Source organism: Achromobacter agilis, assembly GCF_900496965.1.
GTDB classification, from domain to species: Bacteria; Pseudomonadota; Gammaproteobacteria; order Burkholderiales; family Burkholderiaceae_B; genus Achromobacter; species Achromobacter agilis.
This window is the reverse complement of record NZ_UFQB01000023.1, coordinates 55495-111996: the sequence shown is the minus strand read 5'-3', so window position 1 is coordinate 111996 and position 56502 is coordinate 55495. Positions and strand designations below refer to the sequence as shown.

48 protein-coding genes (1 of these 48 only partly in view) are annotated in these 56502 nt (G+C 66.6%); 23 read left to right on the top strand and 25 right to left on the bottom strand.

Features of this window, described 5'->3' with window-relative positions; translation table 11 throughout:
- Positions 1 to 216: 216 nt before the first annotated feature.
- From AGI3411_RS23230 to pmbA, 7 genes are all read right to left on the bottom strand, one after another.
- Positions 217 to 927, bottom strand: coding sequence for an ABC transporter ATP-binding protein (locus tag AGI3411_RS23230; RefSeq protein ID WP_129529693.1), 711 nt, complete (start codon positions 925 to 927; stop codon positions 217 to 219).
- Positions 924 to 1712, bottom strand: coding sequence for an ABC transporter ATP-binding protein (locus tag AGI3411_RS23225; RefSeq protein WP_129529692.1), 789 nt, complete (start codon positions 1710 to 1712; stop codon positions 924 to 926). Before AGI3411_RS23225 ends, AGI3411_RS23230 begins: the two co-directional genes overlap by 4 nt.
- Entirely contained in the window at positions 1705 to 2571 is an 867-nt protein-coding gene (locus tag AGI3411_RS23220; RefSeq protein ID WP_129529691.1) for a branched-chain amino acid ABC transporter permease, read from the bottom strand. Before AGI3411_RS23220 ends, AGI3411_RS23225 begins: the two co-directional genes overlap by 8 nt.
- A 2-nt stretch (positions 2572 to 2573) precedes the next feature.
- Positions 2574 to 3455, bottom strand: coding sequence for a branched-chain amino acid ABC transporter permease (locus AGI3411_RS23215; RefSeq protein ID WP_129529690.1), 882 nt, complete (start codon positions 3453 to 3455; stop codon positions 2574 to 2576).
- A 340-nt stretch (positions 3456 to 3795) separates the two neighbouring features.
- Positions 3796 to 4950: an ABC transporter substrate-binding protein gene (locus tag AGI3411_RS23210; protein ID WP_129529689.1), complete on the bottom strand. Its 1155-nt coding sequence runs from the start codon at positions 4948 to 4950 to the stop codon at positions 3796 to 3798.
- Positions 4951 to 5206: 256 nt separating this feature from the next.
- Complete coding sequence (locus tag AGI3411_RS23205; protein ID WP_129529688.1) at positions 5207 to 6304, bottom strand: TRAP transporter substrate-binding protein; 1098 nt, start codon at positions 6302 to 6304, stop codon at positions 5207 to 5209.
- A 162-nt stretch (positions 6305 to 6466) separates the two neighbouring features.
- Complete coding sequence (gene pmbA / locus AGI3411_RS23200) at positions 6467 to 7831, bottom strand: metalloprotease PmbA (protein WP_129529687.1); 1365 nt, start codon at positions 7829 to 7831, stop codon at positions 6467 to 6469.
- A 58-nt stretch (positions 7832 to 7889) separates the two neighbouring features.
- Between pmbA and yjgA the strand changes: the two genes are divergently transcribed.
- From yjgA to AGI3411_RS23170, 6 genes are all read left to right on the top strand, one after another.
- Positions 7890 to 8441 carry a ribosome biogenesis factor YjgA gene (gene yjgA / locus AGI3411_RS23195; protein WP_129529686.1) on the top strand — a complete coding sequence of 184 codons (552 nt, stop codon included), beginning with the start codon at positions 7890 to 7892 and terminating at the stop codon, positions 8439 to 8441.
- A 19-nt stretch (positions 8442 to 8460) separates the two neighbouring features.
- On the top strand, positions 8461 to 9138 hold the full coding sequence (locus AGI3411_RS23190; protein ID WP_129529685.1) for an alpha/beta hydrolase: 678 nt from the start codon (positions 8461 to 8463) through the stop codon (positions 9136 to 9138).
- 303 nt (positions 9139 to 9441) lie between these two features.
- The gene (locus AGI3411_RS23185; RefSeq protein WP_165359248.1) at positions 9442 to 10446 is read left to right on the top strand and encodes an ABC transporter substrate-binding protein; all 1005 of its coding nucleotides are present in this window, start codon (positions 9442 to 9444) and stop codon (positions 10444 to 10446) included.
- A complete protein-coding gene (locus AGI3411_RS23180; protein ID WP_129529698.1) occupies positions 10446 to 11261 on the top strand; it encodes an ABC transporter ATP-binding protein in 816 nt (271 codons plus the stop codon). The genes AGI3411_RS23185 and AGI3411_RS23180 overlap by 1 nt, the downstream gene beginning before the upstream one ends.
- Positions 11262 to 11264: 3 nt before the next feature.
- A complete protein-coding gene (locus AGI3411_RS23175) occupies positions 11265 to 12101 on the top strand; it encodes an ABC transporter permease (protein ID WP_129529683.1) in 837 nt (278 codons plus the stop codon).
- A gap of 9 nt (positions 12102 to 12110) precedes the next feature.
- Entirely contained in the window at positions 12111 to 12803 is a 693-nt protein-coding gene (locus AGI3411_RS23170; protein ID WP_129529682.1) for a cysteine hydrolase family protein, read from the top strand.
- Between the two features lie 22 nt (positions 12804 to 12825).
- Here AGI3411_RS23170 and AGI3411_RS23165 read toward each other — a convergent pair whose 3' ends face one another.
- Positions 12826 to 15267 carry a bifunctional acetate--CoA ligase family protein/GNAT family N-acetyltransferase gene (locus tag AGI3411_RS23165; RefSeq protein WP_129529681.1) on the bottom strand — a complete coding sequence of 814 codons (2442 nt, stop codon included), beginning with the start codon at positions 15265 to 15267 and terminating at the stop codon, positions 12826 to 12828.
- Between the two features lie 155 nt (positions 15268 to 15422).
- Between AGI3411_RS23165 and gltX the strand changes: the two genes are divergently transcribed.
- Positions 15423 to 16829 (top strand): glutamate--tRNA ligase, encoded by a 1407-nt coding sequence (gene gltX / locus AGI3411_RS23160; protein ID WP_129529680.1) that lies wholly within the window; start codon positions 15423 to 15425, stop codon positions 16827 to 16829.
- 275 nt (positions 16830 to 17104) lie between these two features.
- Here gltX and AGI3411_RS23155 read toward each other — a convergent pair whose 3' ends face one another.
- From AGI3411_RS23155 to AGI3411_RS23145, 3 genes are all read right to left on the bottom strand, one after another.
- The gene (locus tag AGI3411_RS23155) at positions 17105 to 18304 is read right to left on the bottom strand and encodes an MFS transporter (RefSeq protein ID WP_129529679.1); all 1200 of its coding nucleotides are present in this window, start codon (positions 18302 to 18304) and stop codon (positions 17105 to 17107) included.
- 128 nt (positions 18305 to 18432) lie between these two features.
- A complete protein-coding gene (locus AGI3411_RS23150) occupies positions 18433 to 18939 on the bottom strand; it encodes a hypothetical protein (RefSeq protein WP_129529678.1) in 507 nt (168 codons plus the stop codon).
- A 189-nt stretch (positions 18940 to 19128) separates the two neighbouring features.
- A complete protein-coding gene (locus AGI3411_RS23145) occupies positions 19129 to 20028 on the bottom strand; it encodes a LysR family transcriptional regulator (protein WP_129529677.1) in 900 nt (299 codons plus the stop codon).
- A gap of 86 nt (positions 20029 to 20114) precedes the next feature.
- Between AGI3411_RS23145 and AGI3411_RS23140 the strand changes: the two genes are divergently transcribed.
- Both AGI3411_RS23140 and AGI3411_RS23135 read left to right on the top strand, forming a co-directional pair.
- Positions 20115 to 20960, top strand: a complete 846-nt coding sequence (locus AGI3411_RS23140) for an alpha/beta hydrolase (protein WP_129529676.1) — start codon at positions 20115 to 20117, stop codon at positions 20958 to 20960.
- A gap of 62 nt (positions 20961 to 21022) precedes the next feature.
- The gene (locus tag AGI3411_RS23135) at positions 21023 to 21988 is read left to right on the top strand and encodes a Bug family tripartite tricarboxylate transporter substrate binding protein (RefSeq protein WP_129529675.1); all 966 of its coding nucleotides are present in this window, start codon (positions 21023 to 21025) and stop codon (positions 21986 to 21988) included.
- A gap of 58 nt (positions 21989 to 22046) precedes the next feature.
- Here AGI3411_RS23135 and AGI3411_RS23130 read toward each other — a convergent pair whose 3' ends face one another.
- Positions 22047 to 22496, bottom strand: a complete 450-nt coding sequence (locus tag AGI3411_RS23130; protein ID WP_008159001.1) for an Lrp/AsnC family transcriptional regulator — start codon at positions 22494 to 22496, stop codon at positions 22047 to 22049.
- A 128-nt stretch (positions 22497 to 22624) separates the two neighbouring features.
- Between AGI3411_RS23130 and AGI3411_RS23125 the strand changes: the two genes are divergently transcribed.
- The 5 genes from AGI3411_RS23125 (at position 22625) to AGI3411_RS23105 (ending at position 32364) form a co-directional block, all read left to right on the top strand.
- The gene (locus tag AGI3411_RS23125; protein ID WP_129529674.1) at positions 22625 to 26131 is read left to right on the top strand and encodes an indolepyruvate ferredoxin oxidoreductase family protein; all 3507 of its coding nucleotides are present in this window, start codon (positions 22625 to 22627) and stop codon (positions 26129 to 26131) included.
- Between the two features lie 303 nt (positions 26132 to 26434).
- A complete protein-coding gene (locus tag AGI3411_RS23120; RefSeq protein ID WP_129529673.1) occupies positions 26435 to 29362 on the top strand; it encodes a ribonucleoside-diphosphate reductase subunit alpha in 2928 nt (975 codons plus the stop codon).
- A gap of 20 nt (positions 29363 to 29382) precedes the next feature.
- Positions 29383 to 30582, top strand: a complete 1200-nt coding sequence (locus AGI3411_RS23115; RefSeq protein ID WP_129529672.1) for a ribonucleotide-diphosphate reductase subunit beta — start codon at positions 29383 to 29385, stop codon at positions 30580 to 30582.
- 350 nt (positions 30583 to 30932) lie between these two features.
- Complete coding sequence (locus tag AGI3411_RS23110; RefSeq protein ID WP_129529671.1) at positions 30933 to 31595, top strand: histone H1-like DNA-binding protein; 663 nt, start codon at positions 30933 to 30935, stop codon at positions 31593 to 31595.
- Positions 31596 to 31803: 208 nt separating this feature from the next.
- Complete coding sequence (locus tag AGI3411_RS23105; RefSeq protein ID WP_129529670.1) at positions 31804 to 32364, top strand: YggT family protein; 561 nt, start codon at positions 31804 to 31806, stop codon at positions 32362 to 32364.
- A 24-nt stretch (positions 32365 to 32388) separates the two neighbouring features.
- On the opposite strand, the gene AGI3411_RS23100 is transcribed toward AGI3411_RS23105, so the two are convergent.
- The 13 genes from AGI3411_RS23100 to AGI3411_RS23040 all read right to left on the bottom strand — a co-directional run bounded on the left by AGI3411_RS23100 (position 32389) and on the right by AGI3411_RS23040 (position 43841).
- On the bottom strand, positions 32389 to 33840 hold the full coding sequence (locus AGI3411_RS23100) for a D-alanine--poly(phosphoribitol) ligase (protein ID WP_129529669.1): 1452 nt from the start codon (positions 33838 to 33840) through the stop codon (positions 32389 to 32391).
- Positions 33841 to 33856: 16 nt separating this feature from the next.
- On the bottom strand, positions 33857 to 34984 hold the full coding sequence (locus AGI3411_RS23095; protein WP_129529668.1) for an MBOAT family O-acyltransferase: 1128 nt from the start codon (positions 34982 to 34984) through the stop codon (positions 33857 to 33859).
- A 7-nt stretch (positions 34985 to 34991) separates the two neighbouring features.
- A complete protein-coding gene (locus tag AGI3411_RS23090) occupies positions 34992 to 35198 on the bottom strand; it encodes a hypothetical protein (protein ID WP_165359246.1) in 207 nt (68 codons plus the stop codon).
- Positions 35195 to 36379 (bottom strand): D-alanyl-lipoteichoic acid biosynthesis protein DltD, encoded by a 1185-nt coding sequence (locus AGI3411_RS23085; protein WP_129529667.1) that lies wholly within the window; start codon positions 36377 to 36379, stop codon positions 35195 to 35197. The genes AGI3411_RS23090 and AGI3411_RS23085 overlap by 4 nt, the downstream gene beginning before the upstream one ends.
- Complete coding sequence (locus tag AGI3411_RS23080) at positions 36357 to 36596, bottom strand: acyl carrier protein (protein ID WP_129529666.1); 240 nt, start codon at positions 36594 to 36596, stop codon at positions 36357 to 36359. The genes AGI3411_RS23085 and AGI3411_RS23080 overlap by 23 nt, the downstream gene beginning before the upstream one ends.
- Positions 36597 to 37023: 427 nt before the next feature.
- Complete coding sequence (locus tag AGI3411_RS23075) at positions 37024 to 37527, bottom strand: outer membrane lipoprotein (RefSeq protein ID WP_129529665.1); 504 nt, start codon at positions 37525 to 37527, stop codon at positions 37024 to 37026.
- A 170-nt stretch (positions 37528 to 37697) separates the two neighbouring features.
- Positions 37698 to 38639, bottom strand: a complete 942-nt coding sequence (locus tag AGI3411_RS23070) for a carbohydrate kinase family protein (protein WP_129529664.1) — start codon at positions 38637 to 38639, stop codon at positions 37698 to 37700.
- A 12-nt stretch (positions 38640 to 38651) separates the two neighbouring features.
- Entirely contained in the window at positions 38652 to 39800 is a 1149-nt protein-coding gene (locus AGI3411_RS23065) for a DUF3426 domain-containing protein (protein WP_129529663.1), read from the bottom strand.
- A 24-nt stretch (positions 39801 to 39824) separates the two neighbouring features.
- Positions 39825 to 40754 (bottom strand): 50S ribosomal protein L11 methyltransferase, encoded by a 930-nt coding sequence (prmA, locus tag AGI3411_RS23060; protein ID WP_129529662.1) that lies wholly within the window; start codon positions 40752 to 40754, stop codon positions 39825 to 39827.
- Between the two features lie 131 nt (positions 40755 to 40885).
- The gene (accC, locus tag AGI3411_RS23055; RefSeq protein ID WP_129529661.1) at positions 40886 to 42232 is read right to left on the bottom strand and encodes an acetyl-CoA carboxylase biotin carboxylase subunit; all 1347 of its coding nucleotides are present in this window, start codon (positions 42230 to 42232) and stop codon (positions 40886 to 40888) included.
- Positions 42233 to 42241: 9 nt separating this feature from the next.
- Positions 42242 to 42697, bottom strand: coding sequence for an acetyl-CoA carboxylase biotin carboxyl carrier protein (gene accB / locus AGI3411_RS23050; protein WP_129529660.1), 456 nt, complete (start codon positions 42695 to 42697; stop codon positions 42242 to 42244).
- Between the two features lie 86 nt (positions 42698 to 42783).
- A complete protein-coding gene (aroQ, locus tag AGI3411_RS23045; RefSeq protein WP_129529659.1) occupies positions 42784 to 43218 on the bottom strand; it encodes a type II 3-dehydroquinate dehydratase in 435 nt (144 codons plus the stop codon).
- A gap of 89 nt (positions 43219 to 43307) precedes the next feature.
- The gene (locus AGI3411_RS23040) at positions 43308 to 43841 is read right to left on the bottom strand and encodes a TlpA family protein disulfide reductase (RefSeq protein WP_129529658.1); all 534 of its coding nucleotides are present in this window, start codon (positions 43839 to 43841) and stop codon (positions 43308 to 43310) included.
- Between the two features lie 161 nt (positions 43842 to 44002).
- On the opposite strand from AGI3411_RS23040, the gene mpl reads away from it, so the two are divergent.
- The 9 genes from mpl to AGI3411_RS22995 form a co-directional block, all read left to right on the top strand.
- Positions 44003 to 45373 (top strand): UDP-N-acetylmuramate:L-alanyl-gamma-D-glutamyl-meso-diaminopimelate ligase, encoded by a 1371-nt coding sequence (gene mpl / locus AGI3411_RS23035; protein ID WP_129529657.1) that lies wholly within the window; start codon positions 44003 to 44005, stop codon positions 45371 to 45373.
- A gap of 30 nt (positions 45374 to 45403) precedes the next feature.
- Positions 45404 to 46006, top strand: coding sequence for a YqiA/YcfP family alpha/beta fold hydrolase (locus tag AGI3411_RS23030; protein ID WP_129529656.1), 603 nt, complete (start codon positions 45404 to 45406; stop codon positions 46004 to 46006).
- A gap of 73 nt (positions 46007 to 46079) precedes the next feature.
- Positions 46080 to 47984, top strand: coding sequence for a ribonuclease catalytic domain-containing protein (locus tag AGI3411_RS23025; protein WP_129529655.1), 1905 nt, complete (start codon positions 46080 to 46082; stop codon positions 47982 to 47984).
- A gap of 1039 nt (positions 47985 to 49023) precedes the next feature.
- Positions 49024 to 49695: a response regulator transcription factor gene (locus tag AGI3411_RS23020; protein ID WP_129529654.1), complete on the top strand. Its 672-nt coding sequence runs from the start codon at positions 49024 to 49026 to the stop codon at positions 49693 to 49695.
- Positions 49682 to 52174, top strand: a complete 2493-nt coding sequence (locus AGI3411_RS23015; protein ID WP_129529653.1) for a sensor histidine kinase — start codon at positions 49682 to 49684, stop codon at positions 52172 to 52174. The genes AGI3411_RS23020 and AGI3411_RS23015 overlap by 14 nt, the downstream gene beginning before the upstream one ends.
- A 105-nt stretch (positions 52175 to 52279) precedes the next feature.
- Positions 52280 to 53377, top strand: coding sequence for an ABC transporter substrate-binding protein (locus tag AGI3411_RS23010; protein ID WP_129529652.1), 1098 nt, complete (start codon positions 52280 to 52282; stop codon positions 53375 to 53377).
- A gap of 118 nt (positions 53378 to 53495) precedes the next feature.
- Positions 53496 to 55274 (top strand): ABC transporter permease, encoded by a 1779-nt coding sequence (locus tag AGI3411_RS23005; RefSeq protein WP_129529651.1) that lies wholly within the window; start codon positions 53496 to 53498, stop codon positions 55272 to 55274.
- Entirely contained in the window at positions 55267 to 56355 is a 1089-nt protein-coding gene (locus AGI3411_RS23000; protein ID WP_129529650.1) for an ABC transporter ATP-binding protein, read from the top strand. Before AGI3411_RS23005 ends, AGI3411_RS23000 begins: the two co-directional genes overlap by 8 nt.
- 84 nt (positions 56356 to 56439) lie before the next feature.
- Positions 56440 to 56502, top strand: partial view of a TonB family protein gene (locus tag AGI3411_RS22995; protein WP_129529649.1) — the 5' end (the start) only. It continues 837 nt past the right edge of the window; 63 of the gene's 900 nt are visible here — the first part of the coding sequence; the start codon lies at positions 56440 to 56442; the stop codon falls past the right edge of the window.

Genomic DNA, 56502 nt, shown 5'->3' with positions numbered 1-56502 from the left:
AATCTCCGAAAAAAACCCGGGATGCCGGCCGATCTCGGCGCCTCGCCTAAGCGTTATTACCCGCCCGTGCAATGGCCAAAATGAGGGAAAGCCTGCAATTCTAACACAGCTGCTCAAAAAATGGGCAACCCGGTTGATCGCAGGCAACCGGCAGGCGGCGTCCTGGACGCGCCGGCCGGTGTCTGGAACGGGGGACGCATCTCCCCCGGCCCTGCCTCAGGCGCCCAGGTAGGCTTCCAGCACGCGGGGGTGGCCCAAGAGTTCGCGGCCCGTGCCGGTCAGCGCCATGGCGCCGTTTTCCAGCACGTAGCCTTGCTGGGCGATCTTGAGCGCCTGGCGCACGTTCTGCTCCACCAGGAACAGGGTCAGGCCGTCGGCGTTGATCGCGCGCAGCGACCGGAAGATCTCCTGCACGACGATCGGGGCCAGGCCCATCGACGGCTCATCCAGCAGCAACAGGCGCGGCTTGGCCATCAAGGCCCGGCCGATGGCCAGCATCTGCTGTTCGCCGCCGGACAGGTTGCCGGCGATGCCCGTAATCCGCTCTTTCAGGCGCGGAAACAGGTTGAACACGTATTCCAGGTCGTTGCCGACGTTCTTCAGCCCGCGGCGGTAGGCGCCCAGTTCCAGGTTTTCCAGCACCGTCATGGTGGTAAGGATGGCCCGGCCTTCCGGCACCTGCACGATCCCGCGCGCCACCAGCTGGTGCGGCGCCAGGTTGGTGATGTCTTCGCCCTCGAACGTGATGCGGCCGCGCGCCTTGGGCAACAAGCCCGACAACGCGAGCAGCGTGGTCGATTTGCCGGCGCCATTGGCGCCGACGAGCGCGGTGATTTCCTTGGCGTTCAGGTCCAGGTCGATGCCGCGGACAGCCTCGATATGGCCGTAATTGACCTCGAGCCCGCGGACTTCCAGCATTGCGCTCATTTCGCGCCCCCCGCTTGTTCGATGTCGTCGTCGTCTTCGCGGCCCAGGTAGGCCTCGATGACCTGTTCGTTGTTGCGGATCTCTTCGGGGCCGCCGCAAGCGATGATCTTGCCGAAGTTCAGCACCGCGATGCGCTCGCACAGGCCCATGACGAAGCGCATGTCGTGCTCGATCATGAGGATGGTGTAGCCGCGGTCGCGAATGGCCAGGATTTCGCGCATGAGTTCGGCGCGTTCGCCGGTGTTCATACCGGCCACGGGCTCGTCCAGCAGCAGCAGCTTGGGCTCGGTGGCCAGCGCGCGCGCCAATTCCAGGCGGCGCTGTTCGCCGTAGGACAGGTTGTCCGCCAGATCATTGGCCTTGTGGTCCAGGCGCATCCAGGTCAGCAGCTCGTGGGCGCGCTCGCGGGCGCGCTTCTCGTGCTCGCGGAATCCGGGCAGCCCCAGGAGCAGGCTGGGGAAACCGTAGTTCATGTGGCGATAGGCGCCCACGACCACGTTTTCCAGCAGCGTCATTTCCTTGAAGAGGCGGATGTTCTGGAACGTGCGCGCGATCCCCATGCGGGTGATGCTGTGCGGCTTTTTGCGCAGCACGCTCTCGCCCTTGAAGGTGATCGAGCCGCCGCTCGGCGGCAGCAGGCCGGTGATCAGGTTGAACACCGTGGTCTTGCCGGCGCCGTTGGGGCCGATCAGGCCGAAGATGGCGCCCTCGGGAACGGACAGGCTGACGTCATGCAGCACGTGCAGGCCGCCGAAGCTCTTGGAGACGGAGGAAAGCTCAAGCATGGCGCTTGCCTCCTTGACGCATCCAGCGCTTGAAGCGCGCCGGATCCCAGATGCCTTGCGGCAGGAACAACACAATCACCACCAGGATCACTCCGTTGAGGACAAGGCGGAAATCCGCGAATCCGCGCAGCAGTTCGGGCAGCACCGTGATGATGAAGCTGCCCAGCACGGGGCCGGTCAGGCCGCCGATGCCGCCCAGGATGGCCATGGTCAGGATTTCCACGCCACGGTCGAAGCCGTATTCGTTGGGGCCGATGAAGAAGGTCAGGTGGGCGTTGAGCGCGCCCGCCAGGCCGGCGATCATGGCGCCGGCCACGAAGGCCAGCATCTTGTTGGCGCGCACGTCGATGCCCATCAGGCCCGCCGCGGTTTCGTCGCCACGGATGGCGTCGAAGGCGCGGCCGACCTTGGAGGCGCGAACGCGCCACAGCACGAGCAGGACGATAACCACCGCCAGGACCACGTGCCACCACTGCGTCAGCTGCGGAATGCCGTTGAGCCCCAGCGCGCCGCCGGTGATCGACTCGGTATTCAGCACCGTTACGCGCACCACTTCGCCGAAGCCCAGGGTGGCCATGGCGAGGTAGACCCCCGAGAGCCGCAAGGTTGGCAGGCCGATCAAGGCGGCCACCAGTGCGGGCGCGGCCATGCCGCCGGCCAGCGCGACCGTGAACGGCGCGTCGTAGTTCATGGTGAGCAGCGCGGCGGCATACGCCCCGATACCCATGAAGGCCGCGTTGGCCATGGCCAGCATGCCGCAGGCCAGCGTCAGCCAGATGGAGAGGGCCAACAATGCGTTGGTGCCCAGTGTGAGCACCAGGTTGCCATAAATGGCCCAGAAATTTTCGAATCCGCTCATACTCAAGCCTTGCGTTGAACCACTTTGCCGAACAGACCTTGCGGGCGCACCAGCAGGATCAGGAACAGCAGGCCGAATGCCACCGCGTCGCGCATGGTGGAGCCGATGTAAGCCACCGACAGCACCTCGGCGAAGCCCAGGAAGAGACCGCCCAGCATGGCGCCGCGAATGTCGCCCATGCCGCCCAGGATGATGACCGCGATGCCCTTGTGCAGCATCGGCTGGCCCATCAGCGGGAAGAGCGCGTTCGAGTACAGCCCGATCAGCACCCCGGCCACCCCGCCCAGCGCGGCGGCGGCGAACGAGGTCGTGACGAACAGCCTTTCGACGTTGATGCCCAGCAGCCAGGCGGCCTTGGGCGATTCGGCGATGGCGCGCAACGCGCGGCCGAACTGGGTGCGGCGCATGACGTACATCAGCACGGCCATCAGCGCGAAGGACAGGAAGATGATGCCCAGCTCGATGACGGTCAGGTGCAGGCCGGCGATCTCGATCACCTCTTCGGGCACGGTGCCGTGCGGGAAGCGCAGGTTGCTGGCGCCGAAGATGCCCTGGGCGCCGTTGTTCAGGATGATGCCCACGCCAATGGTGGCGATCATGGGGATCAGGTGGGGCGCATTGCGCTTGCGCAGCGGCTTGAGCACGAGATAGTCGATGATGACCCCCGTGAAGCCGGCAACGAAGAAAGCAACCATCAGCGCGGCCCACAAGGGCAGGCCGAACTGCTGCACCACGGTCAGGGCGGCATAGGCGCCGACCATGAATACGGCGCCATGCGCCAGGTTGATCACCCCGAGCACGCCGAAGACCAGCGTGAAGCCCAGCGCGAACAGTGCATACACACAGCCCAGCGACAAGGCGTTGACGAATTGTTGTTCCAACATGATGGGACGTTCCAAAAAAAAGGCTCCACGCGGCGTCCTCTGCGTGGGCCGACTGCCCCTTCAGCGGGGCAAACTTGCATCCTGGGACCTACTGGTGACAACCAGGGCCAGGGCCTCCACGCCGCTCCCCTGGCGTGGACTTTCCGCCCCGCGTGGGGGCTTTTTTTCGTCTTGGGAAGGCCCTGCAATCACAAAATGCCCCCACGCTGCGCAGGCTTCGCCCGCTTGCTGCCCCGTGGGGGCTTTTTTGCCTTGGGGCGGCTCTACGGCAAAAACGCCTTGCGGACGGAATGAATCCCGCCCGCAAGGCGCATCCCCCCGCGCGGGGATGCGTGCCTGCTTACTTTTCGATGACGTACTTGCCGTCCTTGGTCACGCTGACGATCGGCGCCTGGTCGGCGTCGTAGCCGGCGGGCTTGCCGGCACGGTCGGTGGCCTGGCGGAACTTGAACGCGCCGGTGGCGCCGGTCCAGGTTACGGAAGGCAGCGCGTCGCGCAGGGCTGCGCGGTCCTTGGCCAGTTCGCCGGAGAGCTTGACGTTCTTCAGGGCCTGGGCGGCGATGTACATGGCATCGTACGATTGCGCGGCGAACTGGTCGGGCGCGCCGTTGAACTTGGCCTTGTAGGCGCCGATGAACTTGACGTTCTCGGGGGCCTTGTTTTCGATGGACCACGGGCTGCCGATCCACAGATTGTTCGACGCGCCACCCGGGGCCAGGTCGAAAATCTTGACGGAGTTCATGCCGTTGCCGCCGATGACCGGCACGTTCAGGCCCAGTTGGCGGGCCTGGACCATGATCGGGGCGCCTTCGGCCAGCAGTGCGGACAGCACGATGGCGTCGGGGTTGGTGCCCTTGATCTTGGTCAGCTGGGCCTTGAAGTCCACGTCGCCCTTGGCGAACGTTTCGGTCGTGGTGACCGGGATCTTCTGGTCTTCCAGGGCCTTCTTGAAGTTGTCGTAGCCGCTCTTGGTGAAGACGTCGTCGTTACCGTAGAGCACCGCCACGTTCTTCAGGCCGGTCTTGGCCTTGACGGTGGAGATGGTGGCCGGCAGCACGTCGGCTTCGGTGACCGAGTTGCGGAACACGTAGTTGCCGATGGAGGTGATGCCGTCGGCGGTGTTGGAGGTACCGAAGGCGACCGTCTTGGCGGCCTGGGCGATCGGGTCGGCGGCCTGGGCCGAGTTCGACAGCGTGGGGCCGAAGACCATCAGGACGTTGTCCTTGAAGATCAGCTTCTTGAAAACGTTGATCGCTTCTTCTTTCTTGCCTTGCTCGTCTTCGATCACGAGGACGATCTTGTTGCCGTTGATCCCGCCCGCGGCGTTGATTTCATCAGCGGCCAGCTGGAAACCATTGCGGATCGACACGCCGTACTGGGCGGCGCCGCCGGACAGGGCTTCCGCCACGCCCAGCTTGATGTCGGCAGCGTGGGCGGCCGGGACGACACCGGCGGCGATCAGCGCGGCCAGCAGCTTCTTGGTCTTGGATTGCATGGTTGGTACCACCTTAAAGTCTGTCTCGGAATATTGGTAATCCGGGCTGATGTAATCCTGCCGGATTGACGTCGAATGCCGCCTAAAGGCGTCATGTTTGCGCGTCAAGACCCGGGATATTACTCCTTTGTATCAGGCCGATACTCGAATGCCGTTCAACAAAAGCCTGAAAACCGCCCATTTTTTTGTAAAAAATGCGGGGTTACTAGCAAAAACCCTAACGCTTGCCGAATGCCATTCAGCACCGGCAGGCGCCCTATATTCTGCCCGATAGCGCCACGCCCAGGTACTGGCCGTAAGCACTTTCGGTCAGGCGGAACCACGGCATCTCGCTGTCGCGAAATCCCATGTAACTATCGTGCATCGCCTTGAACTTGGGGTCTTTGGCGCCCAAGTCCGTGTACAGCTGCTGCGTGGCCTCGAATGCCGCGTCCATGATTGAGCGCGGGAATGCGCGGATTTGCGCGCCATTGGCTGCCAGTTGGGCCAGCGCTGTCGGGTTGCGGGCATCGTAGCGGGCGGTTGCGGCGGCGTGCGCGGCCTGGGCGGCGGCCTCAAGCAGCGCTTGGTAGTTCTTGGGCAGGGCGTTCCAGGCCTCGTCGTTGACGTAGAGCGACAGCTGTTCGCCGCCTGCCCACCAGCCGGGTGCGTAGTAATACTTAGCTACTTTATTCAGGCCGAGCTTGTCGTCATCGTAGGCGCCCGCCCCCGCCACCGCCTGCAGGCCCTCCTTCTCGAAGGCCTCGGCCAGTTTGGTCAGGTCCGCCTGCTGCGGAACCACGCCCATGCGCGCCAGCACGTCGCCCGCCAGGCCGCCCACGCGCATTTTCAGATCCTTGAGATCGCCCGGGCGCTTGATTTCCTTGCTGTACCAGCCGCCCATCTGGGCGCCGGTATTGCCCAGCGGGAAGTTGATGATTTTCTCGGGCTTGAAGAGCTCGCGCGTCATGCGCAGGCCGCCCCCTTCGCTCATCCAGGCATTCATCTGGCGCGCGTTCAGCCCGAAGGGCACGGCGGCATCGAAGCAGAAGATGGGATTCTTGGCGTAATAGGCGCGGGAGGAGGCATGGCCACATTCCACCTTCTTGGTGGACACCGCTTCCATCAGGTCCGCGGCGGGCACGATCTCGCCGTCGGGGAAGTGGCGGATATTGAATTTTCCGCCCGTGGCTTCGGAGACGAACTTGCAGAAGCTTTCGCCGGTGCCGATGCGCAGGTCCAGCGTGCTGGGAAATCCGGACGACAGGCGCCAACTCACGGACGGCATGTCCTGGGCAAACGCGGGCGCGCTGACGGCGGTTCCGGTTGCGACGGCGCCCAGGCCGGCGCGCTTCAAGAATGAACGTCGTTGCATCTCTTTGCTCCTTTACAGCGACACCAGGGACATCAAGCGATACCCGCCGGATATTACACGCCGAGACAGGGCCGGAGAGGAAGCCCTGATCCGGTAAGGGATTGCAAAGACCGGACAGCAAAGGATGCGCGGCGGCGGCCTGCTTGCCGCCGCCGGCCGGGATCAGATCCCGGCGATGGCCATTTCTTCGATCAGGATCGAGCCGGTGGTCTTGGTGCCGCGCGAAATGGTGTCCGCGCCGATCGCCACGATCTGCTTGAACATGTCGGCCAGATTGCCCGCGATGGTGATTTCCTGCACCGCGTGCTGGATCTTGCCGTTTTCCACCCAGTAGCCGAACGCGCCGCGCGAGTAGTCGCCCGTTACGTAGTTGACGCCCTGGCCGATGAGCTCGGTCACGAGGAAGCCCGTGCCCAGCTTCTTGAGCATGGCTTCGAAGTTGTCGCCGCGCCGGGTCCGCGTGGAGCTGAACACCAGGTTGTGCGAACCGCCGGCGTTGCCCGTGGTTGCCATGCCCAGCTTGCGGGCGGTGTAGGACGACAGGAAGTAGCCTTCCAGCACGCCGGCCGACACCACGTTGCGGCGGCGGGTGCGCACGCCTTCGTCGTCGAAGGGCGAACTGCCCATCGCGCCGGGGATGTGTGGATCTTCGGTCAGGTTGATGTGATCGGGGAAAATCGGCTTGCCCAGCGCGTCCAGCAGGAAGCTGGCCTTGCGGTACAGGGCGCCGCCATTGGCGGCCTGCGTCAGGGCGCCGACCAGCCCCAGCGCCAGCGGGGCTTCGAACAGGACCGGGAACTTGCCGGTGCGGATGCGGCGGGCCGACAGGCGCGACAGCGTCCGCTCGGCGGCATAGCGGCCGATGGCCTCGGGCGAAGCCAGCTTGGCCGGGTCGCGCTCGGAGGTGTACCAGTAGTCGCGCTGCATGCCATTGCCGCGGCCGGCGATGGGCGCCACCGACAGGCTGTGGCGGGAATACGGGTAACCGCCCAGGAAGCCGCGCGTGTTGCCCATCACGAACTGGCCTTCGTAGGTGCCCACCGTGGCGCCGTCGGTGTTGGTGATGCGGGGGTCGACCTCGCGGGCGGCGCGCTCGGCGCGCAGCGCCAGCTCGGCGGCCTCTTCGGTGGACACGCTCCAGGCGTGGTGCAGGTCCAGGTCGGGGAATTCGGTTGCCAGCTGGTCGGCGTCGGGCAGGCCGGCGGCCGGGTCGGCGGCGGTGTGGCGGGCAATGTGCCAGGCGGCTTCCACCGTCTGGCGCAGCGCCGCTTCGGAAAAGTCGGAGGTCGAGGCGGAGCCGCGGCTCTGGCCGGCGTAGACCGTCAGGTCCAGCGAACGGTCGCGCGTCTGCTCAACGGTTTCGATGTCGTTCTTGCGTACGGAGACCGACAGGCCCAGGCTTTCCGAGACCTCCGCCGCGGCGTCGGAGGCGCCGATCTGACGCGCATACGCGAGGGTTTGTTCGACGAGTTCGGAAAAACGCGCGTGATTCGCCGCCAGGGGCAAGGATGAGGAGGATTTAACCATTGCTGTCCAATTTGCAGAGACGGTTATCATAGCCAAGTCTGTCATTGCGCAGTTTTCCATGAATTCCCATATTGAAGAAGAATCCGTCGACGACGGCTACGACGAGAACGGCTACGACCGTCCCAGCAAGTCCCAGGTCAAGCGCGAAATGCATGCCTTGCTGGACCTGGGCAAGCAGCTGATTGAACTGTCGCCCGAACGCCTCAAGCAACTGCCCCTGGCAGAACGCCTCTATGAGGCGATCCGCGTGGCGCAGCGCACCACCGGGCGCGAAGGCCGCCGCCGCCAGATTCACTTCGTGGGCAAGCTGATGCGCGACGCGCCGGCCGACGAGATCCGCGCGCAGCTGGACGTCTGGGAAAACGGTTCGCGCGAGGAAACCGCCGCCATGCACAGGCTGGAGATGCTCCGCGACCGCCTGCTGGACGACGACGACGCCCTGACCCGGCTCCTTACCAATAATCCCCAGGCGGATGTCCAGCAGCTGCGCGCCCTGATCCGCGCCGCCCGCAAGGAGCGGCTGGCCAACGCCTCGCTGCTGCAGGGCCAGGAACCCCAGAAGAAGCACTACCGTGCGCTGTTCCAGGCCTTGAAGACCCTTACCCCCTGATTTTCACTGCCCGCCGTCCATGAACGCTTCGACCGACCTCCTCGATTGCATCGAGATCGAAACCGCCTCCAATCCCACGCATGCCGTGATCTGGCTGCACGGCCTGGGCGCCGACGGCAACGATTTCGCGCCCATCGTGCCGGAACTGGACCTGCCCGCCGGCGCCTCGGTGCGCTTCGTGTTCCCCAACGCGCCGGTGCAGCGCGTAACGATCAACAACGGCATGGCGATGCGTTCCTGGTACGACATCCTGGTCATGGACCTGGTGCGCGTCGAGGACGGCACCGGCATCCGCGCCTCGGAAGCCGCGATCCGCAAGCTGATCGCACGCGAGAACGCCCGGGGCATCCCGACCTCGAAGATCGTGCTGGCGGGGTTCTCGCAGGGCTGCGCCATGACCCTGCACACGGGCATCCGCCTGCCCGAGAAGCTCGCGGGCATGATGGGCCTGTCCGGCTACCTGCCCCTGATCGATACGGCCGAGGCCGAACGCGATGGCGCCAACCAGGACACGCCGATTTTCCTGGCCCACGGCCAGTACGACCCCGTGGTGCCGCTGGCGCGTGCCCAGGCCTCGCTGGCCGAACTGCAGCGGCTGGGCTACGACGTGAACTGGCACACGTACCCGATGCCGCACTCGGTCTGCGCCGAGGAAGTGGCCGACATCTCGACGTTCCTGCGCAGCGTTCTGGCCTGATCCCGGCCGGTTGCGGGCCGCGCGCGCCGCGTGGCCCCACCCCTCAGGGGAAAAAGACCATTTTGTATACCAACTAGTATTCCAGCCTTGAATTCTCAAGGCTGAACTTGCGCTCGTCCATAGAGAAAAACGTCAACCTTAAAAAGGCTTGTCGCCTGTTTGTATTGAATATAGTATTCGATCCAAGCCTTACCGGCCCGGGCAGAAGGTGTTCGGGCTTCCCTGTTGTTGTAGTCGACCCATCCCACTGGCCGTGTGTTGCGCCGGGCATCGGCGTGGCATCAAGACGCAGGAGAAAGTCCCGTGAAATCCTTGCCATCGCCCCGACTGGCGGGCGCGGCGCTACTTGCGCTGTTCGCTCCCTTGGCCGTCCAGGCCGAAGCCTTGAATCCCCCCGTAAAGGTCCGCTACGAAGAGGTGGTGCGCTCCATCCTCTACGTGCCCAAGTACGTGGCCCTGTCCCAGGGCTACTTCAAGGATGCGGGCCTGGACGTGTCCATGAAGACGTCCCAGGGCACCGACAAAGGCATGACTGCCCTGCTCTCCGGCAGCGCCGACATCGTGCTGATCGGCCCCGAAGCCTCGATCTACGTGCAGAACAGCGAATCCCCGGTCAAGCCCAAGATCTTCGCCGGGCTGACCGCGACCGACGGCTTCTTCCTGCTGGCGCGCAAGCCGGTGGAGAAGTTCGACTGGTCCATGCTCAAGGGCAAGGAAATCATCGGCTTCCGGCCCGGCTCCAACCCCCTCGTGTTCCTGGAAACGGCGCTGCGCAAGCACGGCGTGGATCCCCAAAAAGACGTGAAGCTGCTGAACAACATCGGCATTCCGGCGCGCGCCGGCGCCTGGATGGCGGGCCAAGGGGAATACGGCATCTTCCTGGAGCCCGAAGCCGGCGAACTGGTGCGCAACGGCAAGGGTTATATCGTGGCCTCGGTCGGCCACGAAGTGGGCCAGGTGGACTACACCGTTTTCACGGCCACCGATAAGTACATCCGCGACAATCCCAAGGTCATCCAGGCCTGGACCAACGTGGTGGCGCGCGCCGAAAAATACGTCCAGGACACACCCGCGGCCACCCTGACGCCGCAGATCATGACCTACTTCCCGGGCATGGACCAGGCCGCCGTCACCGAGGCTATCGAGCGCTACAAGCAATACCAGATCTGGAAGCGTTCGCCGCTGGTGACGGCGGAAGCGATGCAGCAGCTGCAGGACATGCTGGTCGCCAGCGCGGTCATGAAAGACGGCGCGCGCGTGAAGTACGAGGACGTCGTGGTGACCGACTTCGCCAGGAAGGCGCAATGATGGGCGCCGTCGTCCACAACCTGAAGCCGGACGCGGCCACGGCGAAAATCGAGCTGCGCGATGTCTGTCTGTCGTACTTCACGCAGGAAGGCGAAACCGAGGCGCTATCGAACGTATCGTTCACGCTGGCCGCGGGCGAGTTCGTCAGCCTGATCGGGCAAAGCGGCTGCGGCAAGAGCACCCTGTTGTCCCTGATCGCCGGGCTGATTCCGCCGACCTCGGGCTCGGTGACGATCGACGGCCAGGCCGTGACCAAGCCCAATCCGCGCATCGGCTACATGCTCCAGCAGGACTACCTGTTCGAGTGGCGCAGCATCCTGGACAACGTGATGCTGGGCGCGGAGATCCAGGGCCGGCGCGATGCGCGCAGCGAAGCGCGCGCCGTGCACCTGCTGGAGAAATGCGGGCTGGGCGCCTTCCTGTCGCACACGCCGCGCCAGCTGTCCGGAGGCATGCGCCAGCGCGCGGCGCTGGCCCGCACCCTGGTCACGGAGCCGGACGTGATTCTCCTGGACGAGCCTTTCTCCGCGCTGGATTCCCAGACGCGGCTGGCAATCTCCGACGAAGTCGTGGACATCCTGCGCCGCGAGGGCAAGACGGTGGTGCTGGTTACGCACGACATCGGCGAGGCCATCGCCATGACGGACCGCGTGATCGTACTGTCGCGCCGGCCCGGCAGGCTGAAGAGCCAGTACCGCATCCACTATGGCGACGGCCAGGCCCGGCCGACGCCGTTCCAGGCGCGCTCGCGGCCGGAATTCAACGCCTACTTCAAACAGCTCTGGGACGAGCTGGACGTCCACGTGGAGGGTTGACCCATGAACACGCCCGTCGCCAACACCGTTCCCCTGCGCGCCGTGCGCGCGCCCAGCGAAAAGTACCTGGACTACCTGCGCCGCGACCGCGCGCGCCGCCGGCACGTCCGGGTGGCGCAGGTCCTGTTGCTGGCGGTCTTCCTGTGCGCCTGGGAGATCCTACCGCGCATGCACATCCTCAACCCGCTATTGACCAGCTACCCCAGCGCGCTGTGGCCCACGTTCATCGAACTGTGGAACCACGGCAGCCTGGGCAAGCACATCATGACCACGCTCTCCGCGACACTGGTGGGCTTCACCCTCAGCATGCTGATCGGCATCGTGGTGGCCGCCGCCTTGTGGTGGTCAGACTTTCTGTACAAGGTGATCGACCCCTTCCTGGTGGTGGCCAACGCCATGCCCAAGATCGCGTTCGTGCCGATCTTCTATCTGTGGCTGGGTTCGGACTACGCGGTGTACGGCATGGCCGTGGCCATCGCGGTCTTCGTGACCATCATGGTGGTCTACGCGGGCTTCCGCGGCATCGACCTGAACAAGGTGAAGCTGGCCCATACCTTCGGTGCCAGCCGCTGGCAGGTGCTGACCAAGGTCGTGCTGCCGGGCAGCGTGCCCACGCTCATCGCCGCCGTGAAGATGAACATCGGCCTGGCGCTGGTGGGCGTCATCGTGGGTGAATTCCAGTCTGCGGATTCGGGCCTGGGCTTTCTCATCATGAACGGCAGCCAGGTGTTCAAGCTGAACATCGTCATGACCGCCATCGCCGCGCTGGCCGTGATCTCCAGCGTGATGTACCTGGCCGTGTATCGCATCGAAGCCGCCGTCGCGCGGCGCTACGGATAAGGAACCGCCATGGAGTTTCCCCAATGGGTGAAGGATCGGGTCGTGGCCCGCCAGGGCTGCCTGCATCCCTATGACGAACTGCCCGCCGCGCGCCTTGCCGTGGTGGTGGTGGACATGCAGCAGTACTTCACGCTGCCGGGCTACCAGGGCGAATGCGCGCCCGCGCGCGAGATCATCGCCCCGATCAACCGCCTGTGCGGCGCTGTCCGGGCCGCCGGCGGCACCATCGTCTGGGTGCAGACCGCTTCCGACAACGCCGACGCGTTCTGGTCGCACCACCACCGCGTCATGCTGACGCCGGAGCGCAGCGCGACACGCCTGGAGACGCTGCGCCGCGACTCGCCCGGCTTCGCGCTGCATCCGGACCTGCACGCGCACGAGTCGGACCTGCGGGTGGTAAAGCGCTTCTACAGCGCCATGGCGCCGGGGTCGTCGGAGCTGGAGCCGCTGCTGCGCGGGCGCGGCGTGGACACGCTGCTGATCGCCGGCACCGTCACCAACGTCTGCTGCGAATCCACCGCGCGCGACGCGATGATGCGCGACTTCCGCAGCATCATGGTCGACGACGCGCTGGCGGCGGTCACGCCGGCCGAACACGAACATGCCCTGCACGGCTGGATATTGTTCTTCGGCGACGTGCTGTCCGTGGACGAAGCGACGGCGCGGCTCAGACCCGCCCGGCCGGCCGAAAAGGCCGCCTGAACGGGCCAGGGCCGGCGAGGCGTCAGGTCAGGCTCAGCCAGACCCGCCGCATCGTCGGATCCTCGGGATCCGCGTCGTTGGTGAAGCCCAGGCTGGTCATCAGCGCCAGCATGGGCCGGTTGGTCGAAAGGACCAGGCCGTCGATATATTCCAGACCCTGTTCGCGCGCCGCGTCGATCAGGGCCGTCATCAGCTGGCGGCCCAGGCCGCGCCGCTGCCAGTCGTCCCCGATCACCAGCGCGTACTCCGCGCCGCGTCCGTCCGGATTGCGCAGGTAATGCGCGAACCCCACCAGCACCTCGCGCGGATGGCCGCGGTTGGCCGGGTTCGGCACCTGCGTGGCGGCCACGAGGGCGAGTTCGCGGTGGTAGTCGACCTGCGTGTAGCGCGACACCATGCGCGGCGTCAGCTCGCGCATCATGGACACGAAGCGCATGTAGCGCGACTGCTCCGACAGGCCGCGGATGAACTCCTGCAGCGGCTCGGCGTCTTCGGGACGGATGGGCCGCAGCACCCAGGGAATGCCGTCCGCGAAGCGGCGCACCTGCACCAGCCGCGCCGGATACGGATGGATCGCCATGTGCGGATAGCCCGCGGCCTGGGGCGATTCGCAGCCCGGCTTTTCGGTCAGCGTCATGCGCAGGCCGCCGGCGCGCAAGTGCGTTTCGCCGGCGTAGAGCGGATCGATGTCCAGGGTTTCGATGTCGGGCAGTTCCGAGACCAGCTCCGACACCAGCACCAGCGCCTGCTGCAGCGCTTCGGCCGCCATGTGGCCGATGCGCGGAGCCAGCACCCGGCGCCAGAGCCGGCTGCGCTCGATCAGTTGGCGCGCCAGGAAGCCGTTCAGGGGAGGCAGGTCCACGCCGCGGTCGGACAGGGACAGCACGGCGTCCGGCCCGCCCGTGCCGAAGCGGATGACAGGGCCGAACTGCGGATCGCGCCTGACGCGGATCGCCATGGGGCGCGATTCCGGCTCGGCGGCCGCGACGTCCATGGGCAGATCGCGCAGCGGCACGTAGAACAGCGCCAGCAGGGCCCGGATTTCGGAACTGGTGAGCTCGCGCCGGCAATCGGCGCGCACCCGCGCCAGCACCTCGCGCGCGGCCGACAGGTCCGGCACGTGGCCGGCGGGCTCCGGCGGCTGCGTCTGCAGCAGCAGTTGCTGGTTGTAGTGATGGGTCGCCAGCACGCCGAAAGCGTCGGCGGCCGATTCGGGCGTGCGGAACGCCGACGTGCCCGCGTCGTCCAGCATGCGCCGCAGCGGCCGCATGCCCGCGTCGCCCATGAAACAGGTCACCACCGGCTTCTTCGCCTTGGGCGCGATCTGCGCCAGCTCGCGCGCCACGGCCGGCATGTCCGCCAGCGCATCGGGCGCCAGCAGCACCAGCACACCGTCCACGCCGGTATCGTCGAGCACAGCGTCCAGGATGGCGCGTATGCGCTCCGGCGTCAGCGGCGTGAAAGTGATGACCGGGTTGGCGCTGGCCGCGTCCGGCTCCAGCATGGCCGCCAGCGCGCGCTGGGTGGCGGGCGCAAGTTCCGCGCGCAGCACGGCGGCGTCCGGGCCGATCAGGTCCATGGCAAGCTGGGGCGGCCCGCTGCCGTTGGAGATAAGCGCCACGCGCCGGCCCTTGGGACGGCGCGTGTAGCCCAGCACCTTCACCGCCGAGAACAGCTGCACGAAGTAGCGCACCCGCACCGCGCCGGCTCGGCGCAGGGCGGCGTCGAAGATGGCGTCGCCGCTGTCGGTATCGGCCCGGCCGGCCTTGAGCACGATCACCGGCTTGATGGAGGCGGCCGCGCGCAGCGTGCTCATGAATTCGCGGGCCGGACCCACGTCTTCGAGGTAGAGCACGATGCTGTCCGTGCGCGGGTCGCTGGCCAGGTAGTCCAGCACTTTGGGCAAGCCCACCACCGCCTCGTCGCCCAGCGACACGGCGGTGGAAAAGCCGATATGCACGTCCTCGGCCCAGTCCATGACCGCGGCCATGATGGAGCGCGACTGCGCCAGCAGCGCCACCCGGCCGGCGCGCGCCAGCACCGGGTGCTGGCTGAAATTCAGGCCGGCGTGGGGACGCTGGGCGCCGAAGGACCGCGGGCCCAGCAGTTCGCAGCGGTTTTCCTCGGCCCAGGCCCGGCACAGCGCCTGCGTGCCGCGCGGATAGGGATCGGGAAGCTCGTGGGGCAGCAGGATCACCGAGCGGGGCGCCAGGGGCGACAGGCGGCGCAGCGTTTCGGGCAGGACCGCCGGCGACACGCAAACCAGGGCCAGATCAGGCCGCTCCCCCGCCGCCAGGCCCTGCAGACTGTCCGGCAGGTTCGGCGCGGCGCCCGCCTCGCAGGCGACCACCGTGGTTTTTGCCTTGAGCGCGGGCGACAGCGAGCCCGCCGCCGGCAGAGGCCGGTCGGCAACGATCACCAGCGAACTGGGTTCGAACATCGGGGCAAGAGCGTGTCGCAGCATAGGGATCGCGGGCCGGGGCCTGCCGACGCAGAAAGGAGCCTCGCACAGCCTAATCTAAAATATGGTTCATCGTAACAAGACAAGCCCGCCGTCCGCTCGACCCGGGCCCAGCCTGACGCCGTTTTGTGGCGCCGCAGCCGCTATCATTGCCATCTATGACCTCCAACGCCTCTTCCCCCATTCGTACCCGTTTCGCACCTTCGCCCACGGGTTTCCTGCACCTGGGCGGCGCCCGCACGGCGCTGTTCTCCTGGGCCTTCGCGCGCCACCACAAGGGCACCTTCGTCCTGCGCATCGAAGACACGGACGTCGAGCGCTCCACGCCGGAGGCGGTGCAGGCCATCCTGGACAGCATGGACTGGCTGGGCATGCAGCCCGATGAAGGCCCCTTCTACCAGATGCAGCGCATGGACCGCTACCGCGAAGTGGTCGCCCAGATGCTCGCGGCCGGCACCGCCTACCACTGCTACAGCTCGCCCGAAGAAGTGGAGGCCATGCGCGAAGCGGCGCGCGCCCGCGGCGACAAGCCGCGCTACGACGGCACCTGGCGCCCCGAACCCGGCAAGACGCTGCCCGCCATCCCCGAGGGCCGCAAGCCCGTGGTGCGCTTCAAGAACCCCCAGGAAGGCGCAACCTCCTGGAACGACATGGTCAAGGGCACGATCAGCTTCGACAACACCGAACTGGACGACCTGATCATCGCGCGCCCCGACGGCACGCCCACGTACAACTTCTGCGTCGTGGTCGACGACTGGGACATGGGCATTACCCACGTCCTGCGCGGCGACGACCACGTCAACAACACCCCCCGCCAGATCAACATCCTGCGCGCGCTCGGCGCCACGCTGCCCGAATACGGCCACGTGCCCATGATCCTGGGCCCGGACGGCGAAAAGCTGTCCAAGCGCCACGGCGCCGTCAACGTGATGGAGTACGACAACGAGGGCTACCTGCCCGAGGCGATGGTCAATTATCTGGCGCGCCTGGGCTGGAGCCACGGCGACGACGAACTCTTCAGCCGCGAGCAGCTCGTGTCGTGGTTCGACACCAAGCACCTGTCGAAGTCGGCATCGCAGTGGGATCCGAAGAAGCTGAACTGGGTCAACGCCCACTACATCAAGCAGATGGACAACGCCGAACTGGCCGAACGCGTGGCGCCGCGCGTGGCGACCCGCGGCGGCCATCCGGAAAAGATCGACCTGCCGGGCGTCATGGGCCTGCTGAAGGACCGCGCCGAAACGCTAGAGCAACTGGCCGACGGCGCAATGCTGTTCTGTGCCGAATTCAAGGGCGCGCCCGCCGAACTGGCCGAGCAGCACCTGACCGCCGCCGCGCGCGAGGCGCTGGCCGACTTCGCCCAGCGCGCCCAGGATACCGACTGGACCCGCGAGGCCCTGTCGGCGCTGATCAAGGCCGTGCTGGCGGACCGCGGCATGAAGATGCCGCAGCTGGCCATCCCGCTGCGCGTGGCCGTCACCGGCCAGACCCAGACTCCCGCGGTCGACGCCGTGCTGGCCCTGCTGGGCAAGCAGGCCGTGCTGAAGCGCCTGGCGGGGATTTGAGTGTTGCTCATGGGTGTCAGACACCCGTGAGGCGCTCGTCGGCATTGGCGGGCGTCTCGTACGGGTGTCAGACACTGGCACGCAACTGCGCTGTGTCCGACACCCATACGAAACGCCCCCACAGGCCGAAGCAGAATTGCCCGGGTGTCTGACACCCCAGGCGTCAAGCAGCCCCCACCCAGGCCCGCGACTTCAACTACGTCGGTGTCTGACACCCATACGAAACGCTCCCACAGGCCAAAACAGGCCTGCCCGGGTGTCTGACACCCCAGGCGTCAAGCAGCCCCCACCCGGGCCCGCGACCTCAATGCGCGGGCGAAGAACGCGCCCAGCAGCGGCAGCATCGCCGCGGAGCCGCCGAACAGCGCGGCCGCTCCCACTTTGTCGACCACCGCGCCCGCCAGGGCCACCCCGGCCGCCTGGCCCATGAACAGGCAGGACGCGAACCACGCAACCGCCGTGCCGCGCGCCGAAGGCACCATCTGCGTGGCGTTCGTCTGCAGGGTGGCGTGCAACAGGTAGTAGCCGAAACCGGCCAGCACGCTCGCCAGCATGCTCCACATCCAGACGGGGCCCAGCAGGTAGGACAGGAACGCCACGCCCAGCACCAGGCCGCCAGCGACGGCCAGGCCACGCTCTCCCAGCCGCTTGAGGATGGGGCCCGCCACCACCGTGTAGATCAGCCCGCCCACGGCGTAGACGGCCACCAGCGCGCCGGCGGCGGTCAGTGAAATGCCGAAGCGTTCGTGCAGGTAGGACGGCGCGAAGGCCAGGGCGCCGAACACCAGCAGGCCTTCGACGAAGACGGTCGCCAGCACCACGCGCGCCCAGGGCGCGCCCAGCACCAGCCGCGCCTGCGCCACGAAACCCTGCCTGACGGCGGCCGGATCGACGCGGCCCAGGCCGGCGGCGCGCTGGCGGCGCACTTCCATGAGCAGCAGCACGCCGACTATCAGGTAGCCGCAGACCAGCGCCGCGAAGGCCCAGCGCCACCCCACCGTGTCGGCGAAGAGGCCCCCTGCCAGCTGGCCCGCCGACATGCCCAGGATGGTGCCGGTGAGGAAACGCGCCAGGGTCGCCTGGCGGCGCTCGTACGGCACGTTGTCGCCGATCCAGGCCATCGACAGCGGCACGATGCCCGCGCCGGCCGCGCCCGACAGGACGCGGCAAAACACCAGCACGTCCAGCGACCCGGCCATCACGGCGCCCGCGCTGCCGAGCGCGCAGGCGAAGGTTGCCACGCTGACGACGCGGTACTTGCCGTAGCGGTCGCCCAGCGGGCCGAAGAACATTTGCAGCACGCCGTAGGCCACGGCGAAGGCAGTCACGGCACGCGCGGCCTGGCCCGTGGTGGTGCCGAATTCCGCCGCGAGCTGCGGCAACATGGGGTCACAGATGCGGAACGCGCTGGCGCTGACGAAGGCGGCCAGGGCAAGCAGCGCGATGGCGCGCGCTTCGGAGGACAGGGCGGGCATGGATTACCGGCGGCGGGGCAATGGGCGAAGACCGCACCTTACCGCAGCCCGGCCGTCTTGGCGAAGCCGCCAAGCGGAATGTCCGCCTGGCGCGCCGGCCCGCGCAACGGGCCGCCCCCGGGCGGACGTCAGTACGGCAGGCGATAGCCCGCCGGCATGCGGCGGGCGGTCAGGACCTGGCCGCCCGTCCTCATTTCGCGCAGCGTCAGCTTGGCGTGCTCGACGCGTTCGACGCGGTAGCGGTTGAGATAGATCGGGTCCTGCATGTCGACGGACTCGCCGTTGGACTTGGTAGTCTGCATCGTGTAGACGCCTTCCGCCACGGTCCAGCAGCCCGTTTCGCGCAAGGCCGGGCGCGTCTTGCGGCCGATCTTCAATTGGGTTTCGTAGGCCATCGTGCCATCGGCCGACAGTACCGTCAGGGCCTGGAATTCGCCGCTGACGTCGCGCGGGCGCGAGCTCGAGAACCACGTGCCGATCATGGGATCGCCGCTCTTGGCGGGCACGCATGCCACAGGCTTGGGGGGGGCCGAGGGCGGGGCCTCGGTGATGGTGGCGGGCTTCTTGGTGGCGCAACCGGCCAGGATCAGAACGGCGCAGGCGATGCCGGCCGAACGCAAATACACACTGCTCATGACTTCCTCAACACGTCTGTCGACGCGCCGCGCCGATCACATCGGCGCCTTCCTCGCGCAGCAAACAATCCGCACTCTAAAGAGCCGTCCGGGAAGAATCAACGGCGATCCGCGCGGAGTGCAATTGCGCAACAGTCCACCCCGCAAAGGGCCGGTTTTAGCGCCGGAAACCGCAAAAATGCGTTGGTTTCAAGCGACACTGCGGCCGCTTCGGAGCGCCTTCCCGCGCAGCATCTCCTCCATGCGCGCGGCGGCGGGAGACAGGCTGCGGCCCGCCAGGCGGGTGATGCCCAATTCGCGCTCGATACGCGGCCGCGACAGCGGCACGAACGCCAGCCCGGGCGAGTCCGGCGGCACGCCCAGCCGCGCCAGCACGGTCACGCCCACGCCGCGCTCCAGCATCGCCAGCAGCGACATCATATTGGACACGAACACTTGCCGGTCCAGCATGAACGCCGCTTGCGGATAGCCTGCGAGTTGGCGGTGCGCGATGGTGCCCACCAGCGGCAGGTCGGCGATCTCGCGCCAGCTCACCGACTTGCGCCCGGCCAGCGGATGGCCGCGGTGGCACACCAGCCCGAAGGCGTCGCGCAGCAAGGGCTCGAACGACAGCCGGCGGTCCCGCGATACCGGGCTGCAAACACCCAGCTCGACCTCGCCTGCCAGCACCATGCGCTCGACGCCCTCGGAGTTGTCGTCGAACAGGCGCAGCGCCACCGCGGGATAGCGCTCGCGGTACGCGGCCACCAGTTCGGGCAGCCAGTGCGTCGCCACGGTTGCGACGGAGGCCATGGTCAGGGTGCCGGCCCCATTGGCGGCCAGCCCGGCGAGCGCACCGGCCACGCGCTCGTGGTGCTCGACCAGTTCGCGCGCCAGCGGCAGGCAGTCCTGCCCGAAACGCGTCAGGGTGTTGCGGTTGCCGCGTTCGAACAGCGACTGGCCCAGCCGCTGCTCCATTTCGCGGATGGACAGCGACAGCGCCGGTTGCGAGCGGAACGCGCGGGCGGCGGCGGCACGGAAGCTGCGCAACTCGGCCACCAGCAGGAAATGCCGGTAGTGCGTGATCGACAGGTCGGGCAAGGAAGGCATGCGGCGAGACTGATTTGGAAAGCTTATTGAATCATTGGAAAAATAAAGTTTTCTGATCATAGGCCGGCCCTTAAGATGGCCGCAAGATGAATGCAGCCCTCTCTCCCGTCCTCCCCGACGCCAGCGCGGATCCGCTGGACTTCAGCCTGGCCGACCAACTGCCCACCCGCGCCGCCGGCCGCGGCCGCCTGCTGATCGGCGCGCCGCCGCGCGACGGTAGGCCGGGCCTGCTGTTCGTGCCGGGCGCCTACCACGGCGCCTGGTGCTACGCGCATTACCTGGCTTATTTCGCCGCCGCCGGCCTGGCCTGCGCGGCCCTGGACGTGCGCGGCCACGGCGCGCTGCTGCAGGACGCGGCCTTCCCGTCCGCGACCATCACCGACCTGGGCCAGGACGTGGCCGACGCGCTGGACGCGCTGGAGCGCCCCGCCGTAGTGGTCGGCCACAGCATGGGCGCCCTGCCGGTCCTGCTGGCCGCGCGCCAGAGGCCGGTTGCCGGCATCGTGCTGCTGGCGCCTTCGCCCCCCGGCGATCTGCCGGGCGCGCAGGCCCTGCCCCCAGTTCCCGGCGCGGTGCCGCGTGCCGCGCCGGACGCCACCGAAATCCGCGCCCGTTTCCTGGCGACGACGCCCGACCGCGACGTCGGCGCGGTGTCCCGCCGCCTGCGCGCCGAAAGTCCGCAGGTGCTCAACGACCGCTATCTGCTACGCGTGGCGATCGGGGCCGCCCCCATCGGCGCGCCCGGCCTGTGCCTGGAAGCCGGCCTGGACACGCATGACCGCCACCCGCCCGGACAGGACCGGGCAATCGCGCGCCGCTTTGGTTTTTCCCACGCCGTGCTTGCCCGGCAGCCGCACTGCATGATGTACGCGGACAACTGGCAAGCCAGCGCCGGCGCCATCCTGGAATGGCATCGCGCGCAATTCGGCTGAACCTTTCCAGGACGACGACAACAACAGCGCAAGACCGCGCAACACGCAATCAGGAGACAAGCATGTCCATTTCCCGCCTACTCCGCCCGGCGCTGATCGGCGCCGGCCTGCTGCTGGCCGCCTCGGCGCAGGCCGCCGGCTGGCCCGAGAAGCCCGTCACGCTCATCGTGCCCTCGGCCCCGGGCGGCGCGGCCGACCTGACCGCGCGCACGTTCGCCCAGTTCCTGGGAGAAAAGACCGGCCAGACCGTCGTCGTCGAAGACCGCCCCGGCGCGGGCGGTATCGTCGGCACGAATGCCGCCAAGAATGCGGCGCCGGACGGCTACACCTTTCTGTTGTCCACGAACTCCACCCACGCCGCCAACCAGTTCCTGTACAAGAGCCTGCCCTACGATGCGCAGAAGGATTTCCGGCAGGTCGGCCTGCTGGGCACCTTCGGCACGGTCGGTGTCGTGGCGCCCGGCAGCCCGTACCGCACGGTGCCCGAACTGGTGGACTACGCCAGGAAACATCCGGGCGAGGTCTTCTTCGGCTACTACAGCTCGTCCTCGCAGGTGCCGTCCGAACTGTTCAAGCAGCGCGCGGGCATCGAGATCGCCGGCGCGGCGTACAAGAACATCACGCAGATCATCACCGACCTGCGCGGCAAGCAGATCAGCTTCGCCTTCGTGGACTATCTGACGGCCATGGGCCAGATCGACGGCAAAGGGCTGATCCCCATCGCGGTCACGGGCGCGCAGCCGCAGGCGGCCTGGCCCGACGTGCCGACCATGGCGACCTACTATCCGGACTTCGTCGTGGCCGGCTGGCTGGGCCTGTCCGCCCCCGCGGGCACGCCGCCGGAGGTCGTGGAAAAGATGAACGCCCACCTGCAGGCGGCGGTCAAGGACGACGCCACGGCGAACAAACTGCGCGCGCTCGGCCTGACGCCGGAATCGATGAACGTGGCGCGCTTCGACGCCTTCGTAAAGGAAGACGCCGCGCGCTGGAAGGAATGGATCCGCATCTCGGGCATCCAGCCCCAATAACCCCTCCGCACGCCCTATCTATATATATAGATAGCAGATCGCGCGGGTGCGCCCGCGCCTACAGGGGCAGGCGCTGCTCGTGCTTGATCTCGCGCAGCGCCACGATGGTGCGCGTCTGGCGAATGCCCGGCATGTTGAACAGGAACCGGTGCAGGAAGCGGTCGTAGGCCTCGGGGCTTTCGACCAGGATCTTCAGGAGGAAGTCCGAATCCCCCGTGACCGCATAGCACTCCAGGATCTCGGGCGCGTCGCGCACCGACCGCTCGAAGTTCTCGACCGTATTCGCGGAATGCCGCTCCAGGCTGATCTGCGCGAACATGCAGCCCAGCCCCACCTTGCTGCGGTCCACCTGCGCGCTGTAGCCCTGGATCACCCCGCTGGCTTCCATCGCCTTCACCCGCCGCCACACCGGCGCGGCCGACAGGCCGACCTTCTCCGACAGCTGCTGCGCCGAGGCCCGGCCATCCTCCTGCAAGGCCTTGAGGATGCCGATATCGGTCTTGTCCATCGTTTTGTCTCCTGGTTTTTTAGAAAACGAAATGTTTATTTCTTATTATAGGGATAGCACGATCCAAAAACGCAATAAACCTGATCCTTCGCGAACCTATCATGGTGCCGAAACCAGGAGTATTCATTATGGACGGTACCCCCGCCGCCGAACCCCAGCTGGACCTCGACTACCAGCTGACCGACAACCTCACCCGGACCTCCGGGCGCATCTTCCTGACCGGCACCCAGGCCCTGGTGCGCATTATGCTCACCCAGCGCCGGCGCGACCGCGAACGCGGCCTGAACACGGCCGGCTTCGTCTCGGGCTACCGCGGCTCCCCCCTGGGCGGCGTGGACATGGCCATGTGGAAGGCGCAGAAGGCGCTGGACGCCAACCAGATCAGCTTCCTGCCCGGCATCAATGAAGACATGGCGGCCACCGCCGTCATGGGCACGCAGCAGGCCGGCCTGCGGTCCGACCGCAACGTCGATGGCGTCTTCGCGATGTGGTACGGCAAGGGCCCGGGCGTGGACCGTGCCGGCGACGCGCTGCATCATGGCAACGCCGCGGGCGCATCGCGCAACGGCGGCGTGCTTGTCGTGGTGGGGGACGACCACACAGCCGTTTCGTCTTCGATCCCGCATGCCAGCGAAGCCTCGCTGATCGGCTGGCAGATGCCCATCGTCCACCCCGCCTCCATCGACGAGTACGAAACCTTCGCGCTGTGGGGCTGGGCCCTGTCGCGCCATTCGGGCACCTGGGTCGCCTTCAAGGCGGTATCCGAGACCATCGAAAGCGGGCACTCGTTCACGCCCGCTCCCCTCGCCTCCTACGACATGCCGGCCGACCCGGAGCTGCCGCCCGAGGCGCTGGAGTATTCGGCGCGCGACTTCCTGTCGCTGGCCGTCGAGACGCGCATGAACCTGCGCATGAAGGCCGTGGCCGCGTTTGCGCGCCGCCACAGCATCGACCGCCTGACCTGTGCGGCGCCCAAGGCCACCGTCGGCATCGTCACGGTCGGCAAGGCGCACCTGGACACGATGGAAGCGCTGTCGCGCCTGGGCGTGGATACCGTTACCGCGAACGCGCCCGTCCGCATCTACAAGCCCGGCCTGACCTGGCCGCTGGACGCCGGCCGCCTGCTGGAATTCGCGCGCGGCCTGTCGCACATCCTCGTGGTCGAGGAAAAGGGCGCCGTCGTCGAAAGCCAGATCAAGGACCTGTTGTTCAATCTGCCGCAGCGTCCTTCGGTCACGGGTAAGAAGGGCTTTGACGGCGAACCGATGGTGCCGTCCGCGGGCCAGCTGCGCCCGTCCCTGCTGGCGGGCCCGCTCGCCGGCTGGCTGCGCCGCGCCGCCGGCCTGCCGCTGGCGGCCGACCTGTCCGCCTTCGACTGCCAGGCCCCGCTGTCCAACGAGGCCGACGGCATGCGCCGCCGCCCCTACTTCTGCTCGGGCTGTCCGCACAGCACCTCCACCAAGGTTCCCGAAGGCAGTCAGGCGCTGTCCGGCGTGGGCTGCCACTACATGGCCGCCTGGATGGACCGCGACACGGGCGGCCTGACCCAGATGGGCGGCGAAGGCGTCGACTGGATCGGCCTGTCGCGCTACACCAAGATGCCGCACGTCTTCCAGAACATGGGCGAAGGCACGTACTACCACTCCGGCTACCTGGCCATCCGCCAGGCGGTGGCCGCGCGCGCCAACATCACCTACAAGATCCTCTTCAACGACGCCGTCGCGATGACGGGCGGCCAGCCCGTCGACGGCCCGATCTCCGTGCCGCAGATCTGCCAGCAGCTGCGCGGCGAAAACGTGGCGCGCATCGTCGTCACCAGCGACGAGCCCGAAAAGTACCGGGGTGTGGACCTCGGCCCTGGCATCCAGGTGAGCCACCGCCGCGAACTGGACGCGCTGCAGCGCGAACTGCGCGAGATCGCCGGCGTGACCGTGCTGATCCACGATCAGACCTGCGCCGCCGAGAAACGCCGCCGCCGGAAGAAAAACCAGTTCCCCGACCCGGCGCGCCGCATGCTGATCAACAGCGCGGTCTGCGAGGGCTGCGGCGACTGCGGCGTGCAGTCGAACTGCCTGTCGGTGGTGCCGCTGGAAACGCCGTACGGCCGCAAGCGCGCCATCGACCAGTCCAGCTGCAACAAGGATTATTCGTGCGCGGAGGGCTTCTGCCCCAGCTTCGTCTCGGTCATGGGCGGCAAGCCCAGGAAGAGCGCCGCGCCCAAGGCCGACCAGGAGCGCCTGCAGCAGCTGATCGCGCAATTGCCCCTGCCCGCCGCGCCCGTGCTGGACCAGCCGTACCGCCTGCTGGTCGCGGGCATGGGCGGCACCGGCGTCATCACGATCGGCGCCATCGTGTCGATGGCGGCGCATCTAGAGGGCTTGTCCGCCGCGGTGCTGGACCTTACCGGCCTGGCGCAGAAAGGCGGCACGGTGGTCAGCCATATCCGGCTGGCGCCTCCTGGCGCGCCCGACGGCCCCGTGCGCCTGGACTGGCAGCAGGCCGACGCGGCGATCCTGTGCGACCCCGTGGCCTCCGTGGCACCGGACTCGCTCGGCGCGCTGCGCCGCGGCCACACCCGGGTCACCGTCAACACCTATGTCGCCCCCGTGTCCGACTTCACGCGGAACCCGGATGCCGCGATGCGGCCCGAGGCGCTGCTGGCCAAGATCCGCCACGCGGCGGGCGAGTCCAGCACCGCCGAAATCGACGCCCACGCCGCCGCGCTGGCGCTGTTCGGCGACAGCATCCTGTCCAACATGTTCATGCTGGGCTACGCGTGGCAGCGCGGCGGCGTGCCGCTGTCCCAGGCCGCCATCTACCGCGCCATCGAGCTCAACGGCGTGGCGGTAGCCGCCAATCGCGCCGCGTTCGACAGCGGCCGCCTGGCTGCGCACCAGCCCGACGCGCTGGACGGTGCGCTGCGCCCGCGCGCCCAGGTGGTGCAGCTGCACGTGCCCGAGACCTTCGAACGCGCCGTGGCCCGGCGTGTCGAGGACCTGACGGCCTACCAGGACGCGGCCTATGCCCGGACGTTCCAGGCCGTGGTCGACGCCGTGGCGGCCCGCGAACGCGAGCTGGCGCCCGACGCCCGGACCCCGCGCCTGGCGATGGCGGTGGCGCGCGGCCTCTTCAAGCTCATGGCATACAAGGACGAGTACGAAGTGGCCCGGCTCTATACCGGCGAAGCATTCCAGGCGCAGCTCAAGAATCAGTTCGAAGGCGACTACAGCCTGCGCTTCCACATGGCCCCGCCCATCTTCGCCCGCAAGGACCCGCGCACCGGCGTGCCGCGCAAGATGACGCTGGGCCCCCGCACCCTGACGGCGCTGAAAGTGCTGACGCGCCTGAAAGGCCTGCGGGGCACCTGGTTCGATCCCTTCGGCCACACCGCCGAGCGCAAAATGGAACGGGCGCTGGTCCGCGAGTACCGCCAGACCATAGACCAGTTGCTCGAAGGGTTGAACCGGGACAAGATTGCCCAAGCGGCTACAATCGCCGCCCTTGCAGAAACCATACGCGGCTTCGGCCACGTGAAGGCGGCAAGCGTCGAGAAGTATCGGACGGAGCTGGGCCGATTGATGCAAAGCTATACGGCGCCTGCCCCGCGCGATATGCCCCTGCGGAAAACCGCATAAACATTCGCTCTGAGCGGCACCGTCCTAGGCGCGCCTTGCTGGGCGCGCCTAGTGCATTTAGTAACAATCTTTTGTGAACTTCGTCTTATCTTCTTCTTGTCGCTGTCGTACTCGATCACTAGAATTAGTGTCCATCGAGGGATGCTACACTACATGTTGTGGTCGCCTAAGCGCTGATTCCCGTCGGCCACGCCATTTGGACTAGCCCGTCCAAGCGTCGCGATCCCCCTCAAAAGACCCGATTTCGTACCGGACATGACGCCGTCATGTCGTTATCTACGCGCTTTTCGCACAGGAGCTTCCATGCAGACTACGATCGCCTCTGTGACCCGGCCTTCGGCCGTGCCGCCCTCGCAAACCGATTCTCCCGCCGACAACGGCGGGCAATGGGCCAGCTACAACATCATTCGCCGCAATGGCTCGGTGGTCGGGTTCGAACCCAACAAGATCGCCATCGCCATGACCAAGGCATTCCTGGCCGTGAATGGCGGCCAGGGCGCCGCGTCCGCCCGCGTGCGCGAACTGGTGGAAACGCTGACCACCCAGGTCGTCAACGCCCTGGTCCGCAACCGCCCCGGCGGCGGCACCTTCCATATTGAAGACGTCCAGGACCAGGTCGAACTGGCGCTGATGCGCTCGGGCCAGCACGACGTCGCCCGCTCCTACGTGCTGTACCGGGAAAAGCGCACGCAGGAACGCGCCGCGGCAGCCGCCGCCGAAGGCCAGGAAAAGGCCGCCGCAGCCCCGCAGGAACACGTGCTGAACGTGACCGATGCCGGCGAGCGCCGTCCGCTGAACCTGGCTGAACTGCGCGCCACCATCGAAGCCGCCGGCGAAGGCCTGGCCGAATTCATCGACACGGAAGCGATCCTGAAGGAAACGGTCAAGAACCTGTACGACGGCATCCCCGTCGACGAAGTGTTCAAGTCCGCCATCCTGTCGGCGCGCGCGCTGGTCGAAAAGGACCCGGCCTACAGCCAGGTCACCGCCCGTCTGCTGCTGCACACGATCCGCAAGGAAGTGCTGGGCGAAGAAGTCTCGCAAGACGGCATGGGCGCGCGCTACGCCGAATACTTCCCCGCCTTCATCGCCCGCGGCATCGAAGGCGGCCTGCTGTCGCCCGAACTGGCCAACTATGACCTGACCAAGCTCGGCCACGCCCTGAACGCCAAGCGCGACCTGCAATTCGGCTACCTCGGCCTGCAGACGCTGTACGACCGCTACTTCCTGCACATCCGCGGCACCCGCATCGAACTGCCGCAGGTGTTCTTCATGCGCGTGGCCATGGGCCTGGCGCTGCGCGAAACCGACCGCGAAGCCCGCGCCATCGAGTTCTACGAGATCCTGTCCTCGTTCGACTTCATGAGCTCGACGCCGACGCTGTTCAACTCCGGCACCCTGCACTCGCAGCTGTCGTCGTGCTACCTGACCACCGTCTCCGACGACCTGGAAGGCATCTACGACGCCATCAAGGAAAACGCGCTGCTGGCCAAGTACGCCGGCGGCCTGGGCAACGACTGGACTCCGGTCCGCGCGCTGCGCAGCCACATCAAGGGCACCAACGGCGAAAGCCAGGGCGTCGTGCCGTTCCTGAAGGTCGTCAACGACACCGCCGTCGCGGTGAACCAGGGCGGCAAGCGCAAGGGCGCTGTCTGCACGTACCTGGAAACGTGGCACCTGGACATCGAAGAATTCCTGGAACTGCGCAAGAACACCGGCGACGAACGCCGCCGCACGCACGACATGAACACGGCGAACTGGATTCCCGACCTGTTCATGAAGCGCGTCATGGAAGGCGGCGAATGGACCCTGTTCTCGCCGTCCGACTGCCCCGACCTGCACGACAAGGTCGGTCAGGAATTCGAGAAGGCCTACGTCGGCTATGAATCCAAGGTCGCCAGCGGCGAGCTGAAGCTCTTCAAGAAGATGCCGGCGCTGACCCTGTGGCGCAAGATGCTGTCGATGCTGTTCGAAACCGGCCACCCGTGGATCACCTTCAAGGATCCGTGCAACATCCGTTCGCCGCAGCAGCACGTGGGCGTCGTCCACAGCTCGAACCTGTGCACCGAGATCACGTTGAACACCAACGAATCCGAAATCGCGGTGTGCAACCTGGGTTCCGTGAACCTGGTCGCGCACATGAAGCCGGCCGCCGGCGGCGGTTTCGAACTCGACCACGACAAGATCAAGCGCACGGTGCGCATCGCCATGCGCATGCTCGACAACGTGATCGACATCAACTACTACGCCGTCGACAAGGCCCGCAACTCGAACGCGCGCCATCGTCCGGTGGGCATGGGCATCATGGGCTTCCAGGATTGCCTGCAGATGATGCGCGTGCCTTACGCGTCGCAGGACGCGATCGAATTCGCCGATCGCTCGATGGAAGCCGTGTGCTATCACGCATACTGGGCCTCGAGCCTGCTCGCCGAAGAACGCGGCCGCTATCAATCGTATGAAGGCTCGTTGTGGTCGCGTGGCATCCTGCCGCAAGACACGCTGAAGATGCTGCGCGATGAGCGCGGTGGTCACGTCGAGGTCGATGAGTCGAGCACGCTCGATTGGGATACGTTGCGCGCGCGCATCAAAGAACATGGCATGCGCAACTCCAATTGCATCGCAATCGCCCCAACCGCGACTATTTCCAATATCATTGGTGTATCTGCGTGCATCGAACCCACTTTCCAGAACTTGTACGTCAAATCGAATCTCTCCGGCGAGTTCACGGTCGTTAACGATTACCTCGTGCGTGACCTGAAGAAACTCGGTCTCTGGGACGAAGTCATGGTCGCCGACCTCAAGTACTTCGACGGCAGCCTGTCCCGCATCGATCGCGTACCTTCCGAACTCCGCGAACTCTACGCCACCGCGTTCGAAGTCGAACCGAGCTGGCTGGTTGAATGCGCGTCGCGCCGCCAGAAGTGGATCGATCAAGCCCAGTCGCTGAACATCTACATGGCTGGGGCATCGGGCAAGAAGCTGGACGACACCTACAAGCTGGCCTGGAAGCGTGGCCTGAAGACGACCTACTACCTGCGCACCCTTGGCGCCACCAGCGCTGAGAAGTCCACGGGACGCGGCGGCGAACTGAACGCCGTCAGCGCAGGAGGCCAGTCCACGGCTGCGGCTGCAGCGGCTGCACCTGTTTTGCCGGAACCCGAAGTTCTCGGGGCGGTTTGCACCATGCGGCCGGGCGACCCCGGCTTCGAAGAGTGCGAAGCCTGCCAATAACCGCCTCCGGAGAATGAATCATGATTAATTGGGAAGACGACACCATCGCCAAGCAACCTGCACAATCGCCCGCCCCCGCGGCGAGCGGGCAGGCTGCGCCCGAAGTCCGGGCGGCGACCGGCGTATTCGGCGACGCCGCCATGCCCACGCCCGCCGCGCCTGAACACGCGGCCGGCCTGGCCGTCAGCGGCTCCGCCACCTCGCAGCGCGTGAAGGTTGCCGACAAGCGCATCATCAACGGCCAGACGGACGTCAATCAGCTCGTGCCCTTCAAGTACAAGTGGGCATGGGAGAAGTACCTGGCCACTTGCGCCAACCATTGGATGCCGCAAGAGATCAACATGTCGCGCGACATCGCCCTCTGGAAGAACCCGAACGGGCTCACCGAGGACGAGCGCCGCATCGTCAAGCGCAACCTGGGTTTCTTCGTCACGGCCGACTCGCTGGCCGCGAACAACATCGTGCTGGGCACCTACCGCCACATCACGGCGCCCGAGTGCCGCCAGTTCCTGCTGCGCCAGGCGTTCGAGGAAGCGATCCACACACACGCCTATCAATACATCGTCGAAAGCCTGGACCTGGACGAGGCGGAGATCTTCAACGCCTACAACGAAGTCCCGTCCATCCGCGCCAAGGACGAGTTCCTGATCCCGTTCATCGACGCGATCGCGGACCCCAACTTCAAGACGGGCACTCCCGAAGCCGACCAGACGCTGCTGAAGTCGCTGATCGTCTTCGCTTGCCTGATGGAAGGCCTGTTCTTCTACGTTGGTTTCACGCAGATCCTGGCGCTGGGCCGCCAGAACAAGATGACTGGCGCCGCCGAGCAATACATGTACATCCTTCGCGATGAATCCATGCATTGCAACTTCGGCATCGACCTGATCAACACCATCAAGCTGGAAAATCCGCATCTGTGGACGCCGGAATTCCGCGAAGAAATCCGAGAACTCTTCCGCAAAGCGGTCGAACTCGAATACGCTTACGCCGAAGACACGATGCCGCGCGGCGTGCTGGGCCTGAACGCCCCCATGTTCAAGTCCTACCTGCGCTTCATCGCCAACCGCCGTTGCCAGCAAATCGGTATCGAACCGCTGTTCCCGCAGGAAGAAAATCCCTTCCCGTGGATGGCGGAAATGATCGATCTTAAAAAGGAACGCAACTTTTTTGAAACTCGCGTGATCGAATACCAAACCGGTGGCACGCTGAGCTGGGAGTAAAGCAGTACGCCATCGAGCCCGGCGCGGGCACGCCCAACTGGGCGTCGCGTTCGCGACAGGCTTGATGGCGGTCTCCCCGGTCAGGGTGTTCTGGTATTTTCGAACACGTAGAACAAGCGGTCGGCAGCCTGTGATCAGGCAGCCGACCGGCGCCATTTGAAATGGCTCGCGCCAAAGGAGCGGGGGCCATATCAAATGGCTGTGCCGAATTCATTAGCGCAAACCGTAGTAGCTGTTGCTCGCACAGAACAGCGGCATGCGCCGATGAATAGCCCGGGCACGATTCGTCTTGTTGGCGGATCGGGGCACGGGTTTAAGTTCTGGGACCCCTGAACCTAAGGAGCATGACCATGGCAACAGCCAAGAAAGCCGTAAAGAAAGCGGTGAAAAAGCCCGCCGCCAAGAAGGCAGTAGCGAAGAAGGCCGCTCCGGCCAAGAAAGCTGCCGTCAAGAAGGTAGCCGTCAAGAAAGTCGCTGCCAAGAAACCGGCAGTGAAGAAGGTTGCCGCCAAGAAGCCGGCCGTCAAGAAAGCCGTCGCCAAGAAGGCGGTAGCCAAGAAGGCCGTGGCCAAGAAGGCCGTCGCCAAGAAAGCGGTTGCCAAGAAGGTCGTCGCCAAGAAAGCGGTAGCCAAGAAGGCCGTCGCCAAAAAGGCCGTCGCCAAGAAAGCGGTTGCCAAGAAGGCCGTCGCCAAAAAGGCCGTCGCCAAGAAAGCGGTTGCCAAGAAGGCCGTCGCCAAAAAGGCCGTCGCCAAGAAAGCGGTAGCCAAGAAGGCCGTCGCCAAGAAGGCGGTTGCCAAGAAGGCGCCTGCTGCCAAGAAGGCCGTTGCCAAGAAGGCCCCCGCTGCCGCCAAGCCTGCTGCTGCCAAGAAGCCGGCCGCTGCAAAGAAGCCTGCTGCGAAGAAAGCCGCTCCGAAGAAGCCCGTAACGCCGCCGTCCACGGCTGCCGCCCCGGGCGCGAAGACCGCGCTGAACCCCGCCGCGTCGTGGCCGTTCCCGACCGGTGGCCGCCCCTAATCAGGACGGTTCGAAGCCTTAGCTTCGCACGAGCCGCCTGGCCTTGGCCGGGCGGCTCTTTTACCGCAAGAAAAAACAGGCCTTCCCTGGCGGGGCGTGCTTGCCCTGGGCCCGCCTTACGGCAAAAGAAGCCTCAACCCAATGGGGGCGCTTTTTTCATGCTTGAGCGTGCGACAATTGACTCCTCTTTTTCAGGGTGATCGTGTCCATGCTCGGTGAAATCTTCCGCTTCCTGCTCGAAATCGTGTTCACGCTGTTCGGCGCGGCGCTGATTGCCCGCGCCTGGATGCACGCGATACGGCTGCACCCCTTCAATCCCCTCGCCCGCGCGGTTTACCAGGCCACCAACTGGCTGGTGACGCCGCTGCGCAAGATCATTCCCGCCGGCAACAAGATCGACTGGACCAGCCTGGTCGCCGCCTGGCTGTCCGCGCTGATCTACCTGGTGCTGATCTGGCTGGTGGCGATCGGCGCGCTCATTCCCCTCGAACTGCTGCCCGCCGCCATGGGCTCGGCGCTGGTCATGGCCGCCAAATGGGCGCTGAACCTGGTGGTCTGGCTGACCCTGATCCAGGCGGTGCTGTCGTGGGTCAACCCCATGGCGCCCATGATGCCGCTGCTGCAGGCGCTGACCGATCCGATGCTCAACCCCATCCGCCGCATCCTGCCCCGTACCTCGATCGACTTTTCGCCGCTGGTGCTGCTGATCGTGGCGCAGATCGTGCTGATGGTCCTGGCCCGCCTGAGCTACGGCCTGATGGGCATCTGAGGCGCGGGGCCGCGCGCCCCGCCCTCACATCGGAATGGCGGTGTAGATCTCGATCAGCTTCTTGCGGTCGATCTTGTGGTTGTTCGACATGGGCAGCGCTGCACAGGCCACCAGTTCGGACGGCACCATATAAGGCGGCAGGCGCTGGGCCAGCCGCGCCTTCCAGCCCTCGAGCGCTTCCGGCGCCAGCAAACTCGCCGGCGAGTCCGCCGCCGCCACGCCCGCCACGAAACCGATCAGCCGCACTGCCGTGCCATCGGGCCGGCGCAGCACCGCGCAGGCGCCGCCCTCCACGCCCGGCAAGCCATGCAGCGCCTCGTCGATCTCGGCCAGTTCGATGCGGTAGCCGTTCAGCTTGATCTGATCGTCCATCCGGCCGCGGCAGAACAACAGGCCCTTCTCGTCCATCTGCCCCAGGTCGCCGGTGCGGAATGCCCGCCGCCCGTCGGCGTAGATGTAGAGCTTGGCCTCGTTCAGGTCGGCCCGGTTCAAATAGCCGCGCATGACGTGGTCGCCCACGATGCAGATCTCGCCGCCTTCGTCCACCAGCAGCTCGCTGTCCGGTTTGGCATGGCCGACCGGCAGCGGGTCGTGCGCGGCCAGCACGGCGTCGGTGACTTCGATCCAGGTGGTGGCGACGGTGGCCTCGGTCGGACCGTAGGTGTTCAGGATGACCGCGCCGGGAAAGCGCTGGCGCAGCTTCCTGGCCAGCGCCGCAGGCAGGGGTTCGCCGCAGAACAGGAAGGTGCGCAGCGTGGGCAGCGCGGCCGGCGAGAAATCGCGATTGGCCAGCTGCTGGTGCGCGAACGACGGCGTGGACACCCATACGGTGACGCCATGCTCCGCCAGCCGTGGAATCCAGGTGCCGGCCGCCGCGATCTGCTCGCGCGCGTTCAGCACGCAGGTGCCGCCCGAAGCCAGGGTGGCGAATACTTCGTACATGGAAAGATCGAAGCTGAACGGCGCCTGGTTCATGAACACGGGAGCATCGCCCAGCCCGAAACTGCCCAGCATCCAGTCGCCCAGCAGGCCCACGCTCTCGCGGCCAATCTGCACGCCCTTCGGATCGCCCGTGCTGCCCGACGTGAACATGACATAGGCCAGGCCGCGCTCGTCCAGCATGGCGCCCTCGCCCGGCGTGAACGCGCCAGCCGCCGCGTCGTAGACGGCTGCCGCCCGCACGATCTCGACGATGCGGCGCAGGCGCTCGGCCGGATAGATCGTGTCCACGGGAACGAAGGGCGCGCCGATCAGCAACGCCCCGACCATCGCGACGAAGAACGACGCCTCTTTGTGGCCGTAGACGGCCACCGGCACGTCCGGCGCAACGCCGTGCCGGCGCGCCTCCCCGGCCCAGGCCCGCGCTTCGTCGCGCAATTGCGACCAGGTCAGGCTGCGGTCGGCGGCGACAATGGCCAGCGCGTCGGGAGCTCGCTCGGCATCCGTGAACTGGAAGGACTTCAGGTCGAAACGCATGCCGAAACCCCCGGCGTCAAATAGGGCTGCGGCCGCTGAACACGTAGAGCGCCAGCGCAGCCAGGATCAAAGTAAGCACGCGCCCGAGGAAGCGCATGACGGGCCGCGCCAGGGCGGCCTGCAGGGCCGGACGGGTGCGCGCAGCGTTGACCAGCAGGTTGTGGCCCACCGAGTACGCACCGAACATGAGGCCGCTGACGATGTAGTGCAGCGACAGCCCGTTCCAGACGCCCATGGCCAGCAGGGTCGCGAAAATGCCGATGTTCTGCGCGGCCAGACGGTGGCGCGAAAAGTACGCGGTCTTGCTCAGCGCCTTGTAGATCGGCATGAATACCACGTCGCGCAGCCATTCCGACAGGCTGATGTGCCAGCGCCGCCAGAAATCCTGCGGGTTCAGCGTCGCCAGCGGGTTGCGGAAGTTGATCGGCAAGGTGAAGCCGAACAGCATGCCGATGCCGATCGCCATGGTGGAATAGCCGGCGAAGTCGAAGAACAGGTAGGCGCTGTAGAGCGAAGCGTTGAGCGCCACGCCGGTGAACGAATAGTCGTGCGCGTCCAGTGTCGCCAGGCCGTAGCGCCAGATCAGCTCGGCCAGGCCGAATTTCTGGATGACGCCGAGCATGATGAGTTCCAGGCCGCTCAGCCAGGTGTTCAGGTTCACTCCTTCGTAGCCGCGCTTCAGGTCCGCCTGGAAGTTGCGCCAGCGGTACATGGGGCCGGCCAGGAGCGTCAGCGGGAAGAACAGGTAGATGAAGTAATCCAGCGGCGAGACGCGTTCGTTGCGCTGCGCGAACAGCAGCACGTCGATGGCGCGGAACGTGGCGAACGACAGCCCCAGCATCGCGCCCAGGTGCGACACGCCGGTCTTTACCAGCAGCAGCGGCGTCATCGTGATGATCACGCCCAGCCACGTGGGAATGTAGTTGCGCCGCACGGCCCACAGCGCGCTGCCCGCAATGGCGATCAGCGCGATCGGCTGGTAGGGACGCGCCCAGAACACCCCCATCCAGACGCCCAGGCAGATCACGCCGATGACGTGCCGGTAGCCGATGTGCAGCGGCATGCCGAAAGACCGGTACACCAACAGGCCCAGGCCGCCGAACAAGGCGCCCCCGAAAAAGCTCAAGCTTGCGAACAATTCCATGCTGCGGTCAGAACTGTTGGTATTGGAATTCGACCTTGATCGGTCCGCCGCTGCCCGTGGTGGGCTGCGCTTGCAGCACGAAGACCAGGATCACCCCGAGGTACAGGCACAGGTGCCAGAAGAAGCGGCGCCCCCAGGCGGCGCCCTTGCGCACTTCCTGCTCCGCGGCGGGATTGCCGGCCTTCGGCCGGCCCCAGGAGAACAATTTGCTCATCGGGAAAAGTACTCCGCAATGCCTTGGTCGGCCATCGCCCAGCCGAGTTCGGCCAGATGCATGTCGTCGCGCAGCATGCCCGGCTCGAACGGAATGCTGTAGAGGTCCAGGCAGCCCATCCGGTAACGCTCGCACATGCCGGTGATGGCGGCCACCACGGGATCGAAGCGCTCGACGTCGAGAATGAGCTTGGGATTGAACGGCTGGATGACGAAATAGGCGTGGACCTTGCGCTTCTGCAGCAAGGCCATGACGCGCGACAGATCGCCCAATTCGGCGCGGGTGATCGGATCGACGTCCGCAAACTCGTTGCGGGCCGGCGAATACAGGGGCGCCAGATATTGCTTGTAGTAATCGTCGCGCACGTCGTAGGGATTGTGGCCGCCCAGGTCGCTTTCGACGTCGCGCGCCTGGTGCGTCAAGCGGCCCCATTGGCCCTGGTCGAGGCGGGCCGCCGACGGCCAGGACACGAAGCGGTGCGCAGGCACCGACAGCTTGCTGCGCGGTTTGTCGGGCGCCGGCTCCTTGCGCGCCTGCCACCACAGCGACAGCTTGTCCTTAAGCTCGGCGACCTGGCCATTAGCGATGAGCCACAGCAGCCCCCAGTTGGCGTTGTCGGTGATCCACGTCTGCATCTGCTCGCGCGTGCTCGGCTGGTCCCACAGGCGGTCCCAGACCGGGCCCGTTACGTGCTCGGCGAACGCGCTGCGCGGCAACTGGCCGCCCGAGGCAAACCAGGCGGGCGACACCATGATCACCAGCCGCGTGTTGGGCGTCAGCGAATCCGCCACTGACTCCAGCACGCTGACGATCCCATAGGACTGGAACATGGCATGGCCGTAGGCCAGCGTGGGCACCTTCAGCTCTTCCGGGAAGAAGCGGTAGGGCACGAAACGCAGGTCGTGGCTGGACAGCTCGGACGAGCCGAGCACGACCAGCGTGCCGTCGCTCAGGGCATTGCCCAGGCGGTTCAGGTTGACGTGCTGCGTGCCCCAGTCCGGCCCCAGGTTGGGCAGGTAGTTGCTCTTGCTGGCCGCGGAGGCGGCCGGCTGCATGGGGTTCACGATGCGGCTGAGCACGTCGTCCGCGCCGCAGTAGGCCCCGATCGCCAGTGCCACCGCCGTCGCGGCAGCCGCGACGTGAGACAACAGCCGGGAATTACGAAGTATGGGTAGCGACATAGCCGGCAAGCGTGCGGACCGACTGTAGATGCTCCGCGATCTCGGGAGCCGGGATGCTGCAGCCGTACTCCGACTCGACGGCGAGCGTGATGTCCACGGCAGCCAGGGAGTCGACGAGGCCGGTAGCGATCAGCTGCGTATCGGGAGTGACTTTCTTCATGACGATCGACTCGACAATCTCGCCGATCCGGGTATGGAGTTCTTGCTCGGAATGCATAGCTCGTGCAGCGTTACGTTGCCTTGTGGGCAAAACATCCCCTGCCCTGGATAATCAGGACGAGGAGGATACTGAAAAAAGGCTGAAACCGAACTGAAATTCCAGCGTGCCAGAACGACGTCGAGAAGCACTTGGTTACATGATATTCACGGCACGACATCGCTCGCAGGCGCAATCATGTCACTTCGCCCGTCGAATCGCCATGAAACTTTTGGAGGAAATGGCGAGAAAAGGCTGGAAAACGTAACGCCTGCGGGTAAGTCCCGGGGTACTCCGTTGCGACGGAGCGACATATTTTTACGTCTGCCAGGCTGCGGCCCGGCGCCCCATTTTCCGCCGAAGGGGCCGCCAACGAAAATGCCCGCTTGCGCGGGCATTTCCGGTACTGCCTTGCCGGGAAGCAACGGCTTCCCGGATGCGGCGGCGATTACATCGGCGTGACGCGGGTCGGGCCGGAGCCGCTGATCACCTGGACGCGCTGGCCCACGCTGATGGGCACATCCGCTTCCTGCGCGATGACGCGGGTTTCGCCGTTGTCGAGGCGCACGGTGATTTCGTAGCCGGAATTCTTGCCGACCTGGTTCTCGACGGCGTTGCCCGCCAGGGCGCCCAGGATGACGCCGCCGACCGTGGCGATGGTGCGGCCCGTGCCGCCGCCGATGGCGTTGCCCGCCACGCCGCCCAATGCGCCGCCGGCAACCATGCCGACACCGCTGGATTTGTCGTTCTGGATCACGATGGGACGCACGCCCGTGACCGTTCCCGTGCGCACGATCTGTTCACGCTGCGCCTGGTCATAGCTGTACACCCCGCTGGATGCACTGCGATTCGCGCAGCCGCCCAGGACTGCCATCGACGTCACGACGGCGGCGATAGCCAGCCACCGGCCGGTACGCGGCGCGATCAGGGAAAAAGATTTGCTTTGGTTCATTTGGACTCCTCGATCGGCTATGCCGACGACTTCTTGATCATACTCCGCCCGGTAGCGGCGGCCAGCGCAGCTGCAACACACTGAAACTCACGGCCAGAAGCTGCAAACAGCGGCGTTGGCGCTGATTCGACCAAGCTGGCGCCGCCGGGTTCCCGGCAGCGCGGCGGCGCTCAGACGGGCAGATGGATGCCGTAGGTGGCGTGCAGGACGGCGTCGATCTCGGCGCGCGACGGCGCGTGGTTCTGCGGGCCGCGCGAAGCGATTTTGATGGCGCCCATGACGTTACCCAGGCGGCAGCTGTCTTCCCAGCTCCAGCCGCTGGTGAGGCCATAGAGCAACCCGCCGCGCTGAGCGTCGCCGCAGCCCGTGGGATCGACCACCTGGGCCGCGCGCACCGGCTCGATCTGGATGGTTTTGCCGCCGGTCAGCAGCGTGGCGCCTTCGGCGCCGCGCGTCACCACCACCGCCTGCAGCGTACTGGCGATATCGGCCACGCTGCGGCCCGTGCGCTGCTCCACCACGCCGGCCTCGTAATCGTTCACCGTCAGCGCCTGCGCCATTTTGAGCATGCGCTCCAGGTCGGCACCGTCGAACAGCGGCATGGCCTGGCCCAGGTCGAAGATGAACGGGATGCCGCGCTTATGCAGGCGTTCGGCATGGGCGAACATGCCTTCCTTGGCGTCGGGCGCGATGATCGCCCACGCCGCGTCGGCGTCGCTGAGATCGTTGTCGGCGGAGAACGACATGGCGCCCGGATGGAAGGCCGTGATCTGGTTGTCGTCCAGGTCGGTCGTGATGAAGCATTGGGCGGTGAAGGTATCGGCAATGACCTTCACGCGGCTGACGTCGATCCCCAGGCCCGACAGGCGGGCCAGGTACTCGCCCGCGTCCTCGCCCACCGTGGCCACCGGCACGGGCTTGCCGCCCAGCAGATTCATGTTGTAGGCGATGTTGCCGGAGCAGCCGCCATATTCCTTGCGCATGCTGGGCACCAGGAACGACACGCTCAGGGATTGGATGCGGTCGGCCAGGATGTGCTCTTTGAAACGTCCTTCGAACACCGCGATGGTGTCGAACGCCATCGAACCGCAGACCAGAACGGGGGTCGCCATGCTTGTCATCCTTTAAGGAAAGAATTTGTCGATTTGGTAGCCATTGACCTGCACGCCGGTCACTTCGATAGGCACCGAGATTTTCAGCTCCCCGGCAGGCGCGAAGGGGCCGCGCAACTGCTCGGGAGTCAGGTAGTTTTCCGGCATCAGCACGCGGCGCACGACCACCGTGTCCGACAGATCGGTCAGGTCCAGCACCAGCGCGGGCCAGTGCTGCGGCTTGTCGTAGCGGTTGCGCAATTCCAGTCTGAGCACGAGCCGGCTGCGCCCATCGTCGATCGCCGACGCGCCGGCCGGCGGCTGCAGCGACGAAGAGGAAATCGCAATGCGCTCCAGGCGGCGCGCATACCCGACGGTGCAGTCCAGGGGCCGGCACGCCGCGTCCAGCACCGGCCGCAGGGCCGGCACGGCGTTGGCGATGTCGGTGCGGTACACGTAGAGCAGCTGCAGGCCCAGCACGATCAGGCCAGCCAGGCAGGCCCCGCCCCACAGCTTGCGAATCAGGCCGCGCCGCTCCTGGCGGTCCTGGTCCAGGAATTCGGGTGGCGCCCGGCCTACGTCGGTTGCGCTGGAATAGCGCGTGCGCGTGTCGCCCAGCACCGGTTCGCGCGGATCGTCGTGCTCGGGCGCGTATTCGTCGTCGTATTCGTCGTCGCGGGCGTCGTCGCGCACGTCCACGTGCCGGTAGTCGCCCGCCGGGGCGAACGCCGGTTCCGCGGACCTGGCCCAGCGCGCAGGCTCGGCGCGATCATTGGCATCGTCATCGGGTTCGTATTCGTCGTCCGCCTCTTCCGGCTGGCCGGCATCGGGCTCGGTGCGCCGGCGGATATCGTCGCGCCCGCGCAGCACGGCGGGCTGGGCAGCGGCCGGGGCAACAGGCGGATGCGACGGCGCAACGACGGGCGGCCGATACGCCGGCGCCGCGTCGACGGGCGCCTCGGGCTCGTCTTCCCAGGGCGGAACGGCTGACGCGGCTGGCCTTGCCACCGGCTCGGCGGGCAGATGCGAAGCGGCCGCGCCGGACTCCGGCAGCAGGCAGGCGCGCCCGTCGAATACGGTCGAGCAGGCACCGCAGCGCACCAGGCCGTTACGGACCCGGAGCTGGTCAGGCACGACCTTGAAAGAGGTGCCGCACTGCGGGCAACGGGTGGTCAGGGCCATGGCGCGATGGTGCGGCGCAGGCGCTCAGGCCTTCTGGCCGTGCAGGCAGACCCAACCGTCGCGCGCGCGCCAGACCGACATGGCGATCCAGGGCGCATAGGCGGCGGCCACTTCCTCGGCCTGGCGTTCCAGGACGCCCGACAGCACCAGGTGGCCGCCTTCGGCGACACGCCCGGCCAGCATGGGGGCCAGCACCTTCAGCGGATTGGACAGGATGTTGGCCACCACCACGCCGAACGTGCCTTCCGGCAGCGCGTCGGGCAGCATGGCTTGAAGCTCGACCCGGTTGACCTCGGCATTGAAGGCCGTGCTCTGGACGGCCTGCGCGTCGATATCCACCGCCAGGGTCGGGCCCGCGCCCAGCTTGCGCGCGGCAATGGCGAGAATGCCCGAGCCGCAGCCGTAGTCCAGCAGCGTGGCGCCCTGCGGCAGCTCGGATTCGAGCCAGGCCAGGCACAGGTGCGTCGTGGGATGGCTGCCCGTGCCGAACGCCAGGCCGGGGTCGAGTTCGATATGAATCGCGCCTTCCTGCGTGGCCGCCTCCGGCTCGAAGCCGGGCACATCGGGATTGTCGCGATGCCAGCTGGGCACGATCCACAGGCGCTCGGCGATATGGATGGGGCCAAACTGCGACTGCGTCAGGCGCACCCAGTCGGCGTCGGGCACGTCGCGCAGGCTCCAGCCCGCGAACAACGCGGGATCGAGTTCGCCCGCCTCGGCGGCCTCCGCCATGATCTGCTCCGGGTCGGCGCCGTCGGGCAACAGGGCGACAACACGGTTGCGGTCCCAGGCCTGCACATCGGGCTCGGTGCCGGGTTCGCCGAACAAGGGGCGTTCGTCATCGGTGCCTAGGTCGGCGTCTTCGACCGACACCGACAGCACGCCCGCTTCGAGCAGCGCATCCGACAGGGCCTCGGCCTGAGCCTCCAGGCAATGGAGCACGAGTTCACGCATGATTGTTTCTTCCATCTGGCCGACGGGCCGCGGCATGTGCCGCGGCCCGTCGACCTTATCGCTTTGGAAAAAGCCCCCAAGCGGACCTTTTCCTTGAAGCAAAAAGGGGCCGCAAGGCCCCAAGTCGTTGGTCAGGGACGCTGCGCCAACTTGTTTTCCAGATAGTGGATGCTGGTGCCGCCTTCGATGAAGCGGGAATCCTGCAGCAATTCGCGATGCAGCGGGATGTTGGTGGAAATGCCTTCCACCACCATTTCCGACAGCGCGATGCGCATGCGGGCCAGCGCCTGGTCGCGCGTATCGCCGTAGGTGATGACCTTGGCGATCATCGAATCATAGTTCGGCGGCACGAAATAGCCATTGAACGCATGCGAATCGATACGCACGCCCGGACCGCCCGGCGTATGCCAGTTAGTGATACGGCCGGGGCTGGGCACGAAACGGAACGGATCTTCTGCGTTGATCCGGCATTCGATGGCGTGGCCCTTGAAGGCGATGTCGCGCTGGCGCAGGGTGAACTTCTCGCCGGCGGCGATCAGGATCTGCTGCTGGACCAGATCGATGCCGGTGATCAGCTCGGTGACCGGGTGCTCGACCTGGATACGGGTGTTCATTTCGATGAAATAGAACTCGCCGTTTTCATACAGGAATTCGAACGTGCCGGCGCCGCGATAGCCCATCTTGCGGCAGGCGTCGGCGCAACGGTCGCCGATGCGCTCGATCAGGCGGCGCGCGACGCCTGGCGCGGGCGCTTCTTCAATGACTTTTTGGTGGCGGCGCTGCATGGAGCAGTCGCGCTCGCCCAGCCAGACGGCATTGCGCCCGCCATCGGCCAGCACCTGGATTTCGATATGGCGCGGGTTCTCGAGGAACTTCTCCATATAGACTTCCGGGTTGTTGAACGCGGCGCCGGCCTCCGAACGGGTCATCGTGACGGCGTTCAGCAGCGCGGCCTCGGTGTAGACCACGCGCATGCCGCGGCCACCGCCGCCGCCCGCGGCCTTGATGATGACCGGGTAGCCGACTTCGCGCGCAACGCGGATGATTTCCTGCGGATCGTCAGGCAACGCGCCTTCCGAACCCGGCACCACCGGCACGCCGGCTTCGATCATGGCGTGCTTGGCGCTGACCTTGTCGCCCATCAAGCGGATGGTGTCGGGACGCGGGCCGATGAACACGAAGCCGCTCTTCTCGACGCGATCGGCGAAATCGGCGTTCTCGGACAGGAACCCGTAGCCCGGGTGGATGGCCTCGGAATCCGTGACTTCGGCAGCCGAAATGATGGCCGGCATGTTCAGGTAGCTTTCACGCGACGGCGCGGGCCCGATGCACACGGATTCATCGGCCAGGCGCACGTACTTGGCTTCGCGGTCAGCCTCGGAGTGCACGACCACGGTCTTGATGCCCAGCTCGCGGCAAGCGCGCTGAATGCGCAGGGCGATTTCGCCCCGATTGGCGATCAGGATTTTTTCGAACATTTTCAGCTATCAGCCAATGACGAAGAGGGGTTGACCGTACTCGACGGGCTCGCCGTTTTCGACCAGGATTTCTTTGATGACGCCGGACTTGTCGGCTTCGATTTCATTGAGCAGCTTCATGGCTTCAATGATGCAGAGCGGATCGCCTTCCTTGACCGTGGCGCCCACATCGACGAACGGCGCGGCGCCCGGGTTCGGCGAGCGGTAGAAGGTGCCAACCATGGGGGCCTTCACGACATGGCCCTGGATCACCGGCGCGGCTTCCGCAACGGGCGCGGCCGGCGTAGCGGGCTGGGCCACGGGCGCGACGGGCACGCCGGCTTCCGGCTGGTGGTAGGCGACCGGCTGCAAGGTTTGCGAGAACTTGACGATCCTCACTTTGCCTTCGCCTTCGGTGATTTCCAGCTCGGCGATACCCGATTCAGCCACCAGGTCGATCAGGGTTTTGAGTTTTCGAAGATCCATAGAAGCTGCTTCCCGAGATAGTGTCGGCAACGTCCCAGCGTCGGGTCCGCGCCGTAAAGATGTAGATGCTGTGAGTTAGTGCGAGATCAGTGCCGCACTGCGTAACGCAGAGCCGCCTCGTAGCCGTCCGCGCCGAGGCCGCTGATAAGGCCTACTGCCAAGTCGGACAGATAAGAGTGATGCCTGAAGGGCTCTCGCTTATACAGATTGGACAAATGTACTTCAATAAATGGGATCGCGACCCCAGCCAGCGCATCGCGGACCGCGACGCTGGTGTGCGTATATGCCGCCGCGTTGATGATGATGAAGTCTGTGCCGTCTTGCCGGGCCGCCTGAATGCGGTCAACCAGCGCGCCTTCGTGATTGCTTTGCCACGCAGTCAGCGTGGCGCCCAGTTCGCCTGCGAGCAGCTCCAGTCGCTCATTGATCTGGGGCAGCGTGAGACTGCCGTAGATATGAGGTTCCCGGGTGCCGAGCAGGTTTAGGTTCGGGCCATGCAATACCAGTATGTTTTGCGCCATGCGCTTGCCAATGAGTGGTTTGCCAATTGTTGGCAAAACAGCCGATAAACCAGCTTTTTACGCCAATTCCTACTATTTGTCCAACAGACTTACGCCTTTAAACCAGATAAAGTGCGGTCCAGGTCATCTGGCTGGATTTCACCCAATATCTTCCGGTTAATACCGCCATCTGCATTGAAAACAATAGTAAAAGGCAGGCCTCCACTGGGGTTTCCCAGCTTGCGCAGCGTATCGATCGCCCCTGCGCCGATAACCCAGAGCGGGTAGGAAACCTGCACTTTCTCGACAAATTTTTGCATATTGGCCGCGGAATCGACACCAATGCCGACAAAGCGGACATGTGGGTATTTTTTCTGCAAAGCGTCGAGTTCGGGCATTTCGCGGACGCAGGGCGCGCACCAGGTCGCCCAGAAATTGACCACGATGGGCTGGCCTTTCCAGCCCGCCAGCGAATGGGACGCCCCGCTCAGATCGGGAAGCTGCAACTGCATCAGGGCGGCGACGGGGTCGCCGGCATCGGCCGAAGCCGCGGGCGCCGGAGACTTGCGGCCCATCAGGGTATAACCGCCCGCAACCGTGGCGGCTATGGCCACGCCGGCGGAGAGGAGAAGGCGTCGATTCATGGCGCGATCATAACCGCTGCCGCCGTTTTTTGCCTTGAGGCCGCACAAGGCCGAACGCCGCCCGGGAGGCAGCAGGCCGCGCAGCCGGCGCGGCTTGGAGGCGCCTTCCCGCCGGGCGAGTCACGCCGCTATATATACAATGCAGGACAGGAGAGTTTTCAATGCACCTGCACATTCTTGGCATCTGCGGTACGTTCATGGGCGGCCTGGCGCTGATCGCGCGCGCCGCCGGCCACAAGGTCACTGGTTGCGATGCGGGCGTGTACCCGCCCATGAGCACGCAACTGTCCGAACAGGGAATCGAACTGATCGAAGGCTTCGGGGCCGAGCAATTGGCGCTGAAGCCCGACCTGTACGTGATCGGCAACGTGGTCAGCCGCGGCAATCCGCTGATGGAAGCCATCCTGGAGTCGGGCGCCCGCTACGTGTCGGGCCCGCAATGGCTGGGCGACAACATCCTGCCCGGCGCCCACGTGCTGGCGGTGGCCGGCACGCATGGCAAGACCACCACCAGCTCGATGCTGGCCTGGGTGCTGGAGGCCGCCGGCCTGGCGCCCAACTTCCTGATCGGCGGCGTGGCGCAGGACCTGCACGTGTCGGCCCGCTACGACCCGGCCCGCCGTCCCTTCGTGATCGAGGCGGACGAGTACGACACGGCCTTCTTCGACAAACGCTCCAAGTTCGTCCATTACCGTCCCCGCACGGCCATCCTGAACAATCTTGAATACGATCACGCCGACATCTTTCCCGATTTGGCGGCGATCGAAACGCAATTCCACCACCTGGTGCGCACGATCCCCGGCTCCGGGCGCATCGTGCGCCCGACGCATTGCGCCGCGCTGGACCGCGTGATTGCGCGCGGTTGTTGGTCGGAAACCGTCACGTTCGGCGCCGATGGCGCCTGGCAGGCGACCGCGCCTGACGCGGACGGCGCATTCGGCGTGCTGCGCGGCGGCGCCGACGCGGGCACCGTGCGCTGGAACCTGACCGGCGAGCACAACCGGATGAACGCGCTGGCCGCGCTGGCCGCCGCCGAACACGTGGGCGTGCCCGCGGCGCAAGGCATCGAGGCGCTGAGCCGCTTCGCGGGGGTGAAGCGCCGCATGGAGCTGCGCGGCACCGTCAATGGCATCAAGGTCTACGACGATTTCGCGCACCACCCCACCGCGATCGCCACCACGCTGGAAGGCCTGCGCCGCCAGGTCGGCCCGGCCCGCATCCTGGCCGTGCTGGAACCGCGCTCGAATACGATGAAGCTCGGCACCATGGCCGCCCGCCTGCCCGAGGCCCTGGCCGACGCCGACCTGGTGTTCTGCTTCGGCGCCCATTCCGGCAAGCACGCCCTGGGCTGGAACCCCGCGGAAGTGCTCGGCCCCCTGGGAGCCCGCGCGTCGAGCTACGATGACCTCGGAGCGCTGGTGGCCGCCGTGGCGGACGCCGCCCGGCCTGGCGACCAGGTGCTGGTGATGAGCAACGGCGGCTTCGGCGGCGTGCACGGCAAGCTGCTGGACGCCCTGCAAGCGCGCGCCTGATCTCCGCACTCACCAAGGCAAAGGCGAGACATGATCCTCTACCTGCACGGTTTCCGCTCCTCGCCGACCTCATTCAAGGCCCGGATGATGGCCGACGCGATGGCCTCGCGCGGCCTGTCCGCCGCCTGGGCCTGCCCGCAGCTTCCCGCCAGCCCGCGGGCGGCCATCGACCTGGCGATGGGCATCGCCCGGCGCCAGCTCGAAGGCGCCGGCTCCCCCAGGGCGCTGACGGTGATCGGCTCGTCGCTGGGCGGGTTCTACGCCACCTGGCTGGCCGAGCAGCTGGGCTGCAAGGCGGTGCTGCTGAATCCCGCCGTGGAGGCCGCCCGCGACCTGGCCACCCAGGTCGGCGAGCACCGCATGTATCATTCCGACGCACCGTTCGCCTTCCTGCCCGGATATGTGGACGAACTGGCCGCCATCCACGTTCCCCGCATCACCCAGCCCGACCGGTACTTCCTGGTGGCGGCGACCGGCGACGAGGTGCTGGATTGGCGCGAAATGCGCGACCGTTACACAGGGTGCCGCCAGCGCATCGTGCAAGGCAGCGACCACGGCCTGTCCGACTTCGCGGACTGGATGCCCGAGGTGCTTGAATTCGCCCTTGGCGACAAGCAGGTTCGCCCCCAATAATCAGTTTCAGACCTCAACACTCTATATAGCTGCGCAAGGCGGCGCGTGCGCGCCGCCCAGGACGATTCTCACCATGTATGTGTTTTACGAAGACGACGGCAGCTTCAAGGCCGGCAATATCCTGTCGGAGACCGACGCCAGCCTGCAGGTGGAGTCGGAGTCCGGCAAGCGCAGCAAGATCAAGCGTGCCAACACGCTGTTCACCTTCGCTGCGCCCGAGCCGGCCGCGCTGATGAGCCAGGCGGCCGAATCCGCCGAGGCGCTGGACCTGCAATTCCTGTGGGAATGCGCGCCACAGGACGAGTTCGACGCGCCCGCGCTGGCCGCCGACTACTTCGGCCACGCGCCCACCCCGGTGGAACAGGCCGCCCTGCTCATGCGTCTGCACGGCGCGCCGGCGTACTTCCACCGCCGCGGCAAGGGCCGCTACCGCCCCGCGCCGCCCGACATCCTCGCCGCCGCGCTGGCCGCGCTGGAGAAAAAGCAGCGCCAGGCCGAGCAGCAGCAGGAATGGGTGGACGAGATGGCCGCCGGGCGCCTGCCCGAGCCGATCGCCCAGGCCGCCGAATCCCTCCTAATCCGCCCCGACAAGAATTCGCAGCAATGGAAGGCGCTGGACGCCGCCTGCGCCAAACTGGGCAAAAGCCCCGACCGCCTGCTGCTGGAACTGGGCGCGTGGCCGCACGCGCTCGCGCTGCACAAGCGCCGCTTCCTGGCCACGAACTTTCCGCGCGGGGTGGCTTTCCCCGACCTGGAACTGCCCCCCTTCGACCGCGAGCTGCCGCTCTCGGACGCCGAGATCTATTCGGTCGATGACGTCACCACCACCGAGATCGACGACGCGCTGTCCGTCACCTCCCTGCCGGACGGCCGCTTGCGCGTCGGCGTGCACGTAGCGGCCCCGGGCCTGACCGTGACGCGCGACAGCGAATTCGACAAGCTGGCGCGCGCGCGCCTGTCCACCGTGTACATGCCGGGCGACAAGATCCCGATGCAGCCGGACAACGTCATCCAGGCGTTCTCGCTGGACGCCGGCCGCGAAGTGCCGGTGCTGTCGCTGTATGTCGTGGCCGATCCTGAAACCGGCGAGGTCATCGAATCGGAGACCCGCCTGGAGCGCATCGTGGTGCGCGAGAACCTGCGCCACAACATGCTGGACGCCCAGGTCACGGAAGCCAGCCTTTCCGACCCCTCGGCGGAGCTGCCCTACGGCCACTGGCTGCGCCCGCTGTGGAAACTGGCGCAGGCCCTGTCCGCCCAGCGCGAGAACGTGCGCGGCAAGCCCGAGAACAATTCCCGCGTGGAGTACAGCTTCTACCTGGACGGCAACCCCGACGATCCCGACACCCCGGTGCGCCTGGTTCCGCGCCAGCGCAATGCGCCGCTGGACCGCATGGTGGCCGAATACATGATCCTGGCGAACAACCTGTGGGGCGGCCTGCTGCACCAGCATGGCGTGCCGGGCATCTATCGTTCGCAACAGGCCGGCCGCGTGCGCATGAGCACGCAGGCGTTGCCGCACGAGGCCATCGGCGTGCCACAGTACGCATGGAGCACCTCGCCGCTGCGCCGCTATGTGGATCTGGTCAACCAGTGGCAGCTGATCGCCGCGGTCGAGCACGGCGTGTCCGCGCGCCTGGTGGCCCCCTTCAAACCGCGCGATGCCGACCTGTTCGCCATCATCGGCGCCTTCGACGCGCAATACGCCGCTTGGGCCGAATTCCAGAGCGCAATGGAGCGCTACTGGTGCCTGCGCTGGCTGAAGCAGCACAACGTGACCCGCACGGTCGCGCATGTCCTGCGGGAAGATCTGGTCCGGTTCGCCAACGCGCCGCTGGTGACGCGGGTCGGAGGGATGCCGGAGCTGGAGCGGGGGACGGCGGTGGAGTTGGATATCCTGGGGATGGATGAGTTGTCGCTGGAGCTGGATTGCCGGTATGTGGGGGAGATCAGGCCGGCTGTGGGGGGGGAGGGGTAGACGGTTTTTTTTGTCGGGCGTGGCTTGTGGGCTTCGTAGGGCGTGGCGCGTCTTCTTCGTAGGGCGCCCGTCGGCGCCGTCGCCGCGGCCGCTCGCGCCCACGATTGCGGTCCGGCGCGCAGGCGCCGGACTACCCCTTCGTCATCCTCGTTGTCGCCTTCGGCGACTGCCTTCGGATTCCCTCGGGCGCATCGAGGTTGCTCGCGTCCGCGGCGACGGCGCCGATGGGCTTTTGCATCTAGGCTCGTGGCGCGGCTGGACCTGTGTTCAGGGACGGGGTTTGCGTTGCCCCCTGCTTGCGGCCGCGCGGGCGGCCGCAAGCAGCATACGCGGGCTGGGGCGTCGGGGCAGTGTGCGCTTTCGCGAGTGCAATGAGCGGTTTGCTAATGGCGCCGCAATCGGTTTTGGGGTGGGCGGTGATGGGTGGCGCGCGGCGACGGCCTGCTTGCGCATGCGGACCCGGACGCGCGCCACCCATCCGGCGCCGGGGTTCAAGTGGCGATTGCTGCGGCAGATGTCTGACGGTATGCCTCAGGTGCCTCAGGTGTCAGACACCCCACGGCAAGGCGCCACAGGCTTGAAGCAATGCATCGGGGTGTCTGACACCTGGCATCTCCCCCCAACAACGCGCAGCGTCATCGCCAACCGCAAGACGCCGCGTAAGCCCCATGCCAGCCGCCCGCGCGGCCGGCATGGGGCGGGCATCGCAAGATACTCCACCACCACCCCACCCGCGGCAAGAACCCCAAGCACACCGTCCGCCCCGCTGACGTCAAGTTTCAAACACCCGAGCCCGGCGCGTCGGGGGCCTGGGGTGCGCGGGGAGTCGATAAGCCCGAGGGAATCCGAAGGGAAGGCCGTAGGCCTGGACGAGGATGACGAAGGGGAAGTCCGGGGCGAAGGCTCCGGACCGCAATCGTTGACCCGCGCGCCCCAGGCCCCCGACGCGACGGGCGTCTTAAAAACCCGAAACGACGCCCGCCCCCTCCCTGTACCCCTTAAACTCCTCCCAAAAACCACAACGACATGGAGGAGCGACATGCGCATTCTGCTGGTCGAAGACAATCTCGACCTCGGCGATGCCGTGGAAAGCAAGCTGCGCTCTGCCGGGCACAGCGTGCAATGGGTGCGGGACGGCATATCAGCCCTGAAATGGGGGTTGGACGAAACCTGGGATGCGCTCGTGCTGGACATCAACCTGCCCGGCAAGGACGGCTTCACCGTCATCCGTGAACTGCGCGCCGCCGGGCTGGAAGCCCCTGTCCTGGTCATGACCGCGCGCTCCGAAATCGAAGACAAGATCGACATGCTGGACCTAGGCGCGGACGATTACCTCGTCAAGCCCTTCGACCTGCGCGAACTGGAGGCCCGGCTGCGGGCGCTGATGCGCCGCCCCGCCGGCCAGACCAGCAGCGTCACCGTCTATGGCAACCTCAGCCTGGACCTGGCCAACCGCCACGTCAGCCTGGCCGGCGAGCCGCTGGAGCTGGGGCGGCGAGAATTCCGCCTGCTGGAGATCCTGGTGGGCAGGCTGGGCCAGACCGTCGCCAAGGAGCGCCTGATGAACCAGCTCTTCGACCTCGACGACGGCTCCCTCAACGCACTGGAACTGCTGATATCGCGGCTGCGCAAGAAACTGGCGGGCGCCTCGGTCGACATCGTTACGGTGCGCGGCGTCGGCTATCAGGCCCGCAACCATGAGCATCCCTGAGAGCTTTTCGATCCGCCGCCGCGTATTCACGCTGGGCGTGCTGCTGCTGGCCTGCGCGCTGATCGGGCTGGTGTTCTTCCTGCGCGGCTATGCGCAGCGCGCGGCGGAGCAGGCCTTCGACCGGCTGCTGGCCGCCTCCGCGCTGACCATCGCCGGCTCGGTGCAGATCGAAGACAACAACGTGACCGTGGAACCCCCGGTGTCTTCGCTGGCCATGCTCTCGGGCGGCGAACGCGTGTTCTACGAAGCGCGCGCCTCCAACGGCCGGCTCATCACCGGCTATGACGACCTCGCGCCCGGCCTGCCGCTGGCCCAATCCGCCGCCCCCGTATTCGCCTACCTGAACTATCACGACGAACCCGTGCGCGTGGCGACCGTCGGGCGCCTGGTGTCCGCCAGCCAGCATGCGGGATGGGTCACCGTGCGCGTGGCGGAGACGCTGGGTTCGCGCGCGGCCCTGGCCGACGAAATCCTCGGACGCAGCGTGCTGCCGCTGATCGTGGTGTCCCTGGTCGCGCTGGGCCTGCTGTGGTTCGGCGTGCAGCGTGCCTTCGCGCCGCTGGGCGTGGTCGAGCGGGAATTGCGCAGCCGCGCGCCGGAAGACCTGGCCCCGCTCGTCACGCCGGTGCCTCGTGAAGTGAAGCGGCTGGTCGAAGCGCTGAACGCCTTCATGCAGCGCCTGTCGGGCATCATGGATACGCTGAACACGCTGGTGGCCGACGCGGCGCACCAGGTCCGCACGCCCCTGGCCTCTCTGCGCGCGCAGGCCGAGGTCGCCCTGGACGAAACCGATCCGCAGCGGCTGCACGCACGGCTGGAACGCATCCACCAGAACGCCACGCACGCCAGCCAGCTGATCAATCAGCTGCTGATGGACGCCACCATCACGCACCGCCTCGGCAAGGGCGCCCGCACGCTGGTCGGTGTGGCGGAAACCATCAACGAAACGCGGCGCCGCATCGGCCCGCTGGAGGCGCAGCGGCTCCGCATCGAGATCGCGCCCGGCGTGCGCCGCGCCCGGATCGCCGGCGATCGCGTGGCCCTGCGCGAAATGCTGCGCAACCTGGTAGACAACGCCTTGCGCTATGCGCCCGCGGGCCCGGTGGACATCCAGGCAACCCCGGTGGCGGGCTTCCGCGTGGCGCTGACCGTATCGGACCGCGGCCCCGGCGTCGCCGACGACGAAAAAGACGCCGTGCAGCAGCGGTTCGTGCGCGGGCGGGCGGGCGATATGCAGCCAGGCTCCGGCCTGGGGCTGGCCATCGTGCGCTCGGTGGCCGCCGCCCACGGCGGCTCGCTCTGGCTGCAGGACCGCCCCGGCGGCGGCCTGACGGCGCGCATCATCCTGCCGCTGGCGCGCTCCGCGCCCTGGCGCTCGGCGGCCGCCGGCCTGGGCGCGCTATGCGTCGCCGGCCTGCTGCTGGCGGCGGCGCCCACCGGGGTGCGCGCCGCCGACGTCTCCGAGATCGTCACCCGCTACCCGGCCCCGCAACCCTCCTCCCGGGTCCTGACCATCGCCGGGCCCACGGATACGCCCGTGGTGGCGCCGCTGATCCAGGGTTTCCAGTCGCAGCGGCCGGACGTGACGGTGGTGTACCGCGAGCTGGGCAGCCGCGAACTCTACGAGGCCGCCGTCGAGGGCCGGCTGAAGGACGTGGACGTGCTGATGAGCTCGGCGTCGGACCTGCAGATCCGCCTGGCCAACGACGGCTACGCGCTCAGCTACGCCTCGCCCTACGCCGCCAAGCTGCCGTCCTGGGCGATCTGGCGCCACGAGGTCTATGGATTCACCTTCGAGCCCGCCGTCATCGTCTACAACCCCAAGCGCTTCACCGAAGCCACGGTGCCGCGCTCGCGCCAGGACCTGCTGCGCCTGCTGGAACGGGATCCGGCCAGGCTGCACGGCCGCGTCGGCACCTACGACATTTCCGCCAGCAGCGTGGGCTATCTGCTGGCCGAGCAGGACGAACTGGTTTCATCCAACTTCTGGGGGCTGGCCAACGCCATGGGGCAGGTCGGCGTGCGGCTGTCCGCCACCAGCGCCGAAATCCTGGACGCCATCGAACGCGACGACATCGACCTCGGCTACAACATCCTCGGTTCCTACGCCCTGTCGCGGCAGGCGGCGGGCAGCCCGATCGGCGTGGTGTTCCCGCAGGACTACGTGCTGGTGCTGGCGCGCTCGGTGCTGATCGCCCGCACCGCGCCCAATCCGGACCTGGGGCGCGCGCTGGTGGACTGGCTGCTGTCGCCCGCGGGTCAGCAGGTCGCGTCCAGCCATGCCGCGCTGGGCTCGATCATGGAAGACACGCCCGGCCGCTGGACGTCAGAGGCCGTCCTGGCGCGCTCCCAGGGCATCGTGCAGCCGGTGGTGCTGAGCCCCGCCCTGCTGGTCGGCCTGGACCAGCGCCGGCATTCGCGCTTCGTGCAGAACTGGATCCGGCTGGTGACGGACACGCCCGCAAGGGATTTCCCCTAGACCCGACCTGTCGCCATGACAGGACGACGACAGACGCCCACTCCTAAGATGGCCGCAGGCTGGACCCAGATCCGGCTTCTGCCCATTCCAACGGAGACAACACCCATGCTTGCCAAGTCCCAACTGGCGGCCGCCTGCGCCGCTGCATTCGCCATCGCCACCGGCAGCGCCTTCGCGCAGCAAGTGCCGGCGGGTTACCCGGCCGACTATCAGAAGATCCTGGACGGCGCCAAGAAGGAAGGCAAGGTCGTCATCTACTCGACCACCGACACCAAGGCCGCGGGCCCTATCATCAAGGGCTTCGAAGCGCTGTATCCGGGCGTCAAGGTCGAATACAACGACATGAACAGCACCGAGCTCTACAACCGCTACATCAGCGAGCAGGCCGCCGGCGGCGGCAGCGGCGACATCGTGTGGAGCTCGTCGATGGACTCGGCGCTGAAGCTGGCCACCGACTACGCCCTGAAATACAAGTCGCCCGAAACCGGCAAGCTGCCGGCCTGGGCGATCTGGAAGGATTCGGCTTACGGCACCACGTACGAACCGGCAGTATTCATCTACAACAAGCGCCTGATCTCCGCCAACGAAGTGCCCACCACGCACACCGCGCTGGCCAAGCTGGTCTCGAGCCAACCGGACAAGTTCAAGAACAAGGTCACCACCTACGACATCGAAAAGTCCGCCGTGGGTTTCATGCTGGCCGTGCAGGACAAGGCAAATGATCCCAAGTACTTCGAAACGCTCAAGGGCATCGGCGCCGGCGGCCTGATCGTGCAGTCGTCCACGGGCACCATGATGGAGCGCGTGTCTTCCGGCGAAAACCTGATCGGCTACAACATCCTGGGCTCCTACGCGGAAACGCGCGCCAAGAACGATCCTTCGCTGGGCGTGGCCTATCCCACCGACTACGCGCTGGTCCTGTCGCGCGTGGCATTCATCAGCAAGAAGGCGAAGAACAAGAACGCCGCCAAGCTGTGGATGGACTACCTGCTGTCCCAGAAGGGCCAGGAAATCATGGCCAACCAGGCCGACCTGGCTTCCGTGCGCGACGACATCGACGGCGACAACGACGTGGACGGCATGACCAAGAAGCTGGGTGCCTCGCTCAAGCCCATCCCGGTCGACGAAACGTTGCTGGACTACCTGGAGCAGAACAAGCGCCTGCAGTTCATCAAGGACTGGCGCGCCGCGACGGGCAAGTAACGCCCCCCCGGCCCCGGGACGGCGCCGCGCGTCCCGGCCGGGCGCGCGCCGCCCGCCCGGCCGCCGCTAGAGCGGGCGCCCGCGGCTTACGCGCCATTCGAGACAACAGGATTTTCCCATGCAGTCATTGCGCAGAAAATGGCAGTCCCTGCCCCGCGGCGTGGTGGTGCTGATCACGGCCCTGGCGATTTACGTGCCGCTGTCGTTCATCATCGTCCAGAGCTTTCTCTCCGCGCCGTTCTTTTCCCCGTCCAAGGTCTTCAGCCTGGACGCATTCCGCTTCATTTTCGCGGACCCCGATTTCTACAAGGCCCTGAAGAGCGGCTTCATCCTCGCCTTCGGCCTGGCCATCATCGCCATCCCGCTGGGCGGCATGCTGGCCTTCCTGATGATCCGCACGGACCTGCCCGGCCGCCGCTGGATCGAGCCGCTGATCCTGGTGCCCGTGTTCGTGTCGCCCATGGTGCTGGGCTTCGGCTACGTGGTGGCCGCCGGCCCCGTCGGCTTTTTCTCGACCTGGGTGCAGAACCTGCTGGGCTTCGTGCCCTGGAACGTCTATTCGCTGACCAGCATCGTCATCATCGCCGGCCTGACGCACGTGCCGCACGCCTACCTGTACATCTCGTCGGCGCTGCGCAGCATGGGTTCGGACGTGGAGGAAGCCGCCCGCGTGGCCGGCGCCACGCCGCTGCGCGTGATGGTGTCGGTCAGCCTGCCGATGGTGCGCCCGGCCATGCTGTACGCCACCGTGCTGCTGTTCTTCCTGGGCCTGGAAGTGTTCGGCCTGGTGCTGGTGCTGGGCGACCCGGAAGGCAACCTGGTGCTGGCCACGTACCTCTACAAGCTCACGAACAAGCTGGGCATTCCCTCCTACCACCTGATGGCCGCGGTGGCCGTGGTACTGATCTGCATGACGATCCCGCTGGTGATGCTGCAGCGCCGCCTGATGCGCAGCGCCAACCGCTTCGTCACAGTGAAGGGCAAGGCCTCGCGCGCCCGGCCCCTGCCGCTGGGCAAGTGGCGCTGGGTGGCCGGCGCGGTGGTGGCCCTGTGGCTGCTGGTGACCATCGTGGTGCCGCTGATGGGCGTGCTGCTGCGCGCGTTCGTCTCCAACTGGGGGATGGGCGTGTCGCTGTTCGACGTCCTGTCGCTGGACGCGTTCCGCACGGTGTTCGCCCAGCCCAACCTGCTGCGCGCCATCGTCAACTCGGTCGCCATCGGCGTGTTCGGCGGCGCGCTGGCGGTGATGTGCTACATGTTCGTGGGCCTGGCCATGCACCGCAAGCCCGACAACGTGACGCGCTTCATGGACTACAGCGTGCTGGTGCCGCGCGCGGTGCCGGGCCTGCTGGCCGGCCTGGCGTTCCTGTGGGTGTTCCTGTTCGTGCCGATGTGGCTGGACAACGCGCTGGACGTGGACGAAGGCGGATGGCTGTCGGCCCTGCCCTTCGCCGAGTGGCTGCGCGAGAACTTCATCGAATGGCTGCGCGCCCTGCGCAGCACCATCTTCAGCGTGTGGCTGGCCTATACGGTGGTCTGGATGGCCTATGGCCTGCGGCTGATTTCCTCGACCCTGCTGCAGGTCGGCCCCGAGCTGGAAGAGGCCGCCCGCAGCGCGGGCGCGCGCCGCGGCCAGATCACCCGCCACGTCACCGTTCCGCTGGCCAAGTACGGCCTGATCGGCTCCTGGCTGCTGATGTTCCTGATCTTCGAGCGCGAATACTCCACCGGCGTGTACCTGCTGTCGCCGGGCACCGAGACCATCGGCTCGATGCTCGTGTCGTTGTGGGCCTCGGGCGCCATCGATATCGTGGCCGCGCTTTCCTTCATCAATATCGTTCTGGTCGTGATCGGCCTGGGCATCGCCCTGCGATTCGGAGTCAAACTTCATGATTGAGCTTTCTGTAGAAGACCTGCACCTGGACTACGGCGACAACCCGGTGCTCAAGGGCGTGTCGATGCAGCTGCGCCAAGGCGAAGTGGTCTCCTTGCTGGGGCCCTCGGGCAGCGGCAAGACGACGCTGCTGCGCGCCGTGGCCGGCCTGGAAGGCCCCAAGCGCGGCCGCATCACCATCGGCGACCGCGTGGTCTACGACGGCACGGCCAGGCAGGAGATCCCCGCCGAAGAGCGCAACCTGGGGCTGGTTTTCCAGTCTTACGCGCTGTGGCCCCACAAGACCGTGTTCGAAAACGTCGCCTATCCGCTCAAGCTGCGCAAGACCCCCAGCGCCGAAGTGCGCGAGCGCGTGCAGGCCGTGCTGGACCAGCTGGGCCTGGGCAAGCTGGGTCAGCGCCACCCGCACGCGCTGTCCGGCGGCCAGCAGCAGCGCGTGGCCATCGGGCGGGCCCTGGTATACAGCCCGCCCGTCATCCTGCTGGACGAACCGCTGTCCAACCTGGACGCCAAGCTGCGCGAAGAAGCCCGCGCCTTCCTGCGCGAGCTCATCATCCGCCTGGGCCTGTCGGCGCTGATGGTGACGCATGACCAGAGCGAGGCCATGGCCATCTCGGACCGCATCCTGCTGCTGAACAACGGCAAGATCGAGCAGCAGGGCACCCCGCAGGAGATGTACGGCACGCCGTCCACCCTGTTCACGGCCGAGTTCATGGGCAGCAACAACCGGCTGGACGGCAAGGTGACCGAAGTGCGCGACGGCCAGGCCCGCATCGAAGGCCGCGGCTGGGCGCTGTGGGGCAAGGCCAGCCCGGGCGTGGCCCAGGGCCAGGATGCCACTGCGGTCATCCGGGTGGAGCAGGTGCGCCTGGCGGACGACCCCGACGGCAACCACCTGGACATGCCGCTCCTGACCAGCATGTACCTGGGCGACCGCTGGGAATACCTGTTCCGCACGCCGGACGCCGACCCGGCCCACACCCTGGCCCTGCGCGCCTACGGGCCGGAAGGCCGCGACCCCGGCCCCTGCCGCCTGGCGCTGCCGGCGGGCAAGGTCTGGGTCTTCCCCCGCGCGACGGCCTGATCCGCCCCCGGCCCCCCCTAGCCCGGGCGGTTACCGGCCCGGGCGGCGCGCGCGGCGGACGCGGACTCGCTCTACAATGCGTGCGTGCAACGTCTTGCTGATTCCTCCTCTCCGCTGAGCCGTTACCTGCTGTGGCTGGGCGCGCCT

What these genes read in the sequence shown, in the direction of transcription:
- AGI3411_RS23230 (WP_129529693.1), bottom strand. Translation starts at nt 927, where the DNA reads ATGAGCGCAATGCTGGAAGTCCGCGGGCTCGAGGTCAATTACGGCCAT.
- AGI3411_RS23225 (WP_129529692.1), bottom strand. Translation starts at nt 1,712, where the DNA reads ATGCTTGAGCTTTCCTCCGTCTCCAAGAGCTTCGGCGGCCTGCACGTG.
- AGI3411_RS23220 (WP_129529691.1), bottom strand. Translation starts at nt 2,571, where the DNA reads ATGAGCGGATTCGAAAATTTCTGGGCCATTTATGGCAACCTGGTGCTC.
- AGI3411_RS23215 (WP_129529690.1), bottom strand. Translation starts at nt 3,455, where the DNA reads ATGTTGGAACAACAATTCGTCAACGCCTTGTCGCTGGGCTGTGTGTAT.
- AGI3411_RS23210 (WP_129529689.1), bottom strand. Translation starts at nt 4,950, where the DNA reads ATGCAATCCAAGACCAAGAAGCTGCTGGCCGCGCTGATCGCCGCCGGT.
- AGI3411_RS23205 (WP_129529688.1), bottom strand. Translation starts at nt 6,304, where the DNA reads ATGCAACGACGTTCATTCTTGAAGCGCGCCGGCCTGGGCGCCGTCGCA.
- pmbA (WP_129529687.1), bottom strand. Translation starts at nt 7,831, where the DNA reads ATGGTTAAATCCTCCTCATCCTTGCCCCTGGCGGCGAATCACGCGCGT.
- yjgA (WP_129529686.1), top strand. Translation starts at nt 7,890, where the DNA reads ATGAATTCCCATATTGAAGAAGAATCCGTCGACGACGGCTACGACGAG.
- AGI3411_RS23190 (WP_129529685.1), top strand. Translation starts at nt 8,461, where the DNA reads ATGAACGCTTCGACCGACCTCCTCGATTGCATCGAGATCGAAACCGCC.
- AGI3411_RS23180 (WP_129529698.1), top strand. Translation starts at nt 10,446, where the DNA reads ATGGGCGCCGTCGTCCACAACCTGAAGCCGGACGCGGCCACGGCGAAA.
- AGI3411_RS23175 (WP_129529683.1), top strand. Translation starts at nt 11,265, where the DNA reads ATGAACACGCCCGTCGCCAACACCGTTCCCCTGCGCGCCGTGCGCGCG.
- AGI3411_RS23170 (WP_129529682.1), top strand. Translation starts at nt 12,111, where the DNA reads ATGGAGTTTCCCCAATGGGTGAAGGATCGGGTCGTGGCCCGCCAGGGC.
- AGI3411_RS23165 (WP_129529681.1), bottom strand. Translation starts at nt 15,267, where the DNA reads ATGCTGCGACACGCTCTTGCCCCGATGTTCGAACCCAGTTCGCTGGTG.
- gltX (WP_129529680.1), top strand. Translation starts at nt 15,423, where the DNA reads ATGACCTCCAACGCCTCTTCCCCCATTCGTACCCGTTTCGCACCTTCG.
- AGI3411_RS23155 (WP_129529679.1), bottom strand. Translation starts at nt 18,304, where the DNA reads ATGCCCGCCCTGTCCTCCGAAGCGCGCGCCATCGCGCTGCTTGCCCTG.
- AGI3411_RS23150 (WP_129529678.1), bottom strand. Translation starts at nt 18,939, where the DNA reads ATGAGCAGTGTGTATTTGCGTTCGGCCGGCATCGCCTGCGCCGTTCTG.
- AGI3411_RS23145 (WP_129529677.1), bottom strand. Translation starts at nt 20,028, where the DNA reads ATGCCTTCCTTGCCCGACCTGTCGATCACGCACTACCGGCATTTCCTG.
- AGI3411_RS23140 (WP_129529676.1), top strand. Translation starts at nt 20,115, where the DNA reads ATGAATGCAGCCCTCTCTCCCGTCCTCCCCGACGCCAGCGCGGATCCG.
- AGI3411_RS23135 (WP_129529675.1), top strand. Translation starts at nt 21,023, where the DNA reads ATGTCCATTTCCCGCCTACTCCGCCCGGCGCTGATCGGCGCCGGCCTG.
- AGI3411_RS23130 (WP_008159001.1), bottom strand. Translation starts at nt 22,496, where the DNA reads ATGGACAAGACCGATATCGGCATCCTCAAGGCCTTGCAGGAGGATGGC.
- AGI3411_RS23125 (WP_129529674.1), top strand. Translation starts at nt 22,625, where the DNA reads ATGGACGGTACCCCCGCCGCCGAACCCCAGCTGGACCTCGACTACCAG.
- AGI3411_RS23120 (WP_129529673.1), top strand. Translation starts at nt 26,435, where the DNA reads ATGCAGACTACGATCGCCTCTGTGACCCGGCCTTCGGCCGTGCCGCCC.
- AGI3411_RS23115 (WP_129529672.1), top strand. Translation starts at nt 29,383, where the DNA reads ATGATTAATTGGGAAGACGACACCATCGCCAAGCAACCTGCACAATCG.
- AGI3411_RS23110 (WP_129529671.1), top strand. Translation starts at nt 30,933, where the DNA reads ATGGCAACAGCCAAGAAAGCCGTAAAGAAAGCGGTGAAAAAGCCCGCC.
- AGI3411_RS23105 (WP_129529670.1), top strand. Translation starts at nt 31,804, where the DNA reads ATGCTCGGTGAAATCTTCCGCTTCCTGCTCGAAATCGTGTTCACGCTG.
- AGI3411_RS23100 (WP_129529669.1), bottom strand. Translation starts at nt 33,840, where the DNA reads ATGCGTTTCGACCTGAAGTCCTTCCAGTTCACGGATGCCGAGCGAGCT.
- AGI3411_RS23095 (WP_129529668.1), bottom strand. Translation starts at nt 34,984, where the DNA reads ATGGAATTGTTCGCAAGCTTGAGCTTTTTCGGGGGCGCCTTGTTCGGC.
- AGI3411_RS23090 (WP_165359246.1), bottom strand. Translation starts at nt 35,198, where the DNA reads ATGAGCAAATTGTTCTCCTGGGGCCGGCCGAAGGCCGGCAATCCCGCC.
- AGI3411_RS23085 (WP_129529667.1), bottom strand. Translation starts at nt 36,379, where the DNA reads ATGTCGCTACCCATACTTCGTAATTCCCGGCTGTTGTCTCACGTCGCG.
- AGI3411_RS23080 (WP_129529666.1), bottom strand. Translation starts at nt 36,596, where the DNA reads ATGCATTCCGAGCAAGAACTCCATACCCGGATCGGCGAGATTGTCGAG.
- AGI3411_RS23075 (WP_129529665.1), bottom strand. Translation starts at nt 37,527, where the DNA reads ATGAACCAAAGCAAATCTTTTTCCCTGATCGCGCCGCGTACCGGCCGG.
- AGI3411_RS23070 (WP_129529664.1), bottom strand. Translation starts at nt 38,639, where the DNA reads ATGGCGACCCCCGTTCTGGTCTGCGGTTCGATGGCGTTCGACACCATC.
- AGI3411_RS23065 (WP_129529663.1), bottom strand. Translation starts at nt 39,800, where the DNA reads ATGGCCCTGACCACCCGTTGCCCGCAGTGCGGCACCTCTTTCAAGGTC.
- prmA (WP_129529662.1), bottom strand. Translation starts at nt 40,754, where the DNA reads ATGCGTGAACTCGTGCTCCATTGCCTGGAGGCTCAGGCCGAGGCCCTG.
- accC (WP_129529661.1), bottom strand. Translation starts at nt 42,232, where the DNA reads ATGTTCGAAAAAATCCTGATCGCCAATCGGGGCGAAATCGCCCTGCGC.
- accB (WP_129529660.1), bottom strand. Translation starts at nt 42,697, where the DNA reads ATGGATCTTCGAAAACTCAAAACCCTGATCGACCTGGTGGCTGAATCG.
- aroQ (WP_129529659.1), bottom strand. Translation starts at nt 43,218, where the DNA reads ATGGCGCAAAACATACTGGTATTGCATGGCCCGAACCTAAACCTGCTC.
- AGI3411_RS23040 (WP_129529658.1), bottom strand. Translation starts at nt 43,841, where the DNA reads ATGAATCGACGCCTTCTCCTCTCCGCCGGCGTGGCCATAGCCGCCACG.
- mpl (WP_129529657.1), top strand. Translation starts at nt 44,003, where the DNA reads ATGCACCTGCACATTCTTGGCATCTGCGGTACGTTCATGGGCGGCCTG.
- AGI3411_RS23030 (WP_129529656.1), top strand. Translation starts at nt 45,404, where the DNA reads ATGATCCTCTACCTGCACGGTTTCCGCTCCTCGCCGACCTCATTCAAG.
- AGI3411_RS23025 (WP_129529655.1), top strand. Translation starts at nt 46,080, where the DNA reads ATGTATGTGTTTTACGAAGACGACGGCAGCTTCAAGGCCGGCAATATC.
- AGI3411_RS23020 (WP_129529654.1), top strand. Translation starts at nt 49,024, where the DNA reads ATGCGCATTCTGCTGGTCGAAGACAATCTCGACCTCGGCGATGCCGTG.
- AGI3411_RS23015 (WP_129529653.1), top strand. Translation starts at nt 49,682, where the DNA reads ATGAGCATCCCTGAGAGCTTTTCGATCCGCCGCCGCGTATTCACGCTG.
- AGI3411_RS23010 (WP_129529652.1), top strand. Translation starts at nt 52,280, where the DNA reads ATGCTTGCCAAGTCCCAACTGGCGGCCGCCTGCGCCGCTGCATTCGCC.
- AGI3411_RS23005 (WP_129529651.1), top strand. Translation starts at nt 53,496, where the DNA reads ATGCAGTCATTGCGCAGAAAATGGCAGTCCCTGCCCCGCGGCGTGGTG.
- AGI3411_RS23000 (WP_129529650.1), top strand. Translation starts at nt 55,267, where the DNA reads ATGATTGAGCTTTCTGTAGAAGACCTGCACCTGGACTACGGCGACAAC.